This window comes from Streptomyces sp. NPDC015242 (assembly GCF_043079125.1).
Taxonomy (GTDB): domain Bacteria; phylum Actinomycetota; class Actinomycetes; order Streptomycetales; family Streptomycetaceae; genus Streptomyces.
Genome location: NZ_JBIBUF010000001.1, coordinates 987804 through 1043602 on the forward strand (window position 1 = coordinate 987804; position 55799 = coordinate 1043602).

Genomic DNA, 55799 nt, shown 5'->3' on the forward strand with positions numbered 1-55799 from the left:
GGACGGCCGATCGGCGGTTCCTTCGGGGAAGCGTGGAAGCATCTGGAAGGACCGTCTTCGGATCCCGGCCCCTGCGCTCTCCCGTGCGCGGAGGCGGCGCGGCCTCGAACCGCCCTCAGCCCAGCCACGTCCCGTCCCGCATGACGACCCGGCCGCGGAGTTCCTGCTCGCCGCGCCACGCGCGCACAGTCCGCGGTAGCACGCGCAGGTACAGAAACGGCTCCTCCTCCGCCCGGGGATCCCACCCGAACTTGCCGGCGAACGCCTCCGCCGCGTCCTCGGGCACCTCGTGGTCCGGGAAGTGCTCAGCCTCACCCTGGAGCAGCACCACGTCGAAGGTGTCCGGCAGTGCCAGACGCACGCGCGGTTCCGCGCGGACGTTGCGCGCGGTCACGGACCCGGCGCTCGTGCACATCCACACGGCCCGGCCGTCCCACAGGAACCACAGCGGCACCAGGTGCGCTCCGTGATCGGGGTGAGCCGTCGACACCCATGCGTCCCGCTCGGCGGCGAGCCGCTCCCGGACCTCGCGCACACGCTCCGCCGTCGCGCGACGCGCCGTTCCCGTGGTTTCCATGAAGTGCGACCCTAGTGCTCTGACCGCTTAGGCTCACCGAGTTCTGTGGCCGCCCGTCGCTGGGTATTCGCTCGCGGAGCGTTCGCGGTCGCCCAGGAGCGGAACAACGCGAGGGCTTCAGTGAGGTTGCCGGGGCCGCACCTGGCGTGAAAGGTGTGGTCGGAAGTCCACGCCCAGACCCAGTCGTGAGGGCTGCGGTTGACGTCCTGGCGAGGGTACTCATAGTGCTCCAGGCCCGTCTCCTCCAAGTCGATGGTGACGGTCCAGCCGGGGTTATCGAGTGTGGCGATCTTCACGCCCCACTCGTGCTCCCAGTCCTCGTTGCACTGCGCGGCGTACCAGTCTTCCAACCACGCGAGAACACTCCGCGAATCGCTCACGCCAAGGGATGCTAGGGCCTGTCCGATGGGTCGTGGAAGCTGGTCAGCACCGTGGCCTGGTGTTTGCTGTTCAGCGAAGGGGGTCGCTTGTCGCGAGCTACAGTCGAAGCAGAGGCGGAGATGAAGGGGATCACGTTTCCTGCCTGGCACGGAAAGCACTACGTGACCCTGGCGGAGCTACTGGTCTGCCTCGGCAGCTTCGGCCTGGACCTGAAATGGTGCGTCGAATCCGACGAGTTCGTCGATTCTCGCTGTGTCGAGATGGAGAGACAGTCTGCCGACGCCGGCGTGGCACTGGCGGTTGGCCCGCTGGTTGCTCGGCTTGCGTCCCAGGGCCTCATCGGAGCGGTGACGCGACGGTCTCCTGCGCCGACCCGGAATCTTCGGGGCACCAGCGGAGGCACCAGCCACATGCTGATGAGCGCTGCACGTCGTGGAATCGACGCTGACCATGCTCCAGTCGATCCGGCCTCCGGTATCGGCGTCGGCTCGGACGGCCCGGAGGATTTGCTTCCATGTGCCGTCCGCCGACCATCTGCGTTGACGGTCGTGAACCATCTTCCACCTGCACAAGCGGGGCGGCAGATCCCGCCAGGGGAGGCCGGTCCGCGACCGGAACAGAACCCCGATCATCACACGACGGTGGCATTGCCAACATCCACCCCGCCCGCGGTTCACCGGTAAGTGCGGCTCCAGCCGAGCCCACTCTTCATCCGAAGGATCCCCCCCCGCCCCATGCCCCACGCGTCGAGTTCCCAGCCGGAGCGTCACATGCCCATCGGACACGGCCTAGGGCGTGTCCGGCGGATCAGCTGGAGCTGAAACCGGATGCCGGTCGTGATTGGTCTGCGTAGCCTGTGCGTGGTGGGCAGGCACGAAGGGGGCGCGGCAATGCAGGCATGGGAAGCCGCATTGAAACAATTGTGTGCTGTGAACGTCCCGGAGGACGAGTCCGCGAGACCACCGGACGAACTCTTCGATGCTGTGGACGACCTCATCGACGCTTACGGCGCGGACGACATCGCCGAGATCGTCGCGAAGGCCGTGACCACAGGCCGCGTCTCGGTGAGGGAGGCGACCACGTTCCTGGGAATCGCGCAATGGTCCGGTACTGACAACGGTGCTTCGCTGCGACACACCCTCGATGATTGGGTGCGCCGGGCGGACGACACCGTCCGCCTCCACATGGCTCTCCACCAGGAATTTTGGCCCTTGCCGACCGCCGTGGAGATGAACGCCAAACTCACTGAAATCATCGCCCGGTACCCGGAACACCAAGCCATCTGCACACACAAGATTGCCACACGCCAGTTGCACGAGGAGACGCGGGCCTGCGGCCCGTCCGACGGATCAGGGCCGGAGCCATAAGCGCATCGCCGCGATGGCGACGGTTCCGTGGAAGACGTAGGCCCTCCTGTCGTAGCGGGTGGCGACGGCTCGAGAGTTCTTGAGCCGGTTGATCGTGCGCTCGACCTCGTTGCGGCGCTTGTAGATCTCGCTGTCGAAGCCGGCGGGCCGGCCGCCCTTGCTGCCGCGTCGTTTGCGGTTGGCCCGCTGGTCCTTTGGTTCGGGAATGGTGTGCTTGATCTGGCGTCTTCGCAGATAACGACGGTTGCGGCGCGAGCTGTATGCCTTGTCGCCGCCCAGGTGGTCCGGCCGGGTGCGAGGGTGACCGCCCTGCGGGCGGGGAACGCAGATCCGTTCGATGACCTCGATCATCTGCGGCGCGTCGCCCCACTGGCCGGGCGTGAAGAGCAAGGCCATCGGTCTGCATCCGCCTTCACCCGCGAGGTGGATCTTGCAGGTCAAGCCGCCCCGGGACCGTCCGAGTCCTTCGTTGGAACGGTGGTGCCGGGGCGTTGTTCCTTTTTCGGGATGCGTGGCTTCTTCTTCCGGGCGCCGGCCGTGTGCTGGTGGGCGCGGCAGGACGTCGAGTTCACGCTGACCATGCTGCAGTCGATCTGGCCTGCCAGGTCGGCGTCGGCCTGGACGGCACGCAGGATCCGGTCCCATGTGCCGTCGGCCGACCAACGCCGGTGCCGTTCATAGACGGTCTTCCAGCTGTCGAAACGTGGGGGAGATCCCGGCACGGTATGCCGGTCCGGACCCGGAACAAGATGCCGTTGATCACCTTGCGGTGGTCGTTCCAGCGCCCGCACGCAGTCCGAACGTCGGCAAGTGCGGCTCCAGCCGGACCCACTCGGCATTCGTCATATCACCCCGCCCCATGCCGGGCACAACGAGCCAGCAGTCCGACAGTCACATGATCCGCCGGACACTGCCTAGTGCCGCGCACGGTATCGTCCGACCCTGAGGGGCCTCCCTGAGTGACACCTGATCCTCGGCTCGGGGGTGATTACGGCGTAATCAAATGTCGACGGGTTCAAGGTCCTGGTCCCCCGGTCAGCTGCTACATGGCCGTCCCCATCACTCCTTCCACGGATGCTACTCGGTCGGCGACGACCAGATGTGGGGCGACAACCGGCGCCGAGAGGGCGTCTATCACTGGGCCGCCTTGTCCGTGATCCGGGCCGCCCGCCCGGACGGAGCTCCGATTGACGTGCTCCTCGACAACCTCTCCGCCCACGCGTACGTGTGGATGAAGCGGTGGGCGGTGCCTGAGGGATTACAGCCGCTCCTCGTAGACTCTGAGCTGGGCGGGCTTGAACCTGCGGATCGTTGTCCAGGCCGCCCGCTCGCTCAGTCTTTGGGCCCACTCGTCGAGATTGTCGCCTGCATCGTGGAAGAACCACGAGTTGAAGCTTCCCAGCGCCTGCAGCGCTGGTGCGAGTCCGTATCGGAGCTCGCAATGGACCTGGATGTAGTGGTCGTGTTCGCCGCGGTCGTCGGCGATCTCAAACTGTCGGATGAGGTCCAGCGTGAACGTAGGAGGACCGTCGAACGAGTAGGTCCCGTACTGGAACAGAAGGCCATCCGCATCGGGTGTGTTCGGGACGTTGAACAGCCGTCGGCCGAACCGGAGGTAGGCAAGCCAGGCGTCCACCGTGTCGATGTCGGCGAGCGTCCGCCCCCCGACCTCCAGTTCGCCCCCGAGCAGTCCAGCCGCCTCGTCCGTCGACGGTCTCCGCGTCATGCCCACCTTCTTCGTCCGCCGCTGCGGGCGCTCAGCGTACTGAACCGGCGAACCTTCCCGGTCACAGCACCATCCACGCTCGCCTGAGGCGCAGGACCTACGCCCGGCGACCGACGACCGGCAGCGCCGGTGCGCCCGAGCGGCCTGCGAGAAAATCGGTGGAGCCCTGGTCGGGCCGATGACAGGGTGACGCTCATGCCGACGCCTCTGGCCGAACGACCGCTCCGCGCACTGCACGCCTCACTCACCCAGCGCAGGCGTCCTGAGGATGTGGCCCTGCTGATCCAGGAGTTGCACACCGCACGGGGCACGGAGCTCGACGCGGCGACCGAGGCGGCACTCGCCAAGGCCGCCGAGCACTCGCTGCGCAACCTCTGGCACGGCTACACCTCCATGCTGGAGGAGTTCGTGCGTCCCGTCGGGGCGCAACGTCAACTCGCCCGGGCAGCCACCCTGTTCACGAGCGTGCCGGAACTCCCCGGAGACGCCGGTGACGACCCCGCCCGGATAGAGGCGGTGATCCGGCGTGCGGGCGAGGAGATCGGCCGGTCGTACGGACAGAACGACTTCGGCATGGACCGCCTGAACCGGAGCGAGCGCACGGCGGCGGGCCTGGGCGTGATCTCCAAGCGCCAGTACAACAAGCGCTTCCGGCTGCTGCGCCGGATGGAAGCCAAGCTGGCCCGGCTCATCCACGAGCAGCACCGCCGCGACATGACGATGACCGGCAAAGGTGGCCTCGCTCATGTCCTGCCCTACGAGTTGTTCGCCACGGACACGGACTCCGCGGCCTTCATCGCCTACGTCACGGCACGCGGCTACATGCGCAGCGTCTTCACCAACGGCCGGCAGCGGCAGGTCTACGACGAGGTCGCACAGGCCTTGTTCGAGCGTCTGCGGGCTGCTCCCGAGCGGACCTGCTGGTACGCCGTCGCGCACGTGCACCCGACGGCCGAAGTGCTGGCGCATGTGTCCGACCAGGACCTCACCCAGCTGCTGGTTCAGTGGAACCGGGTCCTGCGCCAGGCCGCCGACCTGCTGGAGGACGCCTGGCACCGGCACCCGCTGGAACGCGACACGATGATCGTGCGCCGGGGCGACGACTCGTCGACCTGGAACCAGGCCGCGCAGGCATGGAACACCGCCCGCGCCCACTGGTTCGCGCTGCTCGAGGAACTGGGCCGGCACGAGCTGCTGGACCGCTTCTGCCCCGGCAAGGTTCCCCGTCTCATGGCTGCCGATGTGGCGTACTGGCACCGCATGAGCGGCGGCGGACTGCATCCCGACACGTACGTGTGGGCTGAACTTCCCTTGCCCTGGGAAGTTCTGCGGGGAGAGAAGGAATGTCCGCGCTCACTCGTCGAAGCCGTCTGCGCCCGGCATCGGGTGGACCCGGTGGCCGGAGCCTGGACCGCTCCCCGGCCGGCAGCAGAGGCCGTCTCCTTCCGGCGCACGCCCGAGTTGGTGCACGGAGTCGCCGTGGCCGACCCGCTCATGGCCGGCGCGCTTCGGTCCGCAGGCGTCTTCTCCGGCAAGGACAAGCGTGCCGCTGCGCAGGAGTGGTGGTGACCGGCGACCAGAGCGTGCCAGCCTGAGACCGTAAATCAGTTGCCCTGCCGTTCCCGCCCGGGTGATGATCACAGCGGCGACGAGGAAGCTCTGCGGAGGAGCGCCCGGCTCTGATCCCGGGTGGACGCAGGTTCGAATCCTGCCCTCGTCGTCTTCACACGTATCCCGACCGTCGTCGAGTCCCGGACGTCGTCCGCGCCCTCCCCGGACGACAGCGTCCGGCCGGTGCCGTGGAGACGCTCACCCGGCGTGGGCGGGAGGCACCGTGCGGCAGCGTCCGCCGGAGGCCGGGTAGGTAGGCACGCGTGTCGGGGGTACCCGGGCGGCCCGAGAGAGGGAGGCCCCGTGGGCAGGAGCTCTCGCCCCGTGCCTGCGGCGACGGTCGCCGCAGCGCACGGTGCCTTCAACGTCGTGGGCGGCCTGTGGCCCCTGGTGCACCTGCGCAGCTTCGAGTGGGTCTTCGGCCCGAAGGCCGACGTCTACCTGCAGAGGACGACGGGCGGACTGCTCGCGGGGGCCGGCCTGGCACAGCTGGCCGCCGTCGCCGACCCCGAGGGCCCGAAGCACGCCCGCCGCATCGGCCTGGTCACCGCCGTCACGCTCCTGGCCGTGGACCTGGCCTACGCCCCCCGGGGACGGATCCGGCCGACGTATCTCCTCGATGCCGCGATGGAAGCGGGGTGGATCGCCACCTGGCTGCGCGGCGCACGCGCCGCGGGCGGCCGTGCGACCAGGAGGCTTGGACGATGAACGGACAGCTGCCGCACCCCGTGCACCCGACGCCCGGGCAGCCTCCTCCCCGCACCCGCCGCCGGGCCACTCATGGCGCCTCCTGCGGCCACCTGGCCGATTGGGACGCGCGTGGAGGCGGGTGGTGGCGACCGTGAGCGCACCGCGTGTTTCCCGCGGCGCCGTCCGGCCTGTATCCGGGCGGGCGCCGTCGTCCCGGCCGGTCGCCCTGGTCGAGGCCGGCTTCCGTGCCCTGGCCCGGCTGCGCCGTGCCCCGGCCTTGCACCCCCGTGGCCTGACCTGCACCGGCGAACTGGAGATCCTCCACGACGAGGCCGGAACGTGGGACGTGCCGTGGCTGGCCACGCCCCGACGGCTCACCGCGACGGTCCGCCTCTCGCGTGCGGGTGGTCTGCCCCGGCGACTGCCCGACGGTCTCGGACTCGCCGTGCGGGTGACCGACGCCGACGGCCCGGACCGTCACCTCGACCTGCTCATGACCAGCAGTGGCCGCGGCAGGGCCGGACGTCATCTGCCGCTTCCCCGCACCGACGCGCTGCGCGGCCCGTACTCCAGCCTGCTCCCGTACCGGGTGGCCGGCCGTTCCCGGCTCCTGGCGGCCTTTCCCCGCCGGACCCGGCAGGCGCCGGTGCCCGGGGACCTGCGGAGCATCGCTGCCGCCCTGGACGCCGGGCCGCTCGTCTACGACATGTGCGCCGAGGCCGGCGACCGGTCCTGGCGGCGGTTCGCAGTGCTGACGGTGCGGGCCGTGCTGCCGGTGGGGGAGGAGGACACTCCCGACTTCGACATCTACGCACACAGCGTGCGGGCGTTCGAACCGGGCGGTGCCCTGGCCGCGACCCGCCGGGCCGCGTACCGCGGTTCACGGTCGGGCCGGGGTGCCCGGCGCGAGGTCCTGTAGCCGCTTCGGGGCGAGGCGCCGGGCGGATACGCTGCCGCTTCCGCTGCGTGCGGATACGGGCTGAACCGGTGCCTGGGCTGCGGGGCGGAATCGCTGCCTGCCCCGCGCTGTCACGCGGGAGCGCTCGGGGCCTCCCCGCCGTCGCGTTGGTGGCCGCGGCGGGCGTCGCGGTCGAAGATGCCCAGGATCTCGCACGGGCCGCCCTCCGCGCCGATCGCGTGCGGCATCATCGTCGGGAACTCGGCGGCCTGGTTGGTCTCCAGGCGGAAGCGGCGGTGGCCGAGCACGAGGACCGCGGTGCCGGACAGGACGACGAGCCACTCGCGCCCCGGGTGGGCCCGCATCCGTGCCGGATTCTCGGGGGGCGGCTCGGTGATGCGCTGGCGCACCACACTCATCCCGGGGTCGGCCTTGACGGTCCAGCGCATCTGACCGCGGGTGTTGTCGATCGTCGGGCTGGTGACCACGTCGTCGGCCGCGGTCTCCACGAGCTGGTCCAGCGTGGTGTCCAAGGCCCGGGCGAGAGTGACCAGCTGGTCCAGCGCGAGACGGCGCTGCCCGTTCTCGATGCGGCTCAGTGAGGACTGGCTGAGGTGGGCACGCGAGGCCAGTTCCTCCAGTGACCAGCCCTGCGCCACCCGCAGGGCCCGGATGCGTTTGCGTACGAGGCTGTCCAAGTCCTCGGGTTCTTGCGTCATGGGCAACATTCTATTCCTCTGGTGCATGGCGGGCTTAGCGTCGTCGTGTGGCCGGTGCCACCGGGCCCCACCCTGCCCCACCCCTTCACCCGGCGACCGGCCCCGCTCCGGCGCCGGCGTGAGATGCCCATTCTCGGAAGGAAGCCATGAGGACCAATCAGCCCGAAGAAGTCGCCCGCGCGGACGGCGGAGGCGTCACCGACGCCCGGCGGTTGCGCACGATCCTGGGTGCCGTATCCCTCGCACTGATGGCGGTCATCGCCTCGGTGACCGGCCTGAACGTCGCGCAGACCCATATGGCCGTCGACTTCGGCGCCTCCCAGGGCACGGTGTTGTGGATCATCAACATCTACACCCTCGCCCTGGCCGCGCTGCTGCTGCCGCTCGGTGCCGTCGGGGACCGTCTGGGTCGCAAGCCCATGCTGGTCACCGGCCTGGGCGTGTTCGGCGTCGCGACCGTTGCCGCGGCGCTGTCCCCGACGGCGGAGGTCATGCTGGCCGCGCGCCTGGCCGGCGGTCTCGGCGCCGCCATGATCATGCCGATCACGCTCGCCGTCATCACCTCCACCTTCCCCGCGGAGCAGCGCGGCAGGGCGATCGGAGTGTGGACCGGTGTCGCCGGAGGCGGGGGCATCCTGGGCATGTTCCTCTCCGCGCTCCTCGTCGACGTCGCCGACTGGCGCTGGCTGTTCGTCCTGCCGGTGGTGCTGGTCCTCGTCGCCCTGGCTCTGACCGTGCGGTCGGTGCCCGACTCGCGCGAGACCTCGCCGCACCGCTTCGACACCGTGGGAGCGCTGGTCTCCGCGATCGCCGCGGTCGGACTCATCTTCGTCCTCCAGGAAGGCCCCGAGCGCGGCTGGACCGCCCCCGCCACGCTGGCCGGTCTCGCCGTCGGCCTGTGCGCCGCGGCCGGGTTCGTGGCCTGGGAGCTGCACCGCCGGGACGCCGCACTGCTGGACGTGCGCCTGTTCCGCGAGCGCGGCCTGGCCGGCGGCTCGATCACGCTGCTGGTGGTCTTCGGTGTCCAGGCGGGCATCGGCGTCGTCCTCTTCCCCTTCTTCCAGGCGGTGCTCGGCTGGTCGGGGCTGCTGTCCACGGTGGCGATGATGCCCATGGCCGTCGGCATGATGGCGGCGTCCGGCCTGGCACCCAGGATGGCGGCGGGCATCGGCGCCCGCGCCACCATGCTGGCGGGCATCGCACTGGCCGGTGCCGGCATGGCACTCATGGCCCTGTTCGTCTCCGTCGGCGGCGGCTACCCGTCCGTCCTGCCCGGGCTGCTCGCCATGGGCGTCGGCATGGGGCTGTCGATGACGCCGTCCACGGAGGCCATCACCACCTCCCTGCCGCGCGAGAAGCAGGGTGTGGCGTCCGCCCTCAACGACGTCACCCGTGAGTTCGGCACCGCGCTCGGCATCGCCCTGCTCGGCGCGCTCGTGTCCGCCGGTTACCGCGACGCCGTCGACGACAGGCTGCGGGGCATCCCGCAGGGAGCCGCGGACACGGCCCGGGAGGGCGTCGCGAACGCCGTCGCGGCGGCGGGCGGCACCGGCCGGCACGCACCGGACCTGCTCCGGGCGGCCCGGCAGTCCTTCGTCGACGGCTGGCAGCAGGCCATGTGGGCAGGCGCCGCCCTCATGGGCGTCCTCTTCGTCTACATCGCCCTCCGGGGGCCCGGGAACCCGCCTTCCACCGTCGTGGACGAGACGGGCACCGCCGGTCCCGTCGCCGCGCAGTCCCCCCAGGAGGTGCGGTAGGAGATGCGGCCGGCCCGGCCTGCCGTGATGGTGGGAGGGTCGAAACACGCCCCCCGGACGCGACAGGAACGTGACGTGGACAAGTCGCAGCTCACCGAGATGACCGCCCGCCGTGCCGCCGACGAGCCCGCCGGCCGGCAGCTCAGCGCGGACGACGTCGGCCGGATCCTCGACCTGCTCTTCGGCACCGTGGAGCAGGCGGGGACCATCGCCGAGGCGCTGAAGGCCGAGCGGACGGTCACCCTCGGGAGTTTCGGAGGCTTCGAGGCCACGGACGGAGTCGCCTCGTTCCGCCCGGGCACGGCCCTCACCGAGTACCTGCGGGACCAGACCCGGTGAGCGGCACCCCCGGGCGGCCGCGGTCGGGCCCGGCATGAGGGCCTGATCCCGTCGCTACAGGGCTCCGGCGGAGGACCGTAGGGGCGCTGACAACCGCCCCGGCGTCTGCGAGGCTGCTGAGCCTGGCCGGCGAAGGGGGACCGATGAACTACCGCGATCACGCGATCACGTACGCCGCGGAGCGGGGCTGGGAGCACGTGCAGGGTTCGATGACGCTGGGCTCGACGCGGGTTTCTGTCGACGAATTCCGCAAGGGCGGAAAAGTCGTCGTCGCCACGTTCATGAATTTCGACGCGCTGACCGACTGGTCCGACTACTGGACGCTCGGCCACTACGACTTCGGAGACGGCCGTCACGGCAGGATCGAGGCGGTGCAGTCGGGCCCGCATCAGAAGCAACTGAGCCTGGAGAAGGCGCTCGACGAGCCGTGACCCGGGGACGGCAGCGTGACTGCCGAAGGCCACGGGGCAGGTGGCCTTCGGCGGTCACGTCGGTCACCTGCCGATCGGGTTGAGGTACGTGCCCGGGTGGGTGGCGGCGTCCTGCTTCAGGATCTGGCCGCCGAAGGGCCACGAGAGGGTGAAGTGCTCTGTCTCGTTCGGCGGGGTGACCAGGAACTTCGCCGGCACGAACTTCTCCTTCTGCGGCGTGGACGCGGCCACGGGCAGCAGGGTGATGCTGAAGTCCACCGTGTCCCCCTGCTCCAGGGTCATCGTCACGGGCGCCTTCGACGAGCGTGCCAGCGACCAGGTGCCGTCCGTCTTCTGGGCGCCGATCATGTCGACACCGGCGAAGCCGGACAGGGTGCAGGTGCGGTTGCTCCGGTTGGTGAACCAGATGGAGGCCTGGGTCTGCTTCTCGCTCTGGCCCATCTCCGGCTTGGCGTCGTCGCCCAGGGCGAAGCCGGCCTTCAGGTCGGCGGTGTGGCACCGGGCCGGCGCCGCCTTGGCGGGAGCGGCCGAGGCCGGGACGGTGGCAACGGCAGTGGCCGCGACGACGACTGCCGCAAGGGCCACGGAGGTCAGCGTGCTCTTCATGACTCGGTTCCCCTCGAATGTGTGCATCGGCCCGCGAGGTCAGCGCGCGCCTGCACACCGGAAGATGCGCAATGCCGGGGAGGGGTTCGGGCAGCCGGCAGCCAATTCCCGACAATCACGGGGCTCGTTATCGGCCGCACCGGGAATCCCGGCGCGGCAGGCGCGTCAACCGGCCGCCGGAGCGCCCCCGTGGCCGCCGGGAGCGATCTCGGCGATCAGGCCCTCGACGAGAACCCTGATCTCGTCCCGGATCGGGCGCACGGCCTCGACGCCCTGACCGGCCGGGTCCTCCAGCTGCCAGTCCAGGTAGCGCTTGCCGGGGAAGACCGGGCAGGTGTCGCCGCAGCCCATGGTGATGCAGACGTCCGACGCGCGGACCGCGTCGACGGTGAGGATCTTCGGCATCTCCCGGGAGATGTCGATGCCGACCTCGGCCATGGCCTCGACGGCGGCCGGGTTGACCCGGTCACCGGGGTCGGAACCGGCGGAGCGGACCTCGACGCGGTCACCCGCCAGGTGGGTCAGCCAGGCCGCGGCCATCTGGGAGCGGCCGGCGTTGTGGACGCAGACGAACAGGACGGACGGCTTGTCGGCCATGGTGATCGGTCTCTCTCGTCGCAGGGCGGAACCCGGCCGCCGGTGATCTCGGCCCCCGCCGGTATCTGCGCGGGCGGCGGTGTGACAGTATCAGCGCATGCTGACTTCAGTCGATCCTGATGTGATCCGGGTGCTGGGCGATCCGCTCCGCCTGAAGGTCGTGACCTTGCTGGCGCGCGAGACGCTGTGCACGACACATCTGGTCGAGGAGACCGGAGCCAAGCAGACGAACCTCTCCAACCACCTGAAGGTGCTGCGCGAGGCCGGGATCGTGGAGACCGAGCCCTGCGGCCGCTTCACGTACTACAGGCTCAGGCCCGAGGTGCTGGCCGGGCTGTCCGAGCAGTTCGCGGCGCTCGCCGCCGCCGCCCGCACCGCCGCCGGCAACAGGAGGGCCTGCCCGTGACCTCCACCGAACCCGCCGGTGCCCCCACCCGGGCGGCCGGCCCGGCCCGCGACGGTTCGATCGCCGGGAAGCTCTCCACCCTCGACCGCTACCTCGCGCTCTGGATCCTGCTCGCCATGGCTGTCGGCCTCGGCCTGGGCCGTGTCGTCCCGGGCCTGAACGACGCGCTCGCACGGATCGAGCTCGGCGGGATCTCCCTGCCGATCGCACTCGGACTGCTCGTGATGATGTACCCGGTGCTCGCCAAGGTCCGCTACGACCGGCTGGACCGGGTGACCGGCGACCGCCGGCTGCTGATCTCCTCACTGGTCGTCAACTGGGTCGTCGGACCGGCGGTGATGTTCGCCCTGGCGTGGATCTTCCTGCCGGACCTGCCCGAGTACCGCACCGGCCTGATCATCGTCGGCCTGGCCCGCTGCATCGCCATGGTCATCATCTGGAACGACCTCGCCTGCGGCGACCGGGAGGCCGCGGCCGTGCTGGTCGCGCTCAACTCGGTGTTCCAGGTCCTCGCGTTCGGCCTGCTGGGCTGGTTCTACCTCGACCTGCTGCCGCGTTGGCTGCGCCTGGGCGACGGCCAGGGGCTGGACGTGTCCGTCTGGCACATCGCCCTGAACGTCGTCGTCTTCCTCGGCATCCCGCTGCTGGCCGGCTTCCTCACCCGGCGCGTCGGCGAGCGGACGATGGGCCGCACCGGCTACGAGACGGGGTTCCTGCCGAAGATCGGCCCGTGGGCGCTGTACGGGCTGTTGTTCACGATCGTCGTCCTCTTCGCCCTCCAGGGCAGGACCATCACCTCGCAGCCCCTGGACGTCGCCCGTATCGCGCTGCCGCTGCTGGTGTACTTCGCGGTCATGTTCTTCGGCTCCTTCCTCCTCGGCAGGAGCCTCGGCCTGGCATACGACCGCACAGCGACGCTGGCGTTCACCGCGGCGGGCAACAACTTCGAGCTGGCCATCGCGGTCGCCATCGCCACCTTCGGCGTCACCTCCGGCCAGGCCCTGTCGGGCGTCGTCGGCCCGCTCATCGAGGTGCCGGTCCTGATCGGCCTGGTGCATGTCGCGCTCGCCTGGCGACGGAGGTTCGGCGCGGACGCGGTGACGACGGCCCCGTGACGGCGGCCTGACGGGGCCCGTTGGCGCCAGGTTCCGCGACGACGGATCTCGACGGCCACCCGGCCCGGGGCGCCGCCGGGGCGGCGCCGCCGGGGCGATCCCCGATGAGCCTCGCGTGAGGCTATGAGCGACTACGAGCGGCCGCGAGCGACCGTGGCGCTCATGCGACGGCGCTCAGGCGGCGGCGGGCAGCGCCAGCAGCTTGCCCATCGCGGCCAGCACGGCGGGTTCGACGCGGTAGTAGACCCAGGTACCGCGCCGCTCGGAGGTCAGCAGCCCGGCCTCCTTGAGCTTCTTCAGGTGGTGGGAGACGGTCGGCTGTGAGACACCGACGTCGGAGATGTCGCACACGCACGCCTCGCCTCCCTCGTGCGACGCCACCGCGGAGAACAGCCGCAGGCGCACCGGGTCGCCGAGGGCCTTGAACATCCGCGCGGCCGTCTCGGCCTCCTCGGCGCTCATCGGACGCTCGGTCAGCGGCGGGCAGCACGGCACCACACCCTGGCCGTCGGCGGGTTCGAGCAGGGGCAGCGCCTTCGCGTTCGACATGTGTCTATGTTGACACATATCGAACCAGGCCTGGCGCCTCTCCCTCTGTTTCGACAGATGTCTATGTTGACGTCCATCGATGCGCTTGTCATGCTGGACCCGTACATCGACAGACGTCGAAACAAACGAGGAGCCGCCGTGAACGCGCCCGCCACCCCCGAGCCGCCCGTCGTCGTGATCGGGGCCGGACCCGTCGGCCTGGCCGCCGCCGCCCACCTGCTCGACCAGGGACTCGAACCCCTGGTCCTGGAAGCCGGCCCCAGGGCCGGCGCGGCGGTGCGCGAGTGGGCGCACGTCCGTCTGTTCTCCCCCTGGGGCGAGGTCGTCGACCCGGCCGCCGAGAAGCTCCTCGCACCGACCGGCTGGCGGCGGCCCGACCCGGCCGGTTACCCCTCCGGCGGCGACTGGGCCGACCTGTACCTGCAGCCGCTCGCCGACGTCCTCGGGGACCGCGTCCGCTACGGCGTGCGCGTCACCGGCGTCTCACGGGCGGGGCGGGACCGCGTCGTGGACGCCGACCGGGAACGGCAGCCCTTCGTGGTGCACGTCGCACACCCCGACGGCCGCGAGGAGCGCCTCCTAGCCCGCGCCGTCGTCGACGCCTCCGGCACCTGGTCCACGCCCGGCCCGGCCGGCGGCAGCGGCCTGGCCGCGCTCGGCGAGAAGGCCGCGGCCGACCGGATCACCTATCGCGTCCCCGACCTGAAGGACCCCGCGGTCCGCGCCCGCTATGCGGGCAGGCGCACCGCCGTCCTCGGCTCCGGCGCCTCGGCCTTCACCGCCCTCGCAGGCCTCGCCGACCTGGCCGGGTCCGGCGACGGTGCGGGCACCAAAGCGGTGTGGATCCTGCGCCGGGGCATCTCCGGCTCCACCTACGGCGGGGGAGAGGCCGACCAGCTCCCGGCCCGCGGCGCGCTCGGCCTGGCGGCGAAGGCCGCCGTCGACCAGGGGTATGCGGAGGCGGTGACCGGCTTCCGGACCGAGGCGGTCGAGCGGGACGGCGACGGCCGCCTGGTCCTGGTCGGCGAGGACGGCCGCCGTCTGGAGGCCGTCGACGAGGTGATCGTGCTGACCGGCTTCCGCCCCGACCTGTCCTTCCTCTCCGAACTGCGCCTGGGGCTCGACGAGCGCCTCCAGGCCCCGGTCGCGCTGGCCCCGCTCATCGACCCCAATCAGCACTCGTGCGGCACCGTCCATCCCCACGGCCACCGCGAGCTCGCCCACCCCGAACCCGGCGTGTACCTGGTCGGCATGAAGTCCTACGGCCGTGCCCCGACCTTCCTCGCCCTGACCGGCTACGAACAGGTCCGGTCCGTCGCCGCCGCCCTGGCCGGCGACCTCGCCTCCGCCGACCGCGTCGAACTCACCCTCCCGGAGACCGGGGTCTGCGGCGGAGCCGGCCTGTTCGACGCCCCCGGCACCGCTCAGTCCGAGGGTGGCGGCTGCTGCACCCCGGCGCCAGAGCTCCTCCGACTCGGAGCTCCCGCCAGCGGGACGACCGGCGAACCGGGCCGGGCGGACGGTTGCTGCGGCACGTGACCACCGCCCCGGGCACCTTCACGTGCCGGGCCGCGACCGGGACGGGGGACCGGTCGCGGCCTCACGCCGCGCCCCCGCGGCGCCGTCCGCCCGGGCCCGCCCTGACACCTGTCAGGAAGACGGGGAAGGGCAGGCCGGATACGTTCGCCGGGACCAGCGAGCCGGCTCCATCACAGGGGGACCACATGAAAACGTCCACGCGCAAGATCTCGGCAGTCGTCACCGGTGTCGCGCTCACCGCTCTGGGCACCGTCTTCTCCGGCACGGCCGAATCGGCCAACCCGTGCTGGTGGGGCGACGGCGGTATGCGCATGTACTGCAACAACGTCTCGGGCGCCACGGTCTACGCCACACCGGACACCAGCCGCCCGGTGGGCAAGATGTACTCGAACCCGAGCTGGTTCGAGTGCCGCAGGGACACCGGCGCCTACGTGGGCGGCCCGCACCCGAACCGCTGGCTCTGGACGCAGGCCGACAACGGCGCGTGGGGCTGGATGAAGGACACGGACATCTACAGCGAGACCGACCCCGTGCCCACGCACATCGGCAACGGCATCCCTCAGCCCTGCTGACACCGCCACCTCGACCGGCCGACCAACCGACCGACCGACTGACCGACCGGCCGGCCGCGCCAGGACTCCGTGGTGTGTCAGCGCCGCCCGGTCAGCGTCGCTTCGAGTGCGGCGATGTGCCGGGCCTCCGCCTCCTTGCGTACGGCGGCGAAACGGCGGTCCACGATCAGGACGGGCAGCACCCAGAGCAGGCCCCAGGCGCTGAAGGAGTCGATGACCCCGGTCTGGCGCAGCGCCGTGTTGGTGAGGAAGCACAGGATGCCGCTGGTCGCCCAGGCGGCCGTTCGGTGCCGGCCGAGGAAGCGCACCGGAGCGTTCCACGGTCCGGACAGCGCTTGGCGGGTCGCGGCGCGCACGGCGGCGTCGCGGTCCACCGTGTCCACGTCGTGCGGTGGCGCGTCGGCGCCCGGCCGGAGATCGTCGGCGAGGGCACGTGCCTGCGCCTCCGTGTCACGGCCCGCCACCGCGCGGGCCGCCGCTCGCATCCTCAGCTCGTCCCAGTAGCCGCGGCGGGCCCAGCGCTCGGCGTCGGCGAGCCGGTCGGCCTCGGCGGACCGCGGTGCGAGCTCCTTGAGGCGCCGGGAGAGGGTGACGGCCCGCGCGGCCCGGCCCGGGTACTCGAAGGAGTCGGCGCGCAGGCACAGTTCGGCGTAGCCGGCCAGGAGACCCGGGTGGGCGCCGTCGAGGGCGAGACCGGCCCGGAACGCCTCCTCCGCGGAGTCGTCATGGTCGTCGTCGTCCTCGGCGGCATGCCCGAGAGCCAGCCAGCAGTAGAGATCGGGGTGCGGGCCGAGCTCGTCCAGGCCCTCCCGGGCGGCGCGCCTCACGGCCGCGTGCCCTCCGGCCGTGAAGAGCTGTTCGCAGCGCTGCTGGTACGCCTCGATCGTCGTCATACGGGATCCCCCCAACCACCGCCGCCCGTTCCTGACGTGGCGGACACGAGTGCCGCCCGATCTTCGCAGGAGGGAGACGGATGCCGTGGGGCGGGGTACGGGGAGGCAGCCCTCGGCGGAGCGGCCGTGACCTGCTCGGGCCCGCTCCGGTCGCGCGGGACCGGAGGGGGAAGGCGACGCGCCGGCGGCCGGGTCCGGTGCCGGTGGTTTCACGCCCGGGGCCGGGCTCCCGGTCCCAGCCGGGCGGTCACGTCCCCGGGAGTGAGGGAGGAATGTCCCTCCGAGCACTCGACGACGACGTGGACCGGCGTGCCGCACTCGGTGTGGCGGACGTCCAGTACCGGTCCGTCGCCGTCGAGGGCGTATCTCTCGCCCCACTGGCTCAGGGCCATCAGCACGGGCCACAGGTCCCAGCCCTTGCGGGTCAGCCGGTACTCGTTGCGGGAGCGGGCGCCCGGTTCCCGGTACGGGACGGTCTTCAGGACGCCGGCCGCGATCAGCTTGCGGAGACGGTCGCTCAGCACGGCCTCCGACAGGCCGATGTGACGGTGGAAGTCGTCGAACCGGCGGACTCCGTTGACGGCGTCGCGCAGGATCAGCAACGTCCACTTCTCGCCGACCACGTCGAGCGTGCGCTGGACGGGGCAGTTCTCCGTGCTCGCCTCAAGCCACTCCATCCCGCCATCGTAGAGGTCTGACTTCGTCATTGACAGTCAGGTGAGCGGGGGGCTAGCTTCACCTGCAAAAGTCAGAGGGGAAGGCACAGGACCGTGGGACGAACGCGTACGTACCAATGGGAGGATCCCGCGATCCTGGCGGAGGCCGCCGGACGCATGGCCGGCATCGACTTCCTGCGCCTGCTGCGGGAAGGACGGTTCCCCGCCCCGCCCGTCAGCCGCACCGTCGACTTCACCCTGGACGAGGTGGAACCGGGCAGGGCGGTCTTCAGCCTGACGCCGGGGGAGGAGCACTACAACCCGATCGGGAGCGTGCACGGCGGCGTCTTCGCCACCCTGCTCGACTCGGCCGCGGGCTGCGCCGTGCAGAGCACCCTTCCGCAGGGCATGGCGTACACCTCACTCGACCTGACGGTGAAGTTCCTGCGGCGCATAACCGTGGAGACAGGCACGGTGCGCGCCATCGGAACCGTCATCAACCAGGGCCGGCAGACCGCTCTCGCACAGGCGCAGTTGCTCGACGCGAAGGACCGCCTGCTCGCCCACGCCACCAGCAGCTGCCTGCTCTTCCCGGTGCCTGACTCCGGGCGGTGAGCCCGGGCGCGTCGCGGGCTGTCGCGTGGGCGGCCCGGCGCGCTCTCATCCCTTCACCGATCCCGACGTGAGCCCCTGGACGATGTGACGGCTGGCGAAGGCGAACAGCAGCATGGTCGGAGCGATCGTCAGCACGGCCGCCGCGGACATCGAGCCCCAGTCGATGTTGAAGCTGGAGATGAAGCCGTTCAGGGCGGTGGGGACGGTCTTGTTGCTGTCGCTGTTCATCAGCGTCACCGACAGGAACAGCTCGTTCCAGCAGTTGACGAAGTTGAAGATGAACGCGGCGATGATGCCCGGACGCATCACCGGCAGCAGCACCCGGAACAGCGCCGAGAAGCGCGACAGACCGTCGATCATCGCGGCCTCCTCCAGCGCGTCCGGGATGTTCTCGAAGAACCCGCGCAGCATCACCGTGCAGAACGGGATGCACACCGCGATGTAGACGAGGATCAGGCCGAGGCGGTTGTCGACCAGCTTCAGATCGGTCATCAGCAGGTAGAGCGGCCCCAGCGCGATGAAGGACGGGATCATCTGGGTGACCAGCGCGGCCATCAGCAGGGCGGACTTGGAGCGGAACTCGAAGCGGGCCAGGACGTACGCCGACAGCATCGAGATCGCCGTCGCCGTCACGCCGGCCACGGCCGAGACGAGGAGGCTGTTGACGAGGTACGTGCCGAAGTCGGCCGTGCCGAACAGGCCGCGGTAGTTCTCCAGGGAGAAGCGCTCGGGCCAGTACGCCAGGGGGAAGTGGAAGATGTCGCCGGGCGCCTTCAGCGAGGTGACGATGATCCAGTAGAGCGGGAAGACGGTGAAGAGCAGCCACCCGCCGAGGAAGGTGAACTTGACGGCCCGGCCGGCCGCGAAACCCTTGCCGGTCACGACCTCACCCCTTTCTTCTCCCGCGTGGCCATGAGGAAGAACACCGCGAACACCAGCAGCCCCGCCACCACGAGAAGCCCGAGCGCGGACGCCCTGCCGTAGTCGCCCTGCTGCGTGATCTTGATCATCCAGGTGGTCACGATGTGCGTCTCGTCGTTGGGCCCGCCGCCGGTCATGCCGAAGATCAGGTCCGGGAAGTTGAAGATCCAGATGACCCGGAGCAGCACCGTCAGGGCCAGCGTCGTGCGGATGTACGGGATGGTGATCTGGAAGAGGGTGCGGGCCTTGCCCGCACCGTCCAGCGCCGCCGCCTCGTACAACTCGTCGGGGATCGACTGGAGCGCGGCCAGGATCATGATCGCGAAGAAGGTGACGCCGTACCAGATGTTGGCGATGAGCACGGCCACCATCGCCGTCTGCGGATCCGCCAGCCAGGCGATCGGCTCGTCGATCAGGCCGGCCTTCTGCAACAGGTCGTTGACGACGCCGAACTCGCTGTTGAACAGCCAGCGGAACAGAATGCCGATGAGGAAGCCGGAGATCGCCCAGGGGAAGAAGATCAGCGCCTGGTACAGGCCGCGGAGGCGGAACCGCCGGCGCAGCCACAGGGCGAGCGCGAAGCCGATGACCAGCTGCGGCACGATCGAACCGACCACCCAGACCGCGGAGTTGCTCAGCACGGTGCCCCAGGCGGGGTCGGCGAAGACGTCGCCGAAGTTCTTCAACCCGACCCACGAGGTGTCGGTGAGGTCGGTCAGCTTCCAGTTGCGGAAGGCCATCTGGCCGCCCGCCAGCACGGGGTAGTAGGTGAAGACCGCCACGAAGACCGCGGCCGGCGCCATGAAGGCGGCGATGGTCAGGCCGCGACGCGTGGTGAACTCGCGCCTGCGCCTGCCCCCGTGGGGGAGGCCCGCCCTGCCGGAGGCCTCCCCCGCACCCCGCGCCGGGGTCTTCGACGTCGTTGTGGAGGTGACGGACATGCCTACTGCTCCTGCTGCCACTTCTCGGTCCAGTACGCGTCCCAGCCCGCGAGCAGCTCCTTCGGCGTCGTCTTGCCGAGGATCAGCTTCTGCACGTCGGCGTCCGCCTTCTGCTGCCACTCGGCCCACCAGCTGACGCCGCGTGGCTGGGTGACGACCCGGTACTTGTCCGGCTGCTCGGTCATGGTGACGTAGCTCGACCAGGGGCCGGTCCGGTAGAAGGGGTCGCTGATCGCGGACTTGAGGATGGGCACCAGGCTGTTCTTCTTCGTGAACGACGCCGAGGCCTCACCCTGCGAGAGGAACTCGACCAGCTTCACCGCCTCGGCCTTGTGGTCGCTGCCCTCGGCGACACCCCATCCGGCGGTCGCCAGCGGCTGCACGGTCTTGCCGCCGGGCCCGGCCACCAGCGGGGCGGTGGCCCACTGCTCCTTGGAGATCGACTTCGACTCCGAGACCGTGGCGATCACCTCGGGGTCCTGGAGCAGGAACGCGGTGGAGCCGTTGGAGAACGCCTCCACCATCTCCGGGTAGCCCCAGGACACGGACGACTTCGGTGAGGCCTGCTTGAAGAGCTTCAGGTAGGTCTCGATCGCGTCCCGGGCCTCGGGAGCGGAGAAGATCGTACGGCCGTCCTCCAGCTTGTAGCCGTTGGCCGGGTCGACCCGGTCGGCGAGGTGGGCCTCGATGGCGGCGGTGGCGTTGCTGTGGGAGTTGGCGCCGCCGCGGAAGGCGTAGCCGTAACGGCGTTCCGCCGGGTCGTGGATGGCGGAGGCCTGCTGAAGCAGTTCCTGCCAGGTGGCCGGCGGCTTGTCGAAGCCCGCCTTCTCGATGAGGTCGGTGCGGTAGAAGAGACTCAGGCCGTAGAAGCCGTACGGCACGAAGTACGTGCGGCCCTTGGCGTCCTTGGCGGCGTCGACGGCGTTCTCCGTCATGGCCTGCCAGCCCTTCCAGCCGTCCAGGTCCTTCTTCATGTCGTACAGCCAGCCGTTGTTCGACCAGGGCCCGACCGTGATGTCCCGGACCTCCAGGACGTCCACCCCGCTGCCGGACTGGAGCATCTGCTGGAGCTTCTGGTCGGCCTGCTCGGTGGGCGGGGAGACCAGGTTGACCTTGATCTTGGGGTTCTGCTGCTGGAAGTCGGCTATGAGGTCCTTGAGCAGGTCGGTACGGGTCGGGTTCGTCAGGCTCTCGACCATGTTGAGCGTGACCGTTCCGCTCGCCTCGGGGCTCATGGTGGAACAGCCGGTGAGGAGGGTCGCGGCGGCGGTGCCGAGCGCGAGGGCTGCCGTCCTTCTTCTCATGGTGCTGACCTCTTTCCTGTGTTCTGTCGTGCCCACGTGCAGAGGACGGGGACGCAGTCCTCGGCGAAGTACTCGTAGTCGGCGGCGGTGTTGTAGACGTGGGCGGACAAGCGCATGTAGCCGACGCCGTCGAAGCTGGTGAAGGCCGCCTCCACGCCCAGCTCCCGGGCCACCCGGTCCCGCAGGGCGTCGGCCTCGATCCGGTCGGAGGCGAGGCCGTCCGGCAGGCGCACCAGGCGCATGCCGGGCACGGGCATGCCGACGTCGACCGAGGGTGCCGCGCCGGCCGCCTCGGCGAGCGCGGTGCCGATGACGCGGGCGCCGTAGGCGGCCAGGTCGTCCATGTAGCGGCGCGCGGCCGTCCAGCCCCAGGTGTGCTCGACGAACGCGAGCGACGCCGGCGCGGCCAGCTGGGCGGTGGCGTCGACGGTGCCCTGCTGGTCGAAGCGGTCGGGGAAGGGGTCGGCCGCGCCCCAGGAGTCGATCAGGGGGTGGAGCCGCTCGCGCAACGGCCCACGGGCGACCAGGGCCGCGGTGCCGCGCGGGGCGCATCCCCACTTGTGCAGGTTGCCGGTCCAGAAGTCGTACGCGGCGCCGTCGAGGGGCGCTTCGAGCAGCCCGGGGGCGTGCGCGCCGTCGACGAGGACGGGGATGCCGCGCCGGCGGGCCTCCGCCCCGATGCGCTCCACCGGCAGCCGGCGTGCGGTCGCCGAGGTGATCTGGTCGACGACGACGAGAGCGGTGGCGTCGCCGAACTCGGCGGTCACCGCCTCGTACGCCCGGTCCTCGTCCGCGTCCAGCGGCACCCGCGCGGTACGGACCCGGCCGCCCCAGCGCCGGGCCAGCCGCTCCGCGCCCATCGTCACGGCGCCGTAGCCGTGGTCGGTGACCACGATCTCCGCGCCGGGACGGAGCGTGGATGCGGCGTAGACGACGCTCGCGCCCGCGCTGGCGTTCGGCACGAGGGCCAGGTCGCCGGCGTCGACGCGCAGGAAGCCGGCGATCTCGACCCGGGTGGAGGCGAGTCGCTGGGGCAGCGCCGGAAACCACACCACGGGCGAGCGTTCCATCTCCGCGCGCAGCACCTCCTGCCGCTCCTGGGCCACCAGCGGAACGGCCCCGAAGGAGCCGTGGTTCAGGTGCTTCAGGACAGGGTCGAGCGACCAGGCCCGGTCGGCGGGCCTGCCGTCCGCCAGCAGCAGGGGGCGCGGTGCGGTGGTCACCTCGGTCTCGCTCACAGGACTCCACATCTGGGCAGGGTCGTCCAGCGGAGGCTCATACTCCGCCGGACACGTCTGATGACTCGGCATCCTGCCCACCTTCTGCGGCGGAAACAAGGGTCGTACAGTGAAAGTCATCAGATGACTTTCGGAGGAAACCCACCCGACACCACCTTCGGCACAGCGGGCCTCGCTACAGTGCTCCGGGGGACGCGACCCGCTCGCGTCCCGTCAGGGGAGGAAGAAGGGGACCGATGTCCGCAGTCGAGAAGGCCTTCCACGGCCTGCGGCACATGATCGGGACGGGACGCCTCGGCCCCGGCGAGCGCATTCCGCCCGAGGCCGAGCTCTGCGAGGAACTGGGCGTCTCCCGCGGGTCGCTGCGCGAGGCGGTGCGGATGCTCGCCGCCCTGGGCGTCATCGAGCCGCGGCACGGCTCGGGCACGTACGTCTCCCAGCTGAGACCCCAGGACGTGATCGGCAGCCTCTCCCTGACCCTCGAACTCCTCCCGCTCTCGGGCCTGTTGGAGGTCTACGAGATCCGGCGCGTCCTCGAGGCGCACGTCGCCGCCCAGGCGGCGGCCCGCTGCACACCCGAGACCGTGGACACGCTGTTCTCCCTCATCGAGGACATGGAGGCCACGACCGACCCCGCCGAGGCGTCGGAACTGGACCACCGCTTCCACGCGGAGATCGCCCGCGTGGGCGGCAACCCCACCCTGGCCACGCTCCTCGCGGTCTTCCGGGCCCGGTCCCGCAAGTACCAGGTCTTCACCCTCCCCGAGGGCCCCGAACTGCGCAGGAAGAGCGACGACGACCACCGCGTCCTGGCCACGGCCATCGCCGACCACGACCCGGTCGCCGCGGCAGGGGCGGCGCAGGCCCACGTCGCCCAGACCGAGCGGTGGCTGCGGGCGTTCATGCCACCGGTGGAGGAGCCGGGCGGGGCGGGCTGAAGCCGCCGCCCGGCGGCCGCATCCGGCGCCCCGCCGGACGGCGTGACGCCCGGCCGATCACGTCCCGGACGGCACCCCACACGGGCCGTTGGCGCTTCACGCGGTGCCCGGCATGACAAGCTGTGGTCTCCAACGCCCGAGCCCAGGAGGTCACCATGGCCGCAGAGTCCTCATCGCCGGAAGGTTCGGAGCCGGCTGACGCCGAGTCGCCCGCCCCCGAGAGCCCCGCTCTCGCGCCTGACGCCGATGGCCAGTACGACTTGAAGCGCAAGTTCCGGGAGGCCCTGGCCCGTAAGCGGGGCATGCAGGCCGATGCCGCGGACCCGGCGTCCAACCCGCACGCCTCGAAGGTCCGCGGCGCGCATGGCCCGGCGGCGCACCAGCGGTCGTTCCGGCGCAAGAGCGGCGGCTGAACCGACGTCGGCTGAACCGACGTCGGCCGAGCCGGGGACGACCGTGCGGCGACGCCCGGCGGGACGCGCGGGGGGTGCCTGGGCGACCCACCATGAGTAATACTCACCGTATGAGATCGAGTGTTACGACTGTGTCCGGGGCGACCGCCGTACGACGGGCGGTCGCCCGGGACGCCAAGCGGCTCACGCGGCTCGTCCGAGGCTCCCGCGCCTACGAGGGGCCGTACGCGTCGATGGTCGCGGGATACCGCCTCGGCCCCGACTACATCGAGGCCCACCGGGTCTTCGTGGCCGTCGACACCGACGACCCCGCGCACCGGGTGCTCGGTTTCTACTCCCTGGTCCTCGCGCCGCCGGAGCTCGACCTGCTGTTCGTCGCCGACGGGTCACAGCAGCGCGGCATCGGGCGGCTGCTCGTGCAGCACATGAAGGGCGAGGCGCGGGCCGCAGGACTGGACCGGGTCCGTGTCGTGTCGCATCCACCGGCCGAGGGGTTCTACCGCTCCATGGGCGCGCGGCCCACCGGAATCGTCACCGCCAATCCGCCCGCGGTGGCGTGGGACCGCCCCGAGCTGGAGTTCTCGATCCCGTAAGCCGGTCCACCACAAGTCGGTCCACCGCAAGCCGGTCCGTCGCCGGCAGCTCCATCGCGGGACCGGACGTCCCGTGCATGCCGGCAGGCCCCTCCGCCGTTCCTCCTCAGTCGTGACGGGTTTGTGGTGAAGCCGTTGCGGCACTCGGTGTCGGCCCACGGTGCGCGCCTCGGCGAGGCGATCGCACCGTGACGGGCATCGGTGACCGCGAGCCGGACACGGCAGCGGCGGAGCAGAGGGCGGTCGATGACGACGATCGGCGTCGAAGAGGAGTACCTGCTGGTCGACCCCATATCGGGGTTCCCGGTGCCACAGGCGGAGAAGGTGTGCCTGGCGGCCGGCCAGGCCCGTTCCGTGGCCGAACAGGAGGTGCAGGCCGAACTGCTCCAGACGCAGGTCGAGGTGGCGACGCCCGTGTGCCGGACCCTCGACGAGGTCGGTGGGCATCTGCTGCGTCTGCGGCACGCGGTCGGAGAGGCGGCCGAGGAGCACGGATGCCGGATGGCGGCCTGCGGGACACCGCCGCTGCGCGACGACCGTGGCACCGCGGTCACCGACCGGGCCCGGTACCGCGCCATGGTCGCCCAGGCCCCGCAACTGGTGGCGGAGCAGCACGTGAACGGCATGCACGTGCACGTCGGCGTGCCCAGCCGCGAGGCGGGTGTCGAGGTTCTCAACCGGGTGCGGCCCTGGCTGCCGGTCCTGACGGCGATGTCGGCGAACTCGCCGCTCTGGGACGGTCACGACACCGGCTTCGCCAGCTGGCGCACGGTGATCTTCAACCGCTGGCCGGTGAGCGGCCTGCCGCCGGTCTTCCGCGACGCGGCGGACTACGACCGCCGGGTCCGGCACCTGGTGGAGAGCGGTCTGATCGCGGACACCGGCCAGATCTACTGGCAGGCTCGCCTCTCCGAGCGGTACCCCACCGTCGAGGTGCGCTGCCTCGACGTCCAGCTGCGCGCCGACGACGCGGTCATGTTCGCCGGAGTCGTCCGGGCCCTGGCGGAGACGGCGCTCGCGGAGGCCACCGCCGGCCGGGCCCCCGCCGCGGACCGTGCGCCGGAGCTCCTCCAGGCGAGCATGTGGCACGCGGTGCGCCACGGCCTCGGCGACACGTTGATCGATCCCGCCTCCGGTGAGCAGCGGCGGGCCGGGGACGTGCTGTGCGGGCTGCTGCGCCACGTGGCGCCGGCGCTCGACGCGTCCGGCGACAGCCGGCAGGTCACCGCCCTGGTCCACAGACTTCTGCAGCACGGTACCGGCGCGGACAGGCAGCGCGCCGCCCTTGCGGCAGGCGGGCCGAGCGCGGTGACGGATCTGATCACCGAGGAAGCCACGATGTGACGGAAGGCCATCGGCCGGGACCGCGCCACCGGCGCGGTGGAGGCCTCCTGCTCATCCGTGTGACCCAGGCGTCACATGTGCAAATCGGGGCTTACCCGGGCGTGAGCTGGGAACTCGCAGCACATCACAGCCGCCCGTCGTCCAGGGCAGGGTTCCGGACCCCCCTGAGGGCAGCGCTCGATTTCCCTAGGAGTGACTGTGGCCATGCGCATCGGGGTGGAGGAGGAGTTCCACGTCCTGGAGGTGGAGAGCGGTCTGCTCGTGCCGCGCGCCGACGCGATCCTGCGACGGCTGCCTCGGCGTTCCTTCACGACGGAACTGCACCAGTGCACCGTGGAGACCAACAGCGCGGTGCACACATCCCTGCATGATCTGTACACCGACCTCAGCCGTCTGAGACGGCAGCTGGACGCGGCCGCCTCCGCCCAGGGGCTGGCCGTGGTGGCCGCGGGGACGGCCCCGCTGGCCCCCGCAGCCGCGGCCAGTCCCACCGCCGACGCGCGCTACCGGCACATGGCCGACGAGTACCGCAAGGTCGCCGACGAGCAGCTCATCTGCGGTGCCCAGGTCCATGTCGACGTGCCCGACCGCGACACCGCCGTACGCGTCATGTGCGAGATCTCGCCCTGGCTGCCCGTCCTGCTGGCCGTCTCCGCGAGCTCGCCGTTCTGGCAGGGGTCCGACACGGGGTACGCGAGCTGGCGTTCCATGGTGTGGCAGCGCTGGCCCACCGCGGGACCGGCCGGGTGCTTCTCCACCGCGGCCGAGTACGACGCGGCCGTGGAGGACTTCGTGCGCACCGGGGTCATCAGCGACGCGGGGATGATCTACTTCGACGTCCGCCCCTCCGCCCGCCTGCAAACGCTGGAACTGCGCATCTGCGATGCCTGCCCGCGTGCCGAGACCGTCGTGCTCATCGCCGGGCTCTTCCGCGCCCTGGTCACCGAGGCCCACGAACGGCTGCGCAGGCGCGGCCCCGGATGCGCGGGCCGGCACGAGTGGCTGCGGGGCGCGACCTGGCGTGCCGCCCGGTCCGGCCTGGAAGGCGCCCTGGTGGACCCCGAGACCCACCGGGAGGCACCCGCGGGCGAGGTCCTGCGCAAGCTGCTGCTCCGGCTGCGCCCCGCGCTGGAGGCCCACGGCGACTGGCACACCGTCCGCGCGCTGACCGATGCGGCCCTCGCGGACGGAAGCGCCGCGCGGCGCATCCGGCGTACGGCACAGCAGGAGGATCTCCTCGGCTGTGTCGACATGCTGATCGCCGAGACGCGCGGCGAACGCGCCCACCGCAGGCCCGCGCCGCTCAGCCGCGGGCTCGGCCCGGCCGTCGCCGCACGCGCACCGCACTCCTCCGCCGGTTCCGCGGCGCCGGAGGCCATCGGCCCCTGATGAGCGGTACGTGCCGGAAGACCGCCACCGGTCAGCAGCCCCGGCTCACCTCGCCCCCCACCGGCGAGCGCTCGCGCCTCGCCGCCTCGTCCGCCGTGGCCGTCCCGGGCGACACCGCCCACCGCGCGTCCTGCCCCCGGCGCAGAACGCGAGTCCCGTTCCCGTGCAGAAAGGTTTTGACCATGTCGTGCAGCACCGCCCGCATCACCACGGAAGGGCGGACACCGGCAGATCCCGCCGCGACCCGGAAGGGAGGCGGGGCGTCATGTGCGGTCTGAGTGGGGAGATCCGCTTCGACGGACAGCGGCCCGATCTGGCGGCCGTCGGACGCATGACCGACCGGCTCACCTCCCGCGGTCCCGACGGTCACGGCACCTGGACGCGGGGCGCGGTGGCGCTGGGGCACCGGCGACTGAAGATCATCGACCTGTCGGACCGGGGAGGGCAGCCGATGACGGACGCCCGCGGCGAGGTCACCGGCGTCTTCAACGGCTGCGTGTACAACTACCCCGAGCTGCGTGAGGAGCTGCGCCGCCTCGGGCACCGCTTCGAGTCGACCTCGGACACGGAGGTCGTGCTCAACGCCTACCTGGAGTGGGGAACCGCCTGCGTCGACCACCTGCGCGGCATGTTCGCCTTCGCGATCGTCGAGCACCGGACCGGCCGGGTGATCCTCGCCCGCGACCGTCTCGGCATCAAGCCGCTGTACCTGGCACGGACACCGCACCGGCTGCGGTTCGCCTCCACGTTGCCCGCCCTCCTCGCGGCCGGGGACGTCGACACCTCACTCGACCCTGTCGCCCTCCACCAGTACCTGAGCTGGCACGCCACGGTCGCGGCGCCGCACACCGTGCTCAACGGCGTGCGCAAGCTCCCCCCGGCCACCGTGCGGGTCGTCGAACCCGACGGCACCCACGAGGACCACTGCTACTGGCAGCCGTCCTACACACGCCGGGCCGAATTCGAGGGCATGGGCGCGGACGAGTGGCGGGACGCGGTGCTGGACGCGCTGCGCACGGCCGTGCGCCGCCGCATGGTCTCCGACGTGCCGGTCGGCGTCCTGCTCTCCGGCGGACTCGACTCCAGCCTGATCGTCGCCCTGCTCGCCGACGAGGGCCAGCGCGACCTGAAGACGTTCAGCGTCGGGTTCGAGACGGAGGGCGGCGAGGAGGGCGACGAGTTCCGGTATTCGGACCTCGTGGCCCGGGAGTTCGCCACCGACCACCGCCGCATGATGGTGCCCTCCGAGCGGGTCTCCATGGCGCTGGACGGCGCGGTCGAGGCGATGAGCGAGCCGATGATCAGCCACGACGTGGTCGCCTTCCACCTGCTGTCCGAGCAGGTGTCCAAGGAGGTGAAGGTCGTGCAGAGCGGGCAGGGCGCCGACGAGGTCTTCGCCGGCTACCACTGGTACCCGAAGCTGGCGGAGGTGTCCCGCGAGGACGAACCGGAGCGCTACGCCGAGACCTACTTCGACCGGTCCCACGCCGACCTCGCCCGGATCCTGCGGCCGGACCTGCTGCCCTCCGACGACGTCTCGGGCGACTTCGTCCGCCGTCACATGGCGGTCCCCGGCGCCCAGACCGCGCTGGACGCCGCGCTCCGCCTGGACACGCACGTGATGCTCGTCGACGACCCGGTCAAGCGGGTCGACAACATGACCATGGCGTGGGGCCTGGAGGCCCGCGTGCCCTTCCTCGACCACGAACTCGTGGAGCTGGCGGCGGCCTGCCCGCCGGAACTCAAACTGGCCGACGGCGGCAAGGGCGTGCTGAAGGAGGCCGGACGCAAGCTCCTGCCGCGCGAGGTCGTCGACCGGCCCAAGGGCTACTTCCCGGTGCCGGCCATCCGGCACATGGCCGGACCCGTCCTGAAGCGGGTGCGCGAGGCACTGGAGGCGCCGGAGGCGAAGCAGCGCGGACTGTTCCAGGAGCCCTACGTCGCCCAGCTGCTGGAGGCGCCCGAGGAGCACCGCACCAGGCGGGGCGCGAACGCCCTGTGGCAGATAGCTTTGCTGGAGATATGGCTGCAGACCCACGGAATCAAGTGACCGAAGACCGGGGCGTGCGGGCGGTGGACGGCACGGGGCCGGTCCTCCCTGCCGCGGGGACACCGGGTCCGGCCCCCGGGCCGCTCCCGGACGGCCGGACGGAGGACCGGCCGGCCGTCCTCGAACCCGCCGCTCCCGCGCCCGCTCCGGTGGCGCTGCCCGACGCGGGCGGCCCCGGGGACGCCGTGACCCGGCTGCGCGTGCACGGCTGCTGGTACCCCTCCGCCGACGCCGACGGCACCGAGGCGGCCTTCATCTGCGACCGGGGCGGCGTGCCCCAGTTGTGGGCCGGACCCGTCGGCGGCGACGCGGTGCGCCTGCTCGACTCCTCCCCGGACCCCGTCAAGGAGGTCTCCTGGTCACCGGACGGCCGCTGGATCGCCTACACCACCGCCCCGGGCGGGGGCGAGCACACGCGGGTGCTGTGCGTACGGCCCGACGGCACCGGCCGCCGCATCCTGGCCGGAGCCGACCCGGCCAGTTCCGCCTACCTCGGCTGCTGGGCGCACGACGGCTCGGCCGTCGCCGTCACCGTCGCGCCACCGGCCGCCGCCGCCCCCGCGGGCCCGGCCGGGCAGGTACGGGCGGACCACCGCCCGGAGGACGGCCCGTTCGCCGGGGCCCGCCGGCACGCGGACGGCCTGTTCACCGGGGGCCTCACCCACGCGGACGGCCTGCTCGCCGCGGCCCGCCCGCGCGCCGACTGGGCCGACCGGGACGGACATGCCACGCTCCTCGGCCCGCCCGCGTACGAGCCCACGTCGCAGACGGCGCCGAACGGGACGCCGGCCGGCGCCGCGGCTCCCGCGGCGCGGCCCGGCGGGGGCCTGTCGGTCTACCTGATCGATCCCGACGGGCTCGCGTCCCCCGTGCTGCTGACCACGGAGACGCACGCCGCCTCCCTTCGCGCGTGCGACCTCAGCCGCGACGGCCGCTTCGCACTGCTGCGCCGAGGGCCGCGCGGGCGGCGCGAGGCGGTCGTCCGCCGCACCGCCGACTCGGCGACCACCTTCGCCCTGCCGGTCGCCGACGGCGACCCGTGGATCGGACGGTTCTCCCCGGACGGGCGGACGCTGTGGCTGCGCAGCAACGCCGGCCGGGAGTACGCGGCGCTCCTCGCCGTCGCCCTGGACGCCGACGGAAGGCCGGAGGGCACGTCCGTCGCGGCGGAGCGGGACGGAAGCGACCTCGAACTCCTCGCGCTCGCGCACGACGGCCGTACCGCCGCGCTGGCGTGGAACACGCAGGGCGCCAGCGCACTCGAACTCGTCGAGACCTTCCCGGCCGGACACGGCCCCGACGGCACCGGCCCGGCACGCCCGCTGCCCCTGCCCCACGAGGTCGTCACCCGTGTGACCGCCGCCGGCACCGGGCGACTGCTGCTCGCACTGTCCGGGTCCCAGCGCCGTCCGGGCGTCTGGTGGGCCCACGAGGGCGTCTCCGTGCTCCGCACGCCCTGGACCGCCCGCGACGAGGACGCCGTCCCGCCGGGCCGCCCCCCGGTACGCCCCGTCCCCCTGCGCCTGACGGCACGGGACGGGCTGCCGCTGAGCGGCTGGTACTACAGGGCGCCGGGGCGCGCCGCCGACGAACCGGCACCGTGTGTCATCCACCTGCACGGCGGTCCGGAGGAACAGGAACGCCCCGTCTTCGACCCGCTCTACCACGAGCTGACCGGGCGCGGCCTGGACGTCTTCGCCCCCGACGTGCGCGGATCGATGGGACACGGCCGGTCGTTCGTCGACGCCGACCTGGGCACGGGCCGCTTCGCCGCGATCGACGACGTCGCGGACTGCGCGGCCCACGCCGTCACCGCGGGCCCCGCCGATCCGACGCGGCTGGCCGTCATGGGCCGCTCCTACGGCGGCTACCTCACGTTCGCCTCCCTCGTGTGGCACCCGGACCTGTTCCGCACCGGAGTCGCCGTCTGCGGGATGTCGGACCTGCTGACCTTCTTCGCCGGCACGGAACCCTGGATCGCCGAGTCCGCGGCGCACAAGTACGGGCATCCGGAGCGCGACCGCGAACTGCTGCGCGCCCTGTCACCGATGAGCCGTGTCGAGGCGCTGCGCGTCCCGCTGCTCGCCGTCCACGGCGAACACGACACCAACGTGCCGCCGGGGGAGTCCCGGCAGTTCGTGCGGGCGGCGCGGGAACGGGGCGTCCACGCCGAGCTGCTGACCCTGCGGGAGGAAGGACACGACTTCCTGCGCGCGGACAACAGGCGCCTGTTCCGCCGGGCCGCGGCCGACTGGATGGAACGGCACCTCCAGGTGTGATCCCGTTCGCGGAGCTGTAGCCCGACCGGGCGCTGAACGGGCTGTCCGCGTCGGACGCATCCGCTCACCCGGGTAGGACGGAAGGAGTCCGAGGGCGCCGTCGGCACGACGGCGCGGTGACAGGAGACGAGGACGCATGAGTGAGATCCCCGGGTCGGGCCGTCCCCGTGAGGCGGCCGGATCGCCGCTGGCCGGACGGGTCGCGGTGGTGACCGGAGCCGCCCGCGGTGTGGGCGAGGCCCTCGCGCGGCGGCTGTCGGACGCGGGGATGCTCGTGGCGCTGATAGGGCGTGAGGAGGCCACGCTCCGCCGGGCGGCCGACTCCCTGCCCGGCCGCAGCCTCTGCGTCGAGACCGACGTCACCGACCGGGACGCGCTCGACCACGCCGCCCGTGAGATCCGCGCGGCACTGGGGCCGGCCAGCGTCGTCGTGGCCAACGCCGGCATCGCCACCGGCGGGCCCTTCGTCCACACGCCGGCCGACCTGTGGCAGCGGGTCATCGACGTCAACCTCACCGGCTCCGCCAACACCGCCCGCGCCTTCCTGCCCCATCTCATGGACACCCGCGGCTACTTCCTCCAGATCGCCTCCACCGCGGCCTTCGGCTCGTCCCCGCTGATGAGCGCCTACTGCGCCTCCAAAGCCGGGGTGGAGTCGTTCGCCCTGGCCCTGCGCGGCGAGGTGGAACCGGACGGGATCGCAGTGGGCATCGCCTACCTGCACTGGACCGGCACCGACATGATCGACGGCATCGACGACCACCCCGTCCTGCAGGCCCTGCGCCGCAACCAGCCCCGTTTCGCGCGCAAGGTGCACAGCACCGGCGAGGTCGCCGCGTGGCTGACCTCCGGCATCACCCGCCGTGCCCGCCACATCTACGCGCCCCCGTGGCTGCGCTGGTGCCAGCCGCTGCGCCCCGCCTTCCCCGTCCTCGTCTCCCGCCTCGCCCGCAAGGAGCTGCGCCGGCAGCCCCCGAGCCGGATGGCGGTGCGGACCGGGGTCCTGGGGGCCGGGGGCCGGGCCGACGTCGACGCCTACCGGGCGACCAGGCGTCCCGCCCCGCCCGAACACCCCTGACCCCGGTCGCCGGAAGGCCGCGCAGGCGGGGAACGCCCTGTTCACCCGGCCGGACCGGGTGTTGGTGACCCGATCGCCCCGCCCGCCGCGTGACCATGAGCCGGACAGCGCCGCACGACCAAGGACGGGCTCGACGTGCACGACAATCCCGAGGCGGCCGGCGACGGCCGGGACGCACACCCGGCTCCCGGGGACCGCTGGACCCGGTTCCGCGGGACGCCGTGGTGGCCGGCGACCGTGCTGGTGTTCATCCTGGCCGCGGCCGCCGGGCTGTTCGCCTGGTCGTACACGTACACCATGGCCAACCCGACCCCGCACCAGCTCCCCACGGCCGTCGTCGGCTCGTACGAGGAGGCGCGCGGCCGGGCGTTCCTGGCGGGGCTGGGCAAGGCGCTCAACTCCTCGATGCACACACGGGCCTACGACTCGCGGGAAGCGGCCCTGGAGGCGGTCGAGGAGCAGCGCGTCTTCGCCGTCTTCGAACTGCGCGGCGACGGGCGGCGCGTGCTGCTGGACGTGTCCTCGGCCTCCGGCGCCTCGGTGGCGGAGCTGCTGCGGCAGGCGGCGCCCGCGGTGGGACGGGCGACCGGAGTGGCGGTGACCGTCCGGGACGTCAATCCGCTCCAGGACGGCGACCCGCGGGGCCTGGCCATCTTCTACATCTCGCTCGCCGCGGTGATCATCGGCTTCGTCGGCGCCATCCAGCTCAGCGTGCACGCGCGGGCGCTCACCCCGCTGGAGCGGATCGCCTTCACCGCCGCCTACGCGCTGCTCGGCGGCTTCGCCATCGCGGCGGCCGTGGACTGGCTGCTCGGCGCGCTCGACCTGCCGTTCGTGGAGTCGTGGCTGATCCTGGCGCTGACGATGTTCACGGCCGGCATGACCTTCACCATGTTCAACACCCTGGTCGGCCGCTGGGCGATGCTCCCGACGTGGGGCGTGATGGTCCTGCTGGGCAATCCCTCCTCGGGCGGCGCCGTCTCGTGGCCGCTGCTGCCGTCGGCGCTGGGAGTCATCGGGCGGTGGCTGCCGCCCGGCGCCTCGGTCAACGCCCAGCACACGGCGGTGTACTTCGCCCGGCACCAGCACGCCTTCCCGTTCTTGGTGCTGGCGGGCTGGGCGCTGGTGTCCTGCGCGGTGTTCTGGACCTGGCGGCACCGCCACCCGGGCGGGCGTGAGCGGCAGCCGGCTGGCGAGCCGGCACCGGACGGCGGCGCCGCCGCCTGAGGCCGGCGGCGGGGCGCCCCCAGGAGGCCGGAGCGGCACGCCCCCGCGCCCCGCCGGCCCCCGGCTCCAGCCGTCAGCCGAGCGGCACCGTGACCTCGCCCGTACCGTCGGCGCTCGGTCCGCCTGCGACCTGGACGGTGAACGGCCGGGTCGTGCCCGCGGCCGTGACCCGCAGTACGTCGCCCTCGCGCCGCACCCGGAAGGTGGCGGCCGGGTCGCCGGTCAGGTCCGGCACGGTGACCTCGGCGGTGTACGGGACGGTGTCCGGCGCGGAGTGCGCGGCCGGGGTGGGCGGGTGGACGAGCAGCGTCGGGCGGTCCAGCCAGTCGCCGTCCGGCCGCTGGTCGTCGGCGGCCAGGGGCAGCACGGCGCCCTCACGGACGTACAGCGGAAGGCTGTCGTAGCCGTGCCGTTCGGTGCGCCAGGCCGGGCCGGTGACGCGCTCGCCGGTGAGGAGGTGGGTCCACGTGCCCTCGGGGAGGTAGACCTCCACCTCGCCGTCCTCGGTGAGGACGGGCGCGACCAGCAGGTCGGGGCCGAGCATGTACTGGCGGTCCAGCGGGCGGCAGGCCGGGTCCGCGGGGAACTCCAGGACCATCGGCCGCATCATCGGCATGCCCGTGCGGTGCGCCTCGGCGGCGGCCCCGTACAGGTAGGGCATCAACCGGTGCTTGAGCAGGGTGAAGCGGCGGGCGACGTCGACGGCCTCCTCACCGAACTCCCACGGCACCCGGTAGGACGACGAGCCGTGCAGGCGGCTGTGCGAGGAGAGCAGACCGAAGGCGAGCCAGCGCTTGAAGACGGACGGGTCGGGTGTCCCCTCGAAGCCGCCGATGTCGTGGCTCCAGAACCCGAAGCCGCTCAGCGACAGGGACAGACCGCCCCGCAGCGACTCGGCCATGGCCTCGAAGGAGGACCAGCAGTCGCCGCCCCAGTGCACCGGGAACTGCTGGCCGCCGGCGGTCGCCGACCGGGCGAACAGGACGGCCTCGCCCTGGCCGCGCTCCTTCTCCAGCAGTTCGAAGACGGTCCGGTTGTACAGGTGGGTGTAGTAGTTGTGCATCCGCTCCGGGTCGGAACCGTCGTGCCACACCACATCGGTGGGGATCCGCTCGCCGAAGTCGGTCTTGAAGCAGTCCACGCCCTGGTCGAGCAGCGGCTTCAGCTTCGACTGGTACCAGGCGCGGGCCTCGGGGCTGGTGAAGTCGACCAGCGCCATGCCGGCCTGCCACAGGTCCCACTGCCAGAGGTCGCCGTTCGGGCGGCGGACCAGGTGCCCGAGCTCTGCGGCCTCCTCGAACAGCGGGGACTTCTGGCCGATGTAGGGGTTGATCCACACGCTGACCCTCAGCCCCTTGTCCTTCAGCCGGGCGAGCATGCCCTCGGGGTCGGGGAACACGTCCGGGTCCCAGGCGAAGTCGCACCACTGGTACTCGCGCATCCAGAAGCAGTCGAAGTGGAAGACGGACAGCGGGATGCCGCGCTCGGCCATGCCGTCCACGAAGGAGGTGACGGTCGCCTCGTCGTAGTCGGTGGTGAACGAGGTGCTCAGCCACAGGCCGAACGACCAGGCGGGCGGCAGGGCGGGACGGCCGGTGAGGGCCGTGTAGCGGGCCAGCACGTCCTTGGGGGTGGGCCCGGCCACGACGTAGTACTCCAGCGTCTGGTCCTCGACGCTGAACTGCACCTGCCCGACCGACTCGGAGCCGATCTCGAAGGAGACCTTGCCGGGGTGGTTGACGAAGACGCCGTAGCCGCGTGAGGAGAGGTAGAAGGGGATGTTCTTGTACGCCTGCTCGCTGCTCGTGCCGCCGTCCGCCTGCCAGACGTCGACGACCTGGCCGTTCTTGACGAACGGGGTGAAGCGCTCGCCGAGGCCGTAGATCTGCTCGCCGACGCCGAGGGAGAGCCGGCCCAGCATGTGATGGGCGCCCTCGCCGGTGGTGGCGTAGGCGGTGCTCTTGGCGTCCGCCCGGGTCAGCTCCCGGCCGCCGGCGTCGCGGAAGGTGAGGGTCCAGGGGCCGGACCGGTCCAGGCGCAGGGTGAGGGGGCCGCTGGTCAGTTCCGTGACGGGCCCCTCCTGGTGCACCTCGCCGGCGCCGTCGGGCACGCCCGTGAGCGCGAAGTCGGGCCCCGGGCGGCGCCGGCCGGCGTGGTGGGTGACCCGGACGCCGATCACGCCCTCGGCGGGGGAGAAGCACTCGGCCGTGAGCAGCGGCGCGTTGAGCGTGTCGCCCCTGCGGGCCACCCGCTTCACGGAGGCATGAGCGGTGAAGCGCTTCGACTCGGCCCGTACATCACGGACCTCGGTCGCGTAGGAGAGCTGGACACCGTCGCGGACGAGCCAGAAGCCGTCGGTGAACTTCATGATCTTCCTTGGGTGAGGGCGAGGGCGGTCGGATGGGGAGGGCGGGCGTCTCGCATGGGTTTTGATCGTACACAGAACACCTGTCTCCGCCAGGGGGGAAGCCGGCCTTTTTCCTGCTCTGAACAGCAGTTATCGGGAGCGGGAGCAAGCGTTGCGGATCCGGGACCGCAGGACCGGGAACCGCCGGGGGCTAGCGCGAGGGCCGGGCCGTGACGTATTAGTCATGCCATCAAACAAAACCGACCGGCGAAGGAGCCGGCAGTGCCACAGCAAGAGCCGCGTGTTGTCGAAGCGCTTCAACTCCCACGTCGCGGACGGCCTCGCAGGGCCGTGTCGTTCGCCACCGTCACCGTCCTGGTCGCCGGGGCGGCGCTGACGGGCTGCGGACAGCAGCGCGACGCCGACGTCTACACCGTGATGAACTCCTCGACCGACGAGACCTACCACCGCTGGGATGCACAGGCGATGGCGCGGTGCGGCGAGCGGCTGGGCGTCACCATCGAGCAGCAGAGCGTCCCGGCCGCGCAGGTGATGACCAAGGCGCTGCGCATGGCCTCGTCCAAGTCGCTCCCGGACATCGTCCAGTTCGACGCCTCCGAGATGCCGACCTTCGCCGAGGCGGGCGGCCTGATCGACCTCACGACCCTCGGACTGAGCACCGACGACATCCCCCGGGGCATCGTCGACTTCGGCTCCTACGAGGGCACCTACTACGGCGCGGCCCGGTCCGTGAACACCCTCGCGCTCTTCTACAACAAGGACGTCCTCGACCGGGCGGGCGTGAAGGTGCCCACCACCTGGGCGGAACTGCGGCAGACCGCGAAGAAGCTCACCCAGGGCAAGCGCTACGGACTCGCCCTCAGCGCGGGCGGCGCCGAGGACGGCGTCTTCCAGTTCACGCCCTTCATGTGGTCCAACGGCGGCGACGAGACGGACCTGGACGGCCCGCGGGTCGTCGAGGCGCTGGACTTCTGGAAGGACCTGCTGGCGGACGGCTCCCTGTCGAAGTCCACGGTCAACTGGACTCAGGCGGACGTCAACGACCAGTTCATGGCGGGCAACGCGGCCATGATGATCAACGGGCCGTGGCAGGTGGAGACGCTCAACACCAAGAAGTCGCTGCGCTGGGGCATCGCGCAGATCCCGGTCCCCGAGCCCGGCGCGGACTCCGTCGGCCCGCTCGGCGGCGCCGTGCTCACCGTGCCCAACACCGGTGACCCGACGCGGGAGAAGACAGCCGGCCGGATCGTCGCCTGCCTGGCCGGCGAGAAGGAGCAACTCACGTACGCGCTCAACAGCTGGATGGTGCCGGCCAACTCCAAGGCCGCCGCCGTATGGCGTGAACGGGTGCCCGAACTGGACGCGCTGGCCGACCAGGTGGCCGCCGCCCGGTCCCGGACGGCGAAGCTCGGTGCCGGCTGGCCGAGCGCGTCGCTCGCCCTGCAGAGCGCCTTCCAGTCCGCCCTGACCGGCCAGTCCAGCGAGGCGGCACTCCAGCGAGCCCAGCAGCGGGCGACGAGCGGGAACTGAGGTACGCGCCCATGACCACGTCCACCGTCACCGCCCCGGCCGCCGGCCAGGAGCCCACGACGGCCGCCGCGCCGGACCCGGCCCGGCTGCGCCGCCGGCGGCGCCTCGCCCAGTGGGGGTTCGTCGCCCCCGCCGTCGTCTTCATGCTGCTCTTCTTCGGCTACCCGCTCGTCCGCAACGTCGTGATGAGCTTCCAGCACTACACGCCGAAAACGTTCTTCACCGGCGAGGCGCCGTTCAACGGCACCGACAACTGGGCCGACGTCTTCCAGGACGCCCTGTTCGGCAAGGCGCTGTGGCACACCCTGGTGTTCACCGCCGGCTCCCTGCTCGGCCAGTTCTGCATCGGCCTGGCCCTCGCGGTCTTCTTCAGCCGCCGCTTCCCCCTCAACGGGGTGCTGCGGTCGCTGATCCTGCTGCCGTGGCTGGTGCCCATGGTGGTGTCCGGCATCGTGTGGCGCCGGATCCTCGACCAGGACACCGGCGTGCTCAACTCGTTCCTGGACACGGTCGGCATCGGCGGTCACACGCCCTGGCTGACCGACCCGCAGATGGCCCTGCTGTCGGTGATCCTGGTCAACATCTGGATCGGCATCCCGTTCAACATGGTCATCCTCTACGGCGGACTCCAGGAGATCCCCAAGGAGCTGTACGAGGCGGCCTCCCTGGACGGCGCCTCCGCCTGGCGGACGTTCCGCTCCCTGACCCTGCCGCTGCTCAGGCCGGTCGTCACGGTCGTGCTGGTGCTGGGCTTCATGTCGACGGTCAAGATCCTCGACCTGATCCTCGCCCTCACCGACGGCGGTCCCGCCGACGCCACCCAGACCCTGGGCACGCTCACCTACCAGAACTCCTTCGTGCAGCTGGACTTCGGGGCGGGCGCGGTCGTCGGCAACGTACTCATCCTGATCTCCGCGGTGTTCGCGGTGTTCTACCTGCGGGCCAACCGCACCGAGGGGAAGTGACGCCCATGGCCTCCCACACGACCGCCGCCGCACGGCGCCGCTGGGGCTCCACCGCCGCCGGTGTGCTGATCCTGTGCGTCATGCTCTTCCCGCTGTACTGGATGCTCAACACGGCACTCCAGCCCGAGTCGGGGCTGCTGGAGGTCGACCCGGTACCGGACGGCCTCGATCTGTCCGGCTTCTCCAAGGCCCTCGGCGACCAGGGCGGCAACCTGCTGACCTCCCTGGCCGTCTCGCTCGGCGCGGTCGGGATCTGCCTGGCGATCGCGGCGCCGGCGGCGTACGGACTGGCACGCTTCGGGCTGCGCGGCTCGAAGACCATCGTGTTCGGCACGCTGATCACCCAGATGGTGCCGGGCATCGTCATCGCCAACGCCCTGTACAGCTCCTACGTCGACCTGGGCCTGGTCAACTCCTACTTCGGCCTGATGCTGGCGGACGCCTCGCTCGGCATCCCGTTCTCCATCGTGCTGATGCGTTCCTTCATGGTGTCGATCCCCGGCGAGGTGATCGAGGCCGCGCAGATGGACGGGGCAGGGCCGGTGCGCACGTTCCTCACGGTGGTGCTGCCCATGAGCCGCAACGCGCTGATCACCTCGGGGCTGTTCGCGTTCCTGTTCTCCTGGAGCGACTTCATGTTCGCCCTCACCCTGAACACCACCGACGACGTCAAACCCGTCACGCTGGGCATCTACCAGTACATCGGCGCGCACGTCGGCGACTGGGGCTCCGTGATGGCCGCGTCCGTGCTGTCCGCGGTGCCGGCGGCGGTCCTGCTCGTCCTCGCCCAGAAGTACATCGCTGCCGGCATCACCGGCGGTAGCGTCAAGTGACCCGCACCGACCAGGAGACGGACCAGCCCCGCATGACCGACTTCCCCTCCTTCCCGCCCGGCATCGTCTTCGGTGCCGCGACCGCCTCGTACCAGATCGAGGGCGCGGCACGGGAGGACGGCCGCGGCCCGTCCATCTGGGACACCTACAGCCACACCCCCGGCCGGACGGCGGGCGGGGACACGGGTGACGTGGCCTGCGACCACTACCACCGTTACCCGCAGGACGTGGCGCTGCTGCGGGACCTGGGCGTGCACTCCTACCGCTTCTCGATCGCCTGGCCGCGGATCGTCCCGGACGGCGGCGGCCCGGTGAACCCCAAGGGCCTCGACTTCTACGCGCGGCTGGTGGACACGTTGCTGGAGGCGGGCATCGAGCCGGCCGCCACCCTCTACCACTGGGACCTGCCGCAGGCCCTGGAGGACCGGGGCGGCTGGCGGACGCGGGAGACCGCGGAGCGGTTCGCCGCGTACACGGCCGTCGTCGCCGAGCACCTCGGGGACCGGGTGCCGCGCTGGATCACCCTCAACGAACCGTGGTGCAGCGCCTTCCTCGGTTACTCCGTCGGCCGGCACGCGCCCGGCGCGCGTGAGGGGCGGGGCGCGCTGGCCGCCGCCCACCACCTGCTCGTCGGTCACGGCCTCGCCGTGCAGGCCCTGCGCGCGGCCGGTGTGCGCGAGGCCGGCATCACGCTCAACCTCGACCGCAACCTGCCCGCCACCGGCTCCGCGGCGGACCGCGCGGCGGTGACCCGCGCGGACACCCAGCACAACCTGGTGTGGACCGAGCCGATCCTCGCCGGCCGCTACCCGGCGACCGAGGGCGAGACCTGGGGCGAACTCATCACCGGCCAGGACTTCCGGCGCGACGGCGACCTGGAACTGATCGCCCAGCCACTCGACTTCCTCGGCATCAACTACTACCGGCCGATCGTGGTCACCGACGCGCCGCACCGCGAGAGCGACCCGGCACGCCGGGTGGCGACGGACAACCGTTACGAGGAGGTCCGGTTCCCCGGCGCGCGGCACACCGCGATGGGGTGGCCGGTGGTGCCGGACTCCTTCACCGACCTGCTGGTGCGGCTCAAGGAGCAGTACGGGGACGCGCTGCCGCCCCTGTACATCACCGAGAACGGCTCCGCCGAGGACGACACGGTCGCCCCCGACGGCGCGGTGCACGACGCGGACCGGGTGGCCTACCTGCGTGACCACCTCACCGCGCTGAAGGCGGCGATGGACGCGGGCGTGGACGTGCGCGGCTACTACGTCTGGTCGCTGCTGGACAACTTCGAGTGGGCCTTCGGGTACGCCAAGCGCTTCGGGATCGTGCGGGTCGACTACGGCACCCAGCGGCGCACCCCGAAGGACAGCTACCACTGGTACCGGCGGCTGATCGCCGCCCACCGCGTCTGACGGCGAGGGGGGCCGCCGAGCGGCGGCCCCCCTCGTTCACGTCCCCGCGCTCCGCGTCCGCCGCCGCCCCGGCCTCAGGTGCCGAAGACGTACGCGGTGTAGCGCGTGACGCGGCCGATGGCCTGATGGGCCCGGACGACGGCGATGACCTCCTCCCAGGCGCCGTCGTCGAGTTCTCCCAGGCCGGGCCACCGCGCGCACAGGGCCCGCCGGCCCGCCCGGCTGGAGGCGGTGGCGGCGAAGAGGGCCGAGAGCCGGGCCGCCCTGTCGAGCACGGGAGTGGTCCAGTCGATGACCCGGTGCGTGGTGAAGCCGGCGGCCGACGCCATCCTTGGATAGCGGTCGTACGGTTCGATGTCGTCGAAGCGCCAGGCCCCGCGCACGAGGCCGCTCGGGTCCAGGTCGGTGGCCGGCTGATCCGCGCGGGACGTGACGTCCACGACGACGAGCCGCCCTCCGGGGCGCAGCAGCCGGAAGCTCTCGCCCAGGAACGCCCGGCGGCCCTCGTGGCCGAAGTGGAAGGCGGCCTCCAGGCAGTGCACCCGGTCGAAGGAACCGTCCGTCAGCGGGAGACCGGCCGCCTGCCGCGGCAGCGCGGTGGCGTCGGCGACGGCGAAGCGCACACCGGAGCGGCTGCCGAAACGGCGACGTGCCTGGTCGATCTGCGCGGGCTGGATGTCGACCCCCAGCGCCCGGCATCCTGCTGCGGCCAGCCGTGCCGTGGTGTCGCCGCGACCGCATCCGGCGTCCAGGACGAGATGTCCGGGCCGGGCGTCCAGCAACGCCAGCGACCGGCGGGCGAGACGGCGCTGGAAGGGCGCGGGTCCTGTCACGGCCACGAGCGGCACGGTGGGCAGCGTGTAGTAGCCGATGTTGGCCAGGCTGTCCCAGCCGAGGTGCCGCAGCACCCGGAACAGCACGCTGTCGTCGCCGTAGGCACGGGCGAGGTTCTCGCTGTCTCCCATGTCGGCATTCTCCGCCTCGCTCGGCTAGTCCGGGATCGGGCAGGAGAGCGGGGGGCGTAGGTCTCCCGGTACGGGGCACCTGAAGGTCTGCTCCGGACTGAGCCGTCGCGCCGTCCGGGGCTTTCATCGGTCCAGCCGGTGTCCCGGGGCGCGGTCGGCCGTCCCGGGAAAGAGGCTGGTGAGGGGAGAGGGAGCATCATGATCGTTCCGGCGGAGAAGGAACTGCGCGCCGCGCTGGCCCGGTTCGCCCACGCGCGCATCGAGCACGACGTACGCCCCACCGGCCGGACCAGCCGGGCGCTCGAGGACGCCACGTACACACTGTGCGTGATGACCGGAGCGCGCACCGCCGAGGACGCCCTTGTCGCGGCCGACGCCTTCCTCGACCAGTACGGCACGGACCGCGTGAGCGCCTCCCAGAGGGACAAGACGCTCGCCGCCTAGCGGCATCCCTGCTCGACCGTGCTGAGCCGCCGTGACGTGCGGGTGACCGGTGATCCTCGTCGCGCACGCGAGGGTTATGTGCGCGACGAGGGGATATACGCGTGCTTGTCCGGGTGGGAACGGCCTGGGGAGGCCGTACGAGGGGCGGGTAGCGCGTGGAGGAGTCGGACGTGGCGGAACAGGGTCCTCGGCCTGTGCCGGCCGGAGGTGACGTGTTCGCCGGTGACCGCGAGGTGGGCGGTGACCTGGCTCGCGTGGACTGGGCGTCCACCCCGCTCGGTCCGCCGGCCCAGTGGCCGCAGAGCCTGCAGACAGCTGTCAGCATCCTGCTGTCCTCCCGCTTCTCCATGTGGATGGCCTGGGGCGAGCAGCTGACCTTCTTCTGCAACGCCGCCTACCGGCGCGACACGCTGGGCCGCAAGTACCCGTGGGCGCTGGGACGGCCCGCGAGCGAGGTCTGGGCGGAGATCTGGGACGACATCGGCCCGCGCATCGAGACGGTGCTCCGCACGGGCGAGGCCACGTGGGACGAGGGCCTGTTGCTCTTCCTGCAGCGTTCCGGTTACAGCGAGGAGACGTACCACACCTTCTCCTACAGTCCGCTGCGTGACGACTCCGGCTCGGTGGTGGGCATGCTGTGCGTCGTCAGCGAGGACACCGACCGGGTCATCGGGGAACGGCGCATGGCCACCCTGCGGGACCTGGGCTCGGACCCGAGCGTGATCCGGACCGAGCGGGAGGTGCTGGCCTTCACCGGCCGGCAACTGGAGCGCAACCGCAGGGATCTGCCCTTCACCCTGACGTATCTCTTCGAGGAGGGCACGGCCCGGCTGTCCGCGGCCACCGGCATCCCCGCGGGCCACCCGGCCGCCCCGGCCGTCCTCCCGGTCCACGACCCGGACGCGGTGTGGCCCGCCGCGGCACTGACCAGGGGCGAGACCGTCCTGGTGCCGCTGACCGGCGGAGCCTTCGCCGACCTGCCCACCGGTGCCTGGCCGAAACCGCCCCGTGAGGCACTGGTGGTCCCGCTCGTGCAGCAGGGCAGCGCCCCCTACGGCTTCTGCGTCGCCGCGCTGAACCGCTACCGCGAGCTCGACGAGGGCTACCGGGGGTTCGTCGAGCTGACGGCCGGATACATCGCCTCCGGCATCGGCAGCGCCCGCAGCTACCAGGCCCAGCAGCGGCGGGCCGAGGAACTGGCGGAGCTGGACCGGGCCAAGACCACCTTCTTCTCCAACATCAGCCACGAGTTCCGCACCCCGCTGACGCTGATCATGGGCCCCGTCGAGGACCTGCGGGCCCGGTTCACGGACGCCGACGACGCCGTCCGGCAGGAACTGGACGTCGTGCACCGCAACGGACTGCGGCTGGGCAAGCTGGTCAACACCCTGCTCGACTTCTCCCGCATCGAGGCCGGCCGTATGCAGGCCCGCCACGAGCCGGTCGACCTGGCCGTGGTCACCGCGGAACTCGCCAGCGTCTTCCGCTCGGCGGTGGAGAAGGCCGGGCTCGCCTTCGACGTGGACTGCCCGCCCCTGGACGAGCCGGTCCACGTCGACCGCGGTATGTGGGAGAAGGTGGTGCTCAACCTGCTGAGCAACGCCCTGAAGTTCACCTTCGACGGCTCCGTCGGCGTGCGCGTGCGCCGGTCGGGCACCCACGCCGTCGTCACGGTCTCCGACACGGGAATCGGCGTGCCGGAGGCGGAGATGCCCCGGCTGTTCGAGCGTTTCCACCGCATCGAGAACGCCCGGTCCCGCTCGAACGAGGGCAGCGGCATCGGGCTCGCGCTGGTGCGGGAGCTGGTCGGCCTGCACGGCGGCTCGATCACCGCGCGGAGCCGCCAGGGCGAAGGGACCGTCTTCACCATCCGCATCCCGTTCGGGACCGCACACCTGCCGCCCGGGTCCGTGGTGTCCGAGACGAGCGGCGCCACTGTCTCCGCGACCGCCGAACCCTACGTCCAGGAGGCGCTGCGCTGGCTGCCGTCGGCCGGTGGCGCGGTGGAGGCCGGCGCAGCGGAGAGCGGCGTCGTGGACGGGGGCGTCACGCACGGGGGTGTCGCGGAAGGTGGTGTCGCGGACGGTGGTGTGCGGGTGCCGGTGCCGGGCGACGCCGAACGGGCCGTGCAGCCGGGGCGTGCCGTCAGCGGCCGGGTGCTGGTGGCCGACGACAACGCCGACATGCGCGAGTACCTCTCCCGCACCCTCACCGGCGCGGGATACGAGGTGACCGCCGTGGCGGACGGCGTCGACGCCCTGCACGCCGCCCGCCGTGACGTGCCCGACCTCGTCGTCAGCGACGTGATGATGCCCGGGCTGGACGGGCTGGGCCTGGTGGCCAGGCTGCGCGCCGACGCGCGCACGGCCGCCGTCCCCGTCGTGCTGCTGTCGGCGCGGGCCGGGCAGGAGTCCTCGATCGAGGGACTCCAGGCGGGTGCCGACGACTACCTGGTCAAGCCCTTCGCCGCCGCCGAACTGCTGGCCCGGGTGCGGGCCAACATCGAACTGGCCCGGCTGCGCGGCCATCACCTGCGCTGGCGCACCGCGCTCATCGACTCGCTGCAGGAGGCGTTCTTCGTCTGCGACGAGTCCGGAGCCGTCGTGGAGATCAACACGGCCTTCACCGACATCCTCGGCTACGGCCCCGAGGACCTGCCGTACGAACCCATCCACCCGTGGTGGCCGGACGCCGCCGCCGATCCCGAGGCGCACCGCCGCGTCGGCACGGCCTTCGCCGACCTCCTGGAGCGTGAACAGGGCTCGGCCACCGTTCCCGTCGTCCACCGGGACGGACACCGCCTGTGGGCCGCCGTCACCTGGAACAAGGCCCAGGACCCGGACACCGGACGCCGGGTCACCGTCGGCACGTTCCGCGACGTCACCGCCGAGCACTACGCCGTCCAGCGCAAGACGGCGCTGGCGGCCCTGAACACCGCGCTGTCGCAGGCATCCAGCCTTCCCGAGGCGCTCACCAGCGCCCTGGACGAGCTGAAGACCCTGTGGCGGGCACGCTGCGTGCTGGCCGCTCTCTTCGAGCGCGGCGACGTGCCGGCCCTCACGGCCACGGAGCGCGGCACGGACTGGGACGGCCTTCCCGCCGAGCGCCGGGCCGCGCTCAGCGAGCTGCGCCGGCGTCCCCCGCTCACGCCGGTCACCGAGGACACCGGCGCGGCCGTCCTGCTGGAGCACCCCCACGGACCGCTGGCCGTCTGGATCGACCTGGGCGAACACCGGCCGTTCTCCGCCGAGGACCAGGTCCTCCTGTCGCTGCTCGCCGGACGCCTCGCACAGGGCCTGGTACGAGCCCACCAGATCGACCAGCAACGCGAGACCGCCATCGCGCTGCAACGCGCCATCCTCGGCCCGGCACACCTCCCGGACGGTTTCGCCGTACGGTACGAGCCCGCCACGCGACCGCTGGAAGTGGGAGGCGACTGGTACGACACCGTCGCCCTGCCGGACGGGCGGATCGGCATCGTCGTCGGCGACTGCGTCGGACGGGGCCTGGAGGCGGCCAGCGTCATGGGCCAGCTGCGCAGCGCGTGCCGGGCGCTGATGCTGCAGGAGCCCAGCCCGGCCCGGACACTGATGGCGCTCGACCAGTTCGCCGCGAGCGTGCCCGGTGCGCTGTGCACGACCGTGTTCTGCGGGGTGTTCGACCCCGGCACGGGAGAGCTGACCTACTCCACCGCCGGGCACCCGCCGGGGATCGTGGCGCACGCCGACGGCTCGGTCCACCTGCTGGAGGAGGGACGCTCCCTGCCCCTGGCGGTCCGTCCGGGCAGCCGGCGTCCCGAGGCGCGGTGCACGCTCTCCGCGCGAGCCACGCTGCTGCTGTACACCGACGGTCTGGTGGAACGCCGCCGGCGCCCCCTCAGCACGGGGATCGACGAGGCGGGCAAAGCCCTCCAGGAGGGCCGCGACCTGCCCGTCGACGACCTCGCCACCGAGGTGATGACGCGGCTCGCGCCCGCCGGAGGCTACGACGACGACGTGGCGCTGCTGCTCTACCGCCACCCGGCGCCGCTCGACCTGTCCTTCCCGGCCGAGTCCTCCCAGCTCGCACCGGTCCGCACCGCGCTGCGCGGCTGGCTGGCCCAGTGCGAGCTGAGCCCCAACGACGTGCAGAACGTTCTCGTCGCCGCGGGGGAGGCGTGCGCCAACGCGATCGAGCACGGCCACCGGCACTCACCGGGGCAGGCCGTGCGCCTGAGCGCCGAGGCGTTCGCCGACAGCCTGCGCCTGACGGTCGCCGACACCGGCCGGTGGAAGGACCCGCAACCCGAGCCCCGAGCGCACCGCGGCCGGGGAGTGGGGCTGATGCGGGCCATGATGCAGCAGGTGACCATCACTCCCGGCCCCGCCGGCACCACGGTCGACATGCAGATGAGGATCGCCCGATGACCACTCCGCTCACCCTCACCACCGGCCGGCGTCCGGACGGTACCCCGCGCCTCACCGTCAGCGGCGAGATCGACATGAGCAACGCCGCAGCCCTCGCCGAAGCCCTCGACGCCGCTTCCGGCCCCCTCGTCGTCGACCTGACCGCGGTCGAGTACCTGGACAGTGCCGCCCTGAGCGTGCTCTTCGCCCACGCCGACCGGCTGGAGCTGACGGTCACGCCCCTGCTGGAGCCGGTCCTCGCCGTGTCCGGTCTGACCGGCCTGGCCACCGTCCACACCGTCCGCGCCGACGGCACGCCGTGACCGTCCGCTTTCCCCGCCGCCGGCCCCTGCCAGGAGTGATGACCCTCGTGCCCGACGCGCTCGACATGACCGTCCAGCACATCGACGACCGCACGGCGATCGTCGTCGTCGCCGGAGACGTGGACCTGCATACGGCCGTCTCGTTGCGCGCGTACGTCGTCGCGTTGCTGAACCGGGACGTCCGGCATCTGGTGCTGGACCTCGCGGGCGTGGAGTACGTCGACTCCTCCGGTCTCAGCACCCTCGTCGTGCTCCTGCACGCGGCCCGCGAGCACGGTGGCTCCCTCCGCGTCGCCGAGGTCCCGGAACGGCTCATGCGCATGCTGACCATGACCGGCATCTCCGAAGTGCTGCCGGTCCACAGGACGGTGACCGACGCGGTGGCCGCCGCCGGGACGGCGGACGGTTCGGCGAACGCCGCGGGCGATGCGGGTGGCACGCCCGGCTGACGCCCTCTCGGTGACGATCCGGGCGCGGGCCGTCCGGGGGGTTGTTATGACCACCGTCATGATGGATGCTGCCTCCCGGTGTTTCGTCGCCGCCGAGTACGACGAACCGGGAGGAACAGGTGAGGGACGCGAGCGTCGCGCGGACGATGTGGGAGAGGTTCGAGCCGGTCCACCAACTGGTCTACTTCAGCCCCGAGGTGCGCGAGGCCGCGGAGGGCCTCGGCCTGCGCGGCTACTGGGCGGGCTACTTCGCCCTGCGCGCGGCGCCGCTCGGCCCGGTTCCCGCCTCCGTCGTCACCAGCTGCTTCTACGTGTTCCACCCCGACCGTGCGGCGGGCGCGCTGCCGGACGCCTGGACTCTCGCCTCGCCGCAGCACGTGCTCAAGGCCCGCGAGCAGGCCATGGACGCCGCGATGACCGGGTTCTTCGGTCCGGACGTCTGCGCCTCGGACGAGCTGGCCGAGGCCGCCGATCTCGCCTGGGAGGCCGCCCGGGCCGCCGACACGGCGGGCCGGGTGCTCGGCGCGGCCAACCAGTCCCTGCCCCGCCCGGCCCAGCCCCACGTGCGACTCTGGCAGGCGGTGACCACCTTGCGCGAACACCGCGGCGACGGCCATGTCGCCGTGCTGGTGAGCCGTCGTCTGGGGCCGGTCGAGGCGTTGTCGCTCAAGAGCGCCGCGGGGGAGACGGACGCCTCCTTCCAGCGACGCGTACGTCGGTGGGACGGCGAGGAATGGCGTGCCGCGCAGGCGCGGCTGCGCGAGCGCGGCTGGATCGACGAGGACGGGCACATCACCGAGGCCGGCACGGCCGCTCACGCGCAGATGGAGGCGGAGACGGACGCGGCGGCGCTCACACCGTGGCAGGCGCTGGGCGCCGGCGCCACCGCACGCCTGGCCCGTCTGCTGGAACCGCTCGCACGACGCGTCCTGGACTCCGGCATCGTCCCGGCCGGCAACCCGGTCGGACTCACCGAGACCACCTGGGACACCGCGGGATGAGAGCGGGACTCAGTGCTCGCAGAGGGAGAATTCCCGTTCGTAGAGCTGCTCGTTGTGTTCGTCGACGAAGAACTTGCGTTCCTGCATGAGCAGTTCGCGGTACTGCCTGGCCTGTTCCAGCGTCATGGTCGACGTGGCGGACCACGGCTGCTGCGGCGGCACGTCGGAGGTCGAGACGATCCTCTCCGACGGGTCGACCAGGAAGAACGCCAGGATCTTCCGATGCCCCGGACGGGTGGGGTCCGCGAGGCGGAACGCGTCGACGCGGTGCTGCAGGACGTTGGGGAACGCCAGGCAGCGGCCCGCCGGAGTCGACGCCGACCCCAGCACCTGGTTCAGCGCGTCCTCGTCCTCCAGGCCGTACACCTCGCGCAGTCCGTTGTCGTCGTCCTGTTCGTAGCGCGGATCGTCGAGCGCCGCCCGGAACCCCAGCCGGCTCTCGGTGATGTTCTCGCTGTCCCAGTAGTAGATGCCGGTCGAGACGATCCGCTCGTTCAGCATCCCCTCGACATGCCAGGAGCCCCCCGGATACTCGGGCTTCTCCGGGGTGAGGTGGATGGTGGCGAGTTTGACGATGACCTGGAGGCGGCGCCCGCGCAGACCGACCCGGGCGGACGCGTCGGGCAGTTCGGGCGGGGTGAAGGCCGGGGCGTCCGGAACGACCGGCCGGCGGTTCTCCCACCAGTCGTCCTGGGCGGCTTCCCAGGCACGGACGGCTTCGGTGTAGGTCTCGTCGTCACTGCAGGAGGCCCGGTCCGGGTACTCCGGCTGCGCGTCGTACCAGCCGTAGGGGTCGGCTTCGATCCGCAGGGGCCGCGGATGGCGCAGATCGGTGAGCACGTTCTCCAGCAGCGGCAGCATGCGCGCGAACACCTCCGGCAGGACCAGGGCCAGTTCGCGGTGCTTGTCGGGGTGGACGTTGTTGACGTACGAGAGGAAGGTGACGTCGCCGTCGGCGCTGACCTCGGCGTCGGTGGGCAGCCACTGGAATCTCTCGGAGAACTCGTACCGCGAGTAGCGGTCCGTCGGGTTCCGCCATGTCTGCTCGGGCGCGCCGCTCACCTCCCTGACCAGGCAGAAGAGGGAGGGGTGGACCAGGTCCAGCACCTGACCGCCGGATCCGGGATGCCAGTCGCGATCCGCCTCGGGGACCTGTTCCAGCACCTTGACCGCCTCGCGCAGCCGGGACCGGAGCCCGTCGTCGATCAGCGTGTCCGACTGCCACACCCCGTCGACGGCGGAGACCTCGACGCCGGTTCGCTCGTCCCGCAGGGCGGCGTAGTGCGCGAGTTCCGCGAGGACGTAACGGACCTGCGCGTCGGTCAGGCCCTGAGCCACCGCTTCCCGGGTCCACCGCGCGACGATGCCGGGATCGTGCATCTTGTCGAACCATCCCGGCTTCGACCGGATGTGCGCGCTGCACCGCATCATCTGCAGCTCCCCCAGCGTGCGGGGCGCCGCGAGCGCTATCGAACGTGACGCATGAAAGGGCAGGGGGAAAGCAGACAAGGCGGCCGGTTCCTCTGGTGTGACGAGTCGTTGTGCGGTGGCCGGAAGGATACGTGCGTGATCAGCTGATCGGCCAGGCGGGCGGCCGATCAGCTGACGACCCGTCAAACGGACGCGTGCTGGGAGCCGGTCACGGCAGGGTAGTCCGTGTATCCCTCGGCGCCACCCGCGTAGTACGTGTCCCGGTCACCGGCGGCCAGGGGATGGCCGTGGGCGAAGCGCTCGACGAGGTCCGGGTTGGCGATGAAGGGGGCGCCGAAGGACACCGCGTCGGCCAGCCCCCGTTCCAGGATCTCGTTGCCGCTCGCCTGCGTGAAGCCGAGGTTGGCGATCACGGAACCGCGGTAGTGGGCGCGGAAGCGGGTGAACGCGGTGAGGGTGTCGTCGGTGCCCGAGCCGGGTTCCGGCCCCAGCAGGTGGAGATAGGCCAGCTCGGTGTCGCCGAGGCGTTCGAGGAGCAGGTCGTAGTCGGCCAGCACCTCGGCGTCCGCGGTGAAGGCCGGCTCGCTGCGCCAGTAGGGGGAGAGCTTGACGCCGACGCGATCGCCGCCCCACACGCTGCTGACCGCGTCCACGATGTCGAGCAGGAACCGGGCCCGCTTGTCACTGCTGCCGCCGTAGGCGTCGGTGCGCCGGTTGAGGCGGGGGTTGAGGAACTGGGCCACGAGGTGGGACGCCTGCGCGTGGATCTCCAGGCCGTCGAAGCCGGCGCGCAGTGCGTTGGCGGCGGCCTGCCGGTAGCTGTCGATCGTGGTGGCGATCTCCGCCGCGGTCAGGGCGCGGGGCGTGACCGTCTCCTTGGGGCCGTCGGGAGTGAACGACATCTCCTGGGGGTTGACCGCCGAGGGGCCGGCGGGGAGCCTGCCGCCGAGGTGGTCGGGATGGGAGACGGCGCCGACGTGGCCGATCTGCGAGACGATCCTGCCTCCGGCGGCGTGCACGGACGCGGTGACCTCGGCCCAGGCGGCGGTCTGGGCTTCCGTGTAGATGCCGGGGACGTGGATGAAGCCGATCGCGTCCGGACTGACCCAGGTTCCCTCGCTGACGATCAGGCCGGCACTGGCGCGCTGCGTGTAGTAGGTGGCGTGCAGGGCGGTGGGGGCCAGTTCCGCGTTGGCGGCACGGGAGCGCGTCATGGGGGCCATGACGACGCGGTTGGGCAGTTCGAGCGCGCCCAGCCGAACGGGCTGGAGGAGGGGCTGGGTGCCGGATGCCGAAGTCGGGTCGGACATGAGGGTCTCTTTCGTGGAGGAAGGTGGGTGCTCCCCGCGTTGCGGGGAGCACGGGCAGGGGGTGGGATCAGTCCTGCTTGAGGGCGTGGAGTCCGGACAGGGGGCCGCCTAGCTGGATGAGGCGGCCGCCCTCGCGCAGCGTTCCGAGGTCGACGGGTGCGAAGCCGAACTGTGCGGTGAGGGCCACCACGGTGTTCTTGGCGTCCGTGTCGTCGCCGGCCAGGAACAGCACCTGACGCCCGGCCTCGTGGCGGGGATCGGGAGCGATGAACTGCGCGAAGAGGGCGTTGAAGGCCTTGACCACGCGCGCGCCGGGAAGCAGGGAGGCGACGTATTCGCTTCCGGTGAGATCCCCCAGCTCGGCGATCCGCGCGTCCGGGGGAGGGGAGGCGAACTGGTTGGTGGCGTCGATGACGATGGTCCCGTCCAGGGGCGGGAGTTGTGCGGCGACCTCGGGGACCTGCGGCCAGCCCACCGCGAGGACGACGAGGTCCGCGGCGGCGGCCTCGGCGGGAGTCGCGGCTGTCGCGCCTGCGCCCAGGTCCCGCACCAGCGCAGCCAGGGAGCCGGGACCCCGGCTGTTGCTGAGCACGACTTCGTGGCCGTGCCGGATCGCGTGCCGGGCGATGGCCTGGGCGACGGTTCCGGCGCCGAGCGTTCCGATCCTCATCAGGCGGCCCCCCGCCCGGCTCGGGGCGCCTGCGATGTGGTGAGCAGGACGGTTCCGGTCTTGGCCGGGCGGCGGGCGTGTTCGACGGCTGCCCTGAAGTCGGCCAAGTCGTAGGTGGCCGCGACCTCCAGCAGGTCCGGCGTGTTCCGCGCCAGGTCCAGCGCGAAGGCGACGTCCTGGGCGCGTTCCTCCGGGGTGCGGCTCGGCCAGTGCAGCACGCTGACGCCCCGCACGGTCAGCGCCCGTCCGATGAGGGGCAGCCGCTCCAACGGGGTGGTGCCGGTGCCCAGTTGCCCGTAGGAGATGAGGGTGCCGCCCTCGGCCAGCAACTCGGCGAGGTCCCGGGTCATGGCTCCGCCGACGCAGTCGAGGACGACCCGAACGCCCCGGTCGCCGGCGTGGTGGCGGACCTGCTCCCGCCAGTCGTCGTCGCAGGTCGCGATGGTGGGCAGCGTGGGGTGCAGTTCTCGCATCCTCTGGGCACCGGCCGCGCTGCGTACGAGGTTGATCAGGGGCAGGCCGTGCCGGATCGCGCCCGCGCTGACCAGCCGGCCGACGGACGAACCGGCGGCGGTCTGGAGCACGGCGCCTTCCTCACCGCCGAGGGCGCTGTCCACCGCTCGGTACAGCATGCGCAGTGTCAGTGGGTTGACCAGCATCAGGGCCGCGGTCTCGTCGCTGATCCCGTCCGGCACCGGCACGGCCAGGTGCTCGGCGACGACGACGTAGTCGGCCCACGTCCCGGGCGCGGGGAAGACCGCCACGCGCCGGCCGGGACGCAGCGCGCGCACGTCCGGCCCGACGCTCTCGACGACCCCCATTCCCTCCACTCCGGGAGTCCGGACCTCCGGCTGATCGTCCGGGAAACCCGGCATCCCCTCCACGCCGGCCAGGTCGCCCGGATGAACGGGCCGGACCAGCAGGCGAACCAGGACCTGCCCGGGGCCGGGACGCGGGCACTCGGGCTCCTCCCTCAGTGTGAGCACCTGCGCGGGATCTCCCTGCCGGGTGTGCACGACGGTGCGCATGGTCCCTCCAGTCATTTAATAATGATGAGCAACATCAAAGTAATGATGAGGGGTAACCTTGAAAAGGTCAATCAGAGCCGAGACGGGGAGGCGGGCATGCCGCGGATCACGAAGGAAGAGAAGGCCAGGAACCGGCAGAACATCGTCGAGGCGGCCGGGCGCATGTTCCGTGCCCAGGGCATCGACGCCGTCGGGATCGCGGACCTGATGAAGGAAGCGGGCCTGACCCACGGCGGCTTCTACAACCACTTCGCGTCCAAGGACGACCTGGCCGCCGAGGTGTGCAACGCCTCCTTCGCGGCGTCGCTGGGCGTCCTGGAGGAGGCCGTGGGCGGAGGGGACGGTCCCGCGGGCTCACCGCTGAGGCGGGTGGTGGACGACTATCTCTCGGCCGCCCACCGCGACGCGGCGGACGGCGGTTGCCCCTCCGCGTCCCTGGTCACCGACGCCGGGCGGCACAACGACACCATCCAGCGCTCGTACGCGGCCGGCGTGGAGGGGTACCTCAGGGGCTTCGCCGCGGAACTCGCCCGGGAACAGGACGGGGAGATCACCTCGCGGCAGGCGCGGGACCGGGCGGTGCTGCTGCTCAGCAGGCTGGTCGGGGCGATGGTGCTCGCCCGCGCGGTGCGTGACGTGCAGCCCGAACTGTCCGACGAGATCCTGCGGACCTGCCGCGCTCACGCACTCGACTACTGATGGATCACTGATCGACCGCTTGCCGGAGGTGCCGGCTCGCCGGCCGCAGCTTGTTCAGCCGACGGAGAGCGAGGGCGGCGACTGCTTCGGTGGACAGGGCGGATGCGGGGCGGCGATGTTCTCGCGCCGGTGGGTCACCGGAGAGGTGCCCGGGACCGGGATTGGGACCCGGGCCGGGATCAGGACCAAGACCGCGACGGGCACCGCGTCCTGGACGCAGATCCTGTACCCAGATCCTGGACGCGCGCCGGCTCGGCCCGGCCGACGACGCCACCGCGGTGACCGCGGCCCAACTCCGTGACGCCGTCGGACGGCTCCCCGTCGCGGACCGGCAACCGGGCCAGCATCTCCTCGTACGACCACCGCCGGCCCGAGGCGCCGACCTCGACGAACTCCGGGTCCAGCAGCCGTCCGACCTCCGCCCGCGACGTCCGCACTCACTCGCTCGTCCGCACTCACTCGCTTCAGCACGCATCTCTGCATCATCGCGTGTCCGCACACCTCGCGGCGGCGGCGATGAGCCTAGGTACCGGCGGCGCTTCCGGCCAAAAGGCGTGTCTAGGCGGCTCGGTGCTCCTTGCGACCGCCGCTCGGAGAGTGCTGCCGCCGGACGCGTCGGGCCTGACCGCGGGGGAGGAGGTCACTCAACCGGACTGCAAGTGTTGAAGCTTCACGCGTGACAAGAGAGCCGCGATCGAAGGCTCGCCACGGATGCGAGCGCCGCGGACCTGCAAGAGCGAACCCGTCCGAATGCCACCGCCCTGCCTTGCTCGCGCTCCGGGGTGCTGGAACCTTCACTTCTTGAACTCACTCCGCATCCCGACGCGGCGGTGAGTGCGATCCCTTGAACACCATCGTCGGCAACTGAGGAGAAGCGTCATGCGGAACAGGATGAAGGCTTCGGCACTCATAGCGGTACCCGTCGCAGCTTTGTCCCACGTGCTCACCCTGGCCGGTCCGGCATCCGCGGAGCCCGCGATCACCGAGCCGGCTCCGTCCTGCGTCGAGATGTACGAGAGCTGGCGGTACACCGACGCCGCCAACAACTGCCCTGACACGCTGAGCATCACGGTTCTCTACCAGGACGGCGCGACGAGCGGATGCTCCACCCTGCCGCCGGGCGCTCGCGCCACCGTCGGTGAGGGGTACCTCGGTCAGCACGGTCGCGCCGATCACCTCGTCCTGTGCGGAACACACTGACGGGGCCGCCCATGGCACGGGGGTGGAGCTTGCATCCCCACACGCAACCTGTTGAGTTCTCCTGATCTCCGGCCGGCGGGCAGCCCGTAGGGTACGAGGCATGACGCTGCAACTTGTTCAGGTGAACTTCAAGGCCCGGGACGAAGTGGCACTCGGCGAGTTCTGGGCCGCGGCGCTGGGCTGGAACCTGTCCAGCGAAGGCCCCGGAGTGATCAATCTGGAGCCTGCGGGTTTTGACTGGCCGGATCCGTCCGCCGTGTGTGTGGATCTCGTCCGTGTCCCGGACCCGGAGACGGTGAGGTACCGCGTGCACCTGGAGCTCGCCACCACCTCCGCCGCCCACCAGGCGGAGCTGGTCGCGCGTCTGACGGACCTCGGGGCGACGCCCGTCCAGGTGGACCAGGGCGATGTGCCGTGGGTGACGCTGACCGACCCGGAAGGCAACGCGTTCAGCGTGCTGGAGCCTCGGGAGCTCTACCGCGACACCGGGCCCGTCGCCGCCGTGGTCGTCGACTGCGCCGACCCGCGGGCCATGGTCCGGTTCTGGGGCGAGGCGATCGACTGGACCGTCCACGAACTGACCGACGACCGCGCCCTGTTGCGCTCGATCAAGGGCGTCGGTCCGTACCTGGAGTTCCGTCGTACGCCGGAGGACCGGCTCGTACCGAGCCGGATCCATCTCGACGTCAGGCCCGACCCCGTCGAGGACCAGGCCAAGGAGGTCGCCCGGCTCGAAGGCCTCGGCGCGACCCGGGCCGATGTGGGCCAGGGGGACGTCCCGTGGATCGTCCTGGCCGACCCGGAGGGCAACGAGTTCTGCGTCCTCGGACAGCACTGACGCGTAGGACCGCCTCTCCTGTGGGCGTGCGGGTCGAGCACGACGTCAGGTGGGGTGTGGTGGGGTGTGGTGGATGCACGCCCGCGTCCACCCCCGGTGCGTGCGGTCCGGATCCGGGGGCAGACGCGAGTCGAGACGTGCAGGAGGAGGCGGGCCCGTCCGCGGTGCGGCCGGGGCAGTCTCGCGGGG

The 55799-nt window shown here is 71.7% G+C and carries 52 protein-coding genes, 1 tRNA gene and 4 pseudogenes; 35 read left to right on the forward strand and 22 right to left on the reverse strand.

Annotated elements, in window-relative coordinates:
• Positions 1-115 precede the first annotated feature (115 nt).
• From ACF07N_RS04385 to ACF07N_RS04395, 3 genes and pseudogenes are all read right to left on the reverse strand, one after another.
• A complete protein-coding gene (locus ACF07N_RS04385) occupies positions 116-577 on the reverse strand; it encodes a pyridoxamine 5'-phosphate oxidase family protein (RefSeq protein WP_392108182.1) in 462 nt (153 codons plus the stop codon).
• Between the two features lie 11 nt (positions 578-588).
• Positions 589-957 carry an immunity 53 family protein gene (locus ACF07N_RS04390; protein WP_392108185.1) on the reverse strand — a complete coding sequence of 123 codons (369 nt, stop codon included), beginning with the start codon at positions 955-957 and terminating at the stop codon, positions 589-591.
• Positions 958-1281: 324 nt separating this feature from the next.
• Positions 1282-1701: pseudogene (locus ACF07N_RS04395) on the reverse strand (IS5 family transposase); the annotation flags it as partial.
• 84 nt (positions 1702-1785) lie between these two features.
• Here ACF07N_RS04395 and ACF07N_RS04400 point away from each other — a divergent pair.
• Positions 1786-2325 carry a hypothetical protein gene (locus ACF07N_RS04400; protein ID WP_392108188.1) on the forward strand — a complete coding sequence of 180 codons (540 nt, stop codon included), beginning with the start codon at positions 1786-1788 and terminating at the stop codon, positions 2323-2325.
• Here the strand turns inward: ACF07N_RS04400 and ACF07N_RS04405 are convergent.
• Positions 2308-3186: pseudogene (locus ACF07N_RS04405) on the reverse strand (IS5 family transposase). The gene ACF07N_RS04400 and the pseudogene ACF07N_RS04405 overlap by 18 nt on opposite strands.
• Positions 3187-3391: 205 nt before the next feature.
• Here ACF07N_RS04405 and ACF07N_RS04410 point away from each other — a divergent pair.
• Positions 3392-3571, forward strand: a pseudogene (locus ACF07N_RS04410) (IS630 family transposase); the annotation flags it as partial.
• Between the two features lie 12 nt (positions 3572-3583).
• Here ACF07N_RS04410 and ACF07N_RS04415 read toward each other — a convergent pair.
• Entirely contained in the window at positions 3584-4051 is a 468-nt protein-coding gene (locus ACF07N_RS04415; protein ID WP_392108191.1) for a hypothetical protein, read from the reverse strand.
• A 195-nt stretch (positions 4052-4246) separates the two neighbouring features.
• On the opposite strand from ACF07N_RS04415, the gene ACF07N_RS04420 reads away from it, so the two are divergent.
• The 4 genes from ACF07N_RS04420 (at position 4247) to ACF07N_RS04435 (ending at position 7271) form a co-directional block, all read left to right on the forward strand.
• On the forward strand, positions 4247-5620 hold the full coding sequence (locus ACF07N_RS04420) for a hypothetical protein (RefSeq protein ID WP_392108194.1): 1374 nt from the start codon (positions 4247-4249) through the stop codon (positions 5618-5620).
• Positions 5621-5698: 78 nt separating this feature from the next.
• Positions 5699-5771, forward strand: a tRNA-Gln gene (locus ACF07N_RS04425).
• Between the two features lie 215 nt (positions 5772-5986).
• Positions 5987-6370: a hypothetical protein gene (locus ACF07N_RS04430; protein ID WP_392108197.1), complete on the forward strand. Its 384-nt coding sequence runs from the start codon at positions 5987-5989 to the stop codon at positions 6368-6370.
• Between the two features lie 259 nt (positions 6371-6629).
• Positions 6630-7271 carry a phosphodiesterase gene (locus ACF07N_RS04435; RefSeq protein WP_392108200.1) on the forward strand — a complete coding sequence of 214 codons (642 nt, stop codon included), beginning with the start codon at positions 6630-6632 and terminating at the stop codon, positions 7269-7271.
• 110 nt (positions 7272-7381) lie between these two features.
• On the opposite strand, the gene ACF07N_RS04440 is transcribed toward ACF07N_RS04435, so the two are convergent.
• The gene (locus tag ACF07N_RS04440) at positions 7382-7978 is read right to left on the reverse strand and encodes a helix-turn-helix domain-containing protein (RefSeq protein WP_383587405.1); all 597 of its coding nucleotides are present in this window, start codon (positions 7976-7978) and stop codon (positions 7382-7384) included.
• Between the two features lie 137 nt (positions 7979-8115).
• On the opposite strand from ACF07N_RS04440, the gene ACF07N_RS04445 reads away from it, so the two are divergent.
• From ACF07N_RS04445 to ACF07N_RS04455, 3 genes are all read left to right on the forward strand, one after another.
• Positions 8116-9726, forward strand: a complete 1611-nt coding sequence (locus ACF07N_RS04445) for an MFS transporter (protein ID WP_392108203.1) — start codon at positions 8116-8118, stop codon at positions 9724-9726.
• A gap of 75 nt (positions 9727-9801) precedes the next feature.
• Positions 9802-10065 (forward strand): hypothetical protein, encoded by a 264-nt coding sequence (locus tag ACF07N_RS04450; protein WP_392108206.1) that lies wholly within the window; start codon positions 9802-9804, stop codon positions 10063-10065.
• Between the two features lie 143 nt (positions 10066-10208).
• Positions 10209-10496 (forward strand): hypothetical protein, encoded by a 288-nt coding sequence (locus ACF07N_RS04455; RefSeq protein ID WP_383587410.1) that lies wholly within the window; start codon positions 10209-10211, stop codon positions 10494-10496.
• Positions 10497-10559: 63 nt separating this feature from the next.
• Here ACF07N_RS04455 and ACF07N_RS04460 read toward each other — a convergent pair whose 3' ends face one another.
• Both ACF07N_RS04460 and ACF07N_RS04465 read right to left on the reverse strand, forming a co-directional pair.
• Complete coding sequence (locus tag ACF07N_RS04460) at positions 10560-11102, reverse strand: DUF4232 domain-containing protein (protein ID WP_392108209.1); 543 nt, start codon at positions 11100-11102, stop codon at positions 10560-10562.
• A gap of 165 nt (positions 11103-11267) precedes the next feature.
• Entirely contained in the window at positions 11268-11699 is a 432-nt protein-coding gene (locus ACF07N_RS04465) for an arsenate reductase ArsC (protein WP_392108212.1), read from the reverse strand.
• A gap of 97 nt (positions 11700-11796) precedes the next feature.
• Between ACF07N_RS04465 and ACF07N_RS04470 the strand changes: the two genes are divergently transcribed.
• Together ACF07N_RS04470 and arsB are read left to right on the forward strand one after the other, a co-directional pair.
• Positions 11797-12105, forward strand: coding sequence for an ArsR/SmtB family transcription factor (locus tag ACF07N_RS04470; RefSeq protein WP_392108215.1), 309 nt, complete (start codon positions 11797-11799; stop codon positions 12103-12105).
• On the forward strand, positions 12102-13220 hold the full coding sequence (gene arsB / locus ACF07N_RS04475) for an ACR3 family arsenite efflux transporter (RefSeq protein ID WP_392108218.1): 1119 nt from the start codon (positions 12102-12104) through the stop codon (positions 13218-13220). Before ACF07N_RS04470 ends, arsB begins: the two co-directional genes overlap by 4 nt.
• A 174-nt stretch (positions 13221-13394) precedes the next feature.
• On the opposite strand, the gene ACF07N_RS04480 is transcribed toward arsB, so the two are convergent.
• Positions 13395-13769, reverse strand: a complete 375-nt coding sequence (locus ACF07N_RS04480; protein ID WP_383333366.1) for an ArsR/SmtB family transcription factor — start codon at positions 13767-13769, stop codon at positions 13395-13397.
• A 138-nt stretch (positions 13770-13907) separates the two neighbouring features.
• Between ACF07N_RS04480 and ACF07N_RS04485 the strand changes: the two genes are divergently transcribed.
• A complete protein-coding gene (locus tag ACF07N_RS04485) occupies positions 13908-15308 on the forward strand; it encodes an FAD-dependent oxidoreductase (protein ID WP_392108221.1) in 1401 nt (466 codons plus the stop codon).
• A gap of 185 nt (positions 15309-15493) precedes the next feature.
• Positions 15494-15880, forward strand: a complete 387-nt coding sequence (locus ACF07N_RS04490) for a hypothetical protein (protein WP_383333362.1) — start codon at positions 15494-15496, stop codon at positions 15878-15880.
• A gap of 77 nt (positions 15881-15957) precedes the next feature.
• Here the strand turns inward: ACF07N_RS04490 and ACF07N_RS04495 are convergent, their stop codons facing one another.
• Together ACF07N_RS04495 and ACF07N_RS04500 are read right to left on the reverse strand one after the other, a co-directional pair.
• Positions 15958-16773, reverse strand: coding sequence for a hypothetical protein (locus ACF07N_RS04495; protein WP_392108224.1), 816 nt, complete (start codon positions 16771-16773; stop codon positions 15958-15960).
• 209 nt (positions 16774-16982) lie between these two features.
• Positions 16983-17450, reverse strand: coding sequence for a winged helix-turn-helix transcriptional regulator (locus ACF07N_RS04500; RefSeq protein ID WP_392108227.1), 468 nt, complete (start codon positions 17448-17450; stop codon positions 16983-16985).
• 93 nt (positions 17451-17543) lie between these two features.
• Here ACF07N_RS04500 and ACF07N_RS04505 point away from each other — a divergent pair, with 93 nt between their 5' ends.
• The gene (locus ACF07N_RS04505) at positions 17544-18044 is read left to right on the forward strand and encodes a PaaI family thioesterase (protein WP_392108230.1); all 501 of its coding nucleotides are present in this window, start codon (positions 17544-17546) and stop codon (positions 18042-18044) included.
• Positions 18045-18089: 45 nt separating this feature from the next.
• On the opposite strand, the gene ACF07N_RS04510 is transcribed toward ACF07N_RS04505, so the two are convergent.
• Genes ACF07N_RS04510 through ACF07N_RS04525 form a run of 4 tightly spaced genes read right to left on the reverse strand, consistent with a single transcriptional unit; the run spans position 18090 to position 22448 of the window.
• The gene (locus tag ACF07N_RS04510) at positions 18090-18926 is read right to left on the reverse strand and encodes a carbohydrate ABC transporter permease (RefSeq protein WP_392108233.1); all 837 of its coding nucleotides are present in this window, start codon (positions 18924-18926) and stop codon (positions 18090-18092) included.
• Positions 18923-19906 carry a carbohydrate ABC transporter permease gene (locus ACF07N_RS04515; protein WP_392108236.1) on the reverse strand — a complete coding sequence of 328 codons (984 nt, stop codon included), beginning with the start codon at positions 19904-19906 and terminating at the stop codon, positions 18923-18925. Before ACF07N_RS04515 ends, ACF07N_RS04510 begins: the two co-directional genes overlap by 4 nt.
• A 2-nt stretch (positions 19907-19908) precedes the next feature.
• A complete protein-coding gene (locus tag ACF07N_RS04520; protein ID WP_392108239.1) occupies positions 19909-21210 on the reverse strand; it encodes an ABC transporter substrate-binding protein in 1302 nt (433 codons plus the stop codon).
• Positions 21207-22448: an aminotransferase class V-fold PLP-dependent enzyme gene (locus tag ACF07N_RS04525; protein WP_392108242.1), complete on the reverse strand. Its 1242-nt coding sequence runs from the start codon at positions 22446-22448 to the stop codon at positions 21207-21209. The genes ACF07N_RS04520 and ACF07N_RS04525 overlap by 4 nt, the downstream gene beginning before the upstream one ends.
• Positions 22449-22684: 236 nt before the next feature.
• Between ACF07N_RS04525 and ACF07N_RS04530 the strand changes: the two genes are divergently transcribed.
• The 9 genes from ACF07N_RS04530 to ACF07N_RS04570 all read left to right on the forward strand — a co-directional run bounded on the left by ACF07N_RS04530 (position 22685) and on the right by ACF07N_RS04570 (position 33759).
• Positions 22685-23386, forward strand: coding sequence for a FadR/GntR family transcriptional regulator (locus ACF07N_RS04530; RefSeq protein ID WP_392108245.1), 702 nt, complete (start codon positions 22685-22687; stop codon positions 23384-23386).
• A gap of 155 nt (positions 23387-23541) precedes the next feature.
• On the forward strand, positions 23542-23799 hold the full coding sequence (locus ACF07N_RS04535) for a DUF5302 domain-containing protein (protein WP_392108248.1): 258 nt from the start codon (positions 23542-23544) through the stop codon (positions 23797-23799).
• A gap of 110 nt (positions 23800-23909) precedes the next feature.
• Positions 23910-24392, forward strand: a complete 483-nt coding sequence (locus ACF07N_RS04540; RefSeq protein WP_392108250.1) for a GNAT family N-acetyltransferase — start codon at positions 23910-23912, stop codon at positions 24390-24392.
• Between the two features lie 246 nt (positions 24393-24638).
• Positions 24639-25736 carry a glutamate--cysteine ligase gene (locus ACF07N_RS04545; RefSeq protein ID WP_383336185.1) on the forward strand — a complete coding sequence of 366 codons (1098 nt, stop codon included), beginning with the start codon at positions 24639-24641 and terminating at the stop codon, positions 25734-25736.
• Positions 25737-25940: 204 nt separating this feature from the next.
• Positions 25941-27125, forward strand: a complete 1185-nt coding sequence (locus ACF07N_RS04550; protein WP_383344630.1) for a glutamate--cysteine ligase — start codon at positions 25941-25943, stop codon at positions 27123-27125.
• Positions 27126-27390: 265 nt separating this feature from the next.
• Entirely contained in the window at positions 27391-29175 is a 1785-nt protein-coding gene (locus ACF07N_RS04555) for an N-acetylglutaminylglutamine amidotransferase (protein WP_392108253.1), read from the forward strand.
• Positions 29172-31454, forward strand: coding sequence for a S9 family peptidase (locus tag ACF07N_RS04560; protein WP_392108256.1), 2283 nt, complete (start codon positions 29172-29174; stop codon positions 31452-31454). The genes ACF07N_RS04555 and ACF07N_RS04560 overlap by 4 nt, the downstream gene beginning before the upstream one ends.
• A gap of 136 nt (positions 31455-31590) precedes the next feature.
• Positions 31591-32532 carry an SDR family oxidoreductase gene (locus tag ACF07N_RS04565; RefSeq protein WP_392108259.1) on the forward strand — a complete coding sequence of 314 codons (942 nt, stop codon included), beginning with the start codon at positions 31591-31593 and terminating at the stop codon, positions 32530-32532.
• A gap of 135 nt (positions 32533-32667) precedes the next feature.
• Positions 32668-33759: an ABC transporter permease gene (locus ACF07N_RS04570; protein ID WP_392108262.1), complete on the forward strand. Its 1092-nt coding sequence runs from the start codon at positions 32668-32670 to the stop codon at positions 33757-33759.
• Positions 33760-33832: 73 nt separating this feature from the next.
• On the opposite strand, the gene yicI is transcribed toward ACF07N_RS04570, so the two are convergent.
• Positions 33833-36127, reverse strand: coding sequence for an alpha-xylosidase (gene yicI / locus ACF07N_RS04575; protein ID WP_392108265.1), 2295 nt, complete (start codon positions 36125-36127; stop codon positions 33833-33835).
• A 261-nt stretch (positions 36128-36388) separates the two neighbouring features.
• Between yicI and ACF07N_RS04580 the strand changes: the two genes are divergently transcribed.
• From ACF07N_RS04580 to ACF07N_RS04595, 4 genes are read left to right on the forward strand one after another with little or no spacing between them, the layout of a single operon-like run.
• Positions 36389-37657, forward strand: a complete 1269-nt coding sequence (locus ACF07N_RS04580) for an ABC transporter substrate-binding protein (protein ID WP_392108268.1) — start codon at positions 36389-36391, stop codon at positions 37655-37657.
• Between the two features lie 11 nt (positions 37658-37668).
• A complete protein-coding gene (locus ACF07N_RS04585) occupies positions 37669-38622 on the forward strand; it encodes a carbohydrate ABC transporter permease (protein ID WP_392108271.1) in 954 nt (317 codons plus the stop codon).
• Positions 38623-38627: 5 nt separating this feature from the next.
• Positions 38628-39455 carry a carbohydrate ABC transporter permease gene (locus ACF07N_RS04590; protein ID WP_392108274.1) on the forward strand — a complete coding sequence of 276 codons (828 nt, stop codon included), beginning with the start codon at positions 38628-38630 and terminating at the stop codon, positions 39453-39455.
• A gap of 32 nt (positions 39456-39487) precedes the next feature.
• Positions 39488-40867: a GH1 family beta-glucosidase gene (locus ACF07N_RS04595; RefSeq protein ID WP_392108793.1), complete on the forward strand. Its 1380-nt coding sequence runs from the start codon at positions 39488-39490 to the stop codon at positions 40865-40867.
• 74 nt (positions 40868-40941) lie between these two features.
• On the opposite strand, the gene ACF07N_RS04600 is transcribed toward ACF07N_RS04595, so the two are convergent.
• Positions 40942-41832: an SAM-dependent methyltransferase gene (locus tag ACF07N_RS04600; RefSeq protein WP_392108277.1), complete on the reverse strand. Its 891-nt coding sequence runs from the start codon at positions 41830-41832 to the stop codon at positions 40942-40944.
• A 198-nt stretch (positions 41833-42030) separates the two neighbouring features.
• On the opposite strand from ACF07N_RS04600, the gene ACF07N_RS04605 reads away from it, so the two are divergent.
• The 5 genes from ACF07N_RS04605 to ACF07N_RS04625 all read left to right on the forward strand — a co-directional run bounded on the left by ACF07N_RS04605 (position 42031) and on the right by ACF07N_RS04625 (position 48434).
• Entirely contained in the window at positions 42031-42276 is a 246-nt protein-coding gene (locus ACF07N_RS04605; RefSeq protein WP_392108280.1) for a DUF5133 domain-containing protein, read from the forward strand.
• Between the two features lie 212 nt (positions 42277-42488).
• Positions 42489-46682, forward strand: a complete 4194-nt coding sequence (locus tag ACF07N_RS04610; protein ID WP_392108283.1) for a SpoIIE family protein phosphatase — start codon at positions 42489-42491, stop codon at positions 46680-46682.
• On the forward strand, positions 46679-46984 hold the full coding sequence (locus ACF07N_RS04615) for an STAS domain-containing protein (protein ID WP_383336197.1): 306 nt from the start codon (positions 46679-46681) through the stop codon (positions 46982-46984). Before ACF07N_RS04610 ends, ACF07N_RS04615 begins: the two co-directional genes overlap by 4 nt.
• 38 nt (positions 46985-47022) lie before the next feature.
• Positions 47023-47433: an STAS domain-containing protein gene (locus ACF07N_RS04620; protein WP_383336198.1), complete on the forward strand. Its 411-nt coding sequence runs from the start codon at positions 47023-47025 to the stop codon at positions 47431-47433.
• A gap of 119 nt (positions 47434-47552) precedes the next feature.
• Positions 47553-48434: a hypothetical protein gene (locus ACF07N_RS04625; RefSeq protein WP_392108286.1), complete on the forward strand. Its 882-nt coding sequence runs from the start codon at positions 47553-47555 to the stop codon at positions 48432-48434.
• 9 nt (positions 48435-48443) lie between these two features.
• Here the strand turns inward: ACF07N_RS04625 and ACF07N_RS04630 are convergent, their stop codons facing one another.
• The 4 genes from ACF07N_RS04630 to ACF07N_RS04645 all read right to left on the reverse strand — a co-directional run bounded on the left by ACF07N_RS04630 (position 48444) and on the right by ACF07N_RS04645 (position 52888).
• A complete protein-coding gene (locus ACF07N_RS04630; RefSeq protein ID WP_392108289.1) occupies positions 48444-49943 on the reverse strand; it encodes a DUF4246 domain-containing protein in 1500 nt (499 codons plus the stop codon).
• 104 nt (positions 49944-50047) lie between these two features.
• Positions 50048-51175: an alkene reductase gene (locus ACF07N_RS04635; RefSeq protein ID WP_392108292.1), complete on the reverse strand. Its 1128-nt coding sequence runs from the start codon at positions 51173-51175 to the stop codon at positions 50048-50050.
• A gap of 67 nt (positions 51176-51242) precedes the next feature.
• Entirely contained in the window at positions 51243-51845 is a 603-nt protein-coding gene (locus ACF07N_RS04640; RefSeq protein WP_383344167.1) for an NADPH-dependent F420 reductase, read from the reverse strand.
• A complete protein-coding gene (locus ACF07N_RS04645; RefSeq protein ID WP_392108295.1) occupies positions 51845-52888 on the reverse strand; it encodes a zinc-binding dehydrogenase in 1044 nt (347 codons plus the stop codon). Before ACF07N_RS04645 ends, ACF07N_RS04640 begins: the two co-directional genes overlap by 1 nt.
• Before the next feature lie 81 nt (positions 52889-52969).
• On the opposite strand from ACF07N_RS04645, the gene ACF07N_RS04650 reads away from it, so the two are divergent.
• The gene (locus ACF07N_RS04650; RefSeq protein WP_392108298.1) at positions 52970-53572 is read left to right on the forward strand and encodes a TetR/AcrR family transcriptional regulator; all 603 of its coding nucleotides are present in this window, start codon (positions 52970-52972) and stop codon (positions 53570-53572) included.
• A 329-nt stretch (positions 53573-53901) separates the two neighbouring features.
• Here the strand turns inward: ACF07N_RS04650 and ACF07N_RS04655 are convergent.
• Positions 53902-54009, reverse strand: a pseudogene (locus tag ACF07N_RS04655) (DUF4440 domain-containing protein); the annotation flags it as partial.
• A 442-nt stretch (positions 54010-54451) separates the two neighbouring features.
• On the opposite strand from ACF07N_RS04655, the gene ACF07N_RS04660 reads away from it, so the two are divergent.
• Positions 54452-54772: an alpha-amylase gene (locus ACF07N_RS04660; RefSeq protein WP_392108301.1), complete on the forward strand. Its 321-nt coding sequence runs from the start codon at positions 54452-54454 to the stop codon at positions 54770-54772.
• Positions 54773-54872: 100 nt separating this feature from the next.
• Positions 54873-55610, forward strand: a complete 738-nt coding sequence (locus tag ACF07N_RS04665; protein WP_392108304.1) for a VOC family protein — start codon at positions 54873-54875, stop codon at positions 55608-55610.
• Positions 55611-55799: the final 189 nt, after the last annotated feature.

Excerpts from the sequence above, each read along its gene's own strand:
- ACF07N_RS04650 (WP_392108298.1), top strand. The coding sequence starts at position 52,970 with ATGCCGCGGATCACGAAGGAAGAGAAGGCCAGGAACCGGCAGAACATC.
- ACF07N_RS04590 (WP_392108274.1), top strand. The coding sequence starts at position 38,628 with ATGGCCTCCCACACGACCGCCGCCGCACGGCGCCGCTGGGGCTCCACC.
- ACF07N_RS04640 (WP_383344167.1), bottom strand. The coding sequence starts at position 51,845 with ATGAGGATCGGAACGCTCGGCGCCGGAACCGTCGCCCAGGCCATCGCC.
- yicI (WP_392108265.1), bottom strand. The coding sequence starts at position 36,127 with ATGAAGTTCACCGACGGCTTCTGGCTCGTCCGCGACGGTGTCCAGCTC.
- ACF07N_RS04600 (WP_392108277.1), bottom strand. The coding sequence starts at position 41,832 with ATGGGAGACAGCGAGAACCTCGCCCGTGCCTACGGCGACGACAGCGTG.
- ACF07N_RS04455 (WP_383587410.1), top strand. The coding sequence starts at position 10,209 with ATGAACTACCGCGATCACGCGATCACGTACGCCGCGGAGCGGGGCTGG.
- ACF07N_RS04595 (WP_392108793.1), top strand. The coding sequence starts at position 39,488 with ATGACCGACTTCCCCTCCTTCCCGCCCGGCATCGTCTTCGGTGCCGCG.
- ACF07N_RS04555 (WP_392108253.1), top strand. The coding sequence starts at position 27,391 with ATGTGCGGTCTGAGTGGGGAGATCCGCTTCGACGGACAGCGGCCCGAT.
- ACF07N_RS04500 (WP_392108227.1), bottom strand. The coding sequence starts at position 17,450 with ATGGAGTGGCTTGAGGCGAGCACGGAGAACTGCCCCGTCCAGCGCACG.
- ACF07N_RS04620 (WP_383336198.1), top strand. The coding sequence starts at position 47,023 with ATGACCCTCGTGCCCGACGCGCTCGACATGACCGTCCAGCACATCGAC.
- ACF07N_RS04465 (WP_392108212.1), bottom strand. The coding sequence starts at position 11,699 with ATGGCCGACAAGCCGTCCGTCCTGTTCGTCTGCGTCCACAACGCCGGC.
- ACF07N_RS04520 (WP_392108239.1), bottom strand. The coding sequence starts at position 21,210 with ATGAGAAGAAGGACGGCAGCCCTCGCGCTCGGCACCGCCGCCGCGACC.
- ACF07N_RS04385 (WP_392108182.1), bottom strand. The coding sequence starts at position 577 with ATGGAAACCACGGGAACGGCGCGTCGCGCGACGGCGGAGCGTGTGCGC.
- ACF07N_RS04665 (WP_392108304.1), top strand. The coding sequence starts at position 54,873 with ATGACGCTGCAACTTGTTCAGGTGAACTTCAAGGCCCGGGACGAAGTG.
- ACF07N_RS04585 (WP_392108271.1), top strand. The coding sequence starts at position 37,669 with ATGACCACGTCCACCGTCACCGCCCCGGCCGCCGGCCAGGAGCCCACG.
- ACF07N_RS04420 (WP_392108194.1), top strand. The coding sequence starts at position 4,247 with ATGCCGACGCCTCTGGCCGAACGACCGCTCCGCGCACTGCACGCCTCA.
- ACF07N_RS04615 (WP_383336197.1), top strand. The coding sequence starts at position 46,679 with ATGACCACTCCGCTCACCCTCACCACCGGCCGGCGTCCGGACGGTACC.
- ACF07N_RS04565 (WP_392108259.1), top strand. The coding sequence starts at position 31,591 with ATGAGTGAGATCCCCGGGTCGGGCCGTCCCCGTGAGGCGGCCGGATCG.
- ACF07N_RS04495 (WP_392108224.1), bottom strand. The coding sequence starts at position 16,773 with ATGACGACGATCGAGGCGTACCAGCAGCGCTGCGAACAGCTCTTCACG.
- ACF07N_RS04635 (WP_392108292.1), bottom strand. The coding sequence starts at position 51,175 with ATGTCCGACCCGACTTCGGCATCCGGCACCCAGCCCCTCCTCCAGCCC.
- ACF07N_RS04480 (WP_383333366.1), bottom strand. The coding sequence starts at position 13,769 with ATGTCGAACGCGAAGGCGCTGCCCCTGCTCGAACCCGCCGACGGCCAG.
- ACF07N_RS04460 (WP_392108209.1), bottom strand. The coding sequence starts at position 11,102 with ATGAAGAGCACGCTGACCTCCGTGGCCCTTGCGGCAGTCGTCGTCGCG.
- ACF07N_RS04440 (WP_383587405.1), bottom strand. The coding sequence starts at position 7,978 with ATGTTGCCCATGACGCAAGAACCCGAGGACTTGGACAGCCTCGTACGC.
- ACF07N_RS04515 (WP_392108236.1), bottom strand. The coding sequence starts at position 19,906 with ATGTCCGTCACCTCCACAACGACGTCGAAGACCCCGGCGCGGGGTGCG.
- ACF07N_RS04400 (WP_392108188.1), top strand. The coding sequence starts at position 1,786 with ATGCCGGTCGTGATTGGTCTGCGTAGCCTGTGCGTGGTGGGCAGGCAC.
- ACF07N_RS04550 (WP_383344630.1), top strand. The coding sequence starts at position 25,941 with ATGCGCATCGGGGTGGAGGAGGAGTTCCACGTCCTGGAGGTGGAGAGC.
- ACF07N_RS04540 (WP_392108250.1), top strand. The coding sequence starts at position 23,910 with ATGAGATCGAGTGTTACGACTGTGTCCGGGGCGACCGCCGTACGACGG.
- ACF07N_RS04545 (WP_383336185.1), top strand. The coding sequence starts at position 24,639 with ATGACGACGATCGGCGTCGAAGAGGAGTACCTGCTGGTCGACCCCATA.
- ACF07N_RS04470 (WP_392108215.1), top strand. The coding sequence starts at position 11,797 with ATGCTGACTTCAGTCGATCCTGATGTGATCCGGGTGCTGGGCGATCCG.
- ACF07N_RS04605 (WP_392108280.1), top strand. The coding sequence starts at position 42,031 with ATGATCGTTCCGGCGGAGAAGGAACTGCGCGCCGCGCTGGCCCGGTTC.
- ACF07N_RS04415 (WP_392108191.1), bottom strand. The coding sequence starts at position 4,051 with ATGACGCGGAGACCGTCGACGGACGAGGCGGCTGGACTGCTCGGGGGC.
- ACF07N_RS04645 (WP_392108295.1), bottom strand. The coding sequence starts at position 52,888 with ATGACTGGAGGGACCATGCGCACCGTCGTGCACACCCGGCAGGGAGAT.
- ACF07N_RS04660 (WP_392108301.1), top strand. The coding sequence starts at position 54,452 with ATGCGGAACAGGATGAAGGCTTCGGCACTCATAGCGGTACCCGTCGCA.
- ACF07N_RS04445 (WP_392108203.1), top strand. The coding sequence starts at position 8,116 with ATGAGGACCAATCAGCCCGAAGAAGTCGCCCGCGCGGACGGCGGAGGC.
- ACF07N_RS04490 (WP_383333362.1), top strand. The coding sequence starts at position 15,494 with ATGAAAACGTCCACGCGCAAGATCTCGGCAGTCGTCACCGGTGTCGCG.
- ACF07N_RS04535 (WP_392108248.1), top strand. The coding sequence starts at position 23,542 with ATGGCCGCAGAGTCCTCATCGCCGGAAGGTTCGGAGCCGGCTGACGCC.
- ACF07N_RS04530 (WP_392108245.1), top strand. The coding sequence starts at position 22,685 with ATGTCCGCAGTCGAGAAGGCCTTCCACGGCCTGCGGCACATGATCGGG.